Origin of the sequence: Rahnella sp. CJA17(1/100) (assembly GCF_963881615.1) — a bacterium.
GTDB classification, from domain to species: domain Bacteria; phylum Pseudomonadota; class Gammaproteobacteria; order Enterobacterales; family Enterobacteriaceae; genus Rahnella; species Rahnella aceris.
On the sequence record NZ_CAWOJA010000013.1, the window covers coordinates 1 to 57671 of the forward strand.

45 protein-coding genes, 1 tRNA gene and 2 pseudogenes are annotated in these 57671 nt (G+C 47.8%); 17 read left to right on the plus strand and 31 right to left on the minus strand.

Going from position 1 to position 57671, the window contains the following annotated elements; translation table 11 throughout:
• The 4 genes from AACU55_RS09200 to AACU55_RS09215 form a co-directional block, all read left to right on the plus strand.
• The coding region (locus AACU55_RS09200) for a DUF2345 domain-containing protein (RefSeq protein WP_134706865.1) at positions 1-635 on the plus strand (635 nt) is incomplete at its 5' end.
• Positions 636-707: 72 nt separating this feature from the next.
• Positions 708-2747 carry a M23 family metallopeptidase gene (locus AACU55_RS09205; RefSeq protein WP_240785686.1) on the plus strand — a complete coding sequence of 680 codons (2040 nt, stop codon included), beginning with the start codon at positions 708-710 and terminating at the stop codon, positions 2745-2747.
• Positions 2744-3274 carry a hypothetical protein gene (locus AACU55_RS09210; protein ID WP_013577175.1) on the plus strand — a complete coding sequence of 177 codons (531 nt, stop codon included), beginning with the start codon at positions 2744-2746 and terminating at the stop codon, positions 3272-3274. The genes AACU55_RS09205 and AACU55_RS09210 overlap by 4 nt, the downstream gene beginning before the upstream one ends.
• Positions 3275-3581: 307 nt before the next feature.
• Positions 3582-4112 (plus strand): hypothetical protein, encoded by a 531-nt coding sequence (locus tag AACU55_RS09215; protein ID WP_112197440.1) that lies wholly within the window; start codon positions 3582-3584, stop codon positions 4110-4112.
• Between the two features lie 82 nt (positions 4113-4194).
• Here AACU55_RS09215 and ridA read toward each other — a convergent pair whose 3' ends face one another.
• The 8 genes from ridA to arcA all read right to left on the minus strand — a co-directional run bounded on the left by ridA (position 4195) and on the right by arcA (position 11524).
• On the minus strand, positions 4195-4581 hold the full coding sequence (ridA, locus tag AACU55_RS09220) for a 2-iminobutanoate/2-iminopropanoate deaminase (protein WP_015698834.1): 387 nt from the start codon (positions 4579-4581) through the stop codon (positions 4195-4197).
• Between the two features lie 55 nt (positions 4582-4636).
• A complete protein-coding gene (pyrI, locus tag AACU55_RS09225) occupies positions 4637-5101 on the minus strand; it encodes an aspartate carbamoyltransferase regulatory subunit (RefSeq protein WP_013577172.1) in 465 nt (154 codons plus the stop codon).
• A 19-nt stretch (positions 5102-5120) separates the two neighbouring features.
• Entirely contained in the window at positions 5121-6056 is a 936-nt protein-coding gene (gene pyrB / locus AACU55_RS09230) for an aspartate carbamoyltransferase (RefSeq protein ID WP_013577171.1), read from the minus strand.
• 248 nt (positions 6057-6304) lie between these two features.
• Positions 6305-6811: an arginine repressor gene (locus tag AACU55_RS09235; protein WP_013577169.1), complete on the minus strand. Its 507-nt coding sequence runs from the start codon at positions 6809-6811 to the stop codon at positions 6305-6307.
• 61 nt (positions 6812-6872) lie between these two features.
• Positions 6873-8276 (minus strand): YfcC family protein, encoded by a 1404-nt coding sequence (locus AACU55_RS09240; RefSeq protein WP_134706866.1) that lies wholly within the window; start codon positions 8274-8276, stop codon positions 6873-6875.
• A gap of 52 nt (positions 8277-8328) precedes the next feature.
• Positions 8329-9336 (minus strand): ornithine carbamoyltransferase, encoded by a 1008-nt coding sequence (gene argF / locus AACU55_RS09245; protein ID WP_037035099.1) that lies wholly within the window; start codon positions 9334-9336, stop codon positions 8329-8331.
• Positions 9337-9369: 33 nt separating this feature from the next.
• Positions 9370-10281: a carbamate kinase gene (gene arcC / locus AACU55_RS09250; RefSeq protein ID WP_013577166.1), complete on the minus strand. Its 912-nt coding sequence runs from the start codon at positions 10279-10281 to the stop codon at positions 9370-9372.
• Between the two features lie 22 nt (positions 10282-10303).
• A complete protein-coding gene (arcA, locus tag AACU55_RS09255) occupies positions 10304-11524 on the minus strand; it encodes an arginine deiminase (protein WP_134706867.1) in 1221 nt (406 codons plus the stop codon).
• A gap of 688 nt (positions 11525-12212) precedes the next feature.
• Between arcA and AACU55_RS09260 the strand changes: the two genes are divergently transcribed.
• Positions 12213-12683 (plus strand): YhcH/YjgK/YiaL family protein, encoded by a 471-nt coding sequence (locus AACU55_RS09260; protein ID WP_037035120.1) that lies wholly within the window; start codon positions 12213-12215, stop codon positions 12681-12683.
• On the opposite strand, the gene AACU55_RS09265 is transcribed toward AACU55_RS09260, so the two are convergent.
• Both AACU55_RS09265 and argF (AACU55_RS09270) read right to left on the minus strand, forming a co-directional pair.
• Positions 12664-14466 carry a sugar phosphorylase gene (locus AACU55_RS09265; RefSeq protein ID WP_134706868.1) on the minus strand — a complete coding sequence of 601 codons (1803 nt, stop codon included), beginning with the start codon at positions 14464-14466 and terminating at the stop codon, positions 12664-12666. The two genes, AACU55_RS09260 and AACU55_RS09265, sit on opposite strands and share 20 nt — an antisense overlap.
• 160 nt (positions 14467-14626) lie before the next feature.
• A complete protein-coding gene (gene argF, locus AACU55_RS09270) occupies positions 14627-15634 on the minus strand; it encodes an ornithine carbamoyltransferase (RefSeq protein ID WP_037035102.1) in 1008 nt (335 codons plus the stop codon).
• Between the two features lie 168 nt (positions 15635-15802).
• Between argF (AACU55_RS09270) and rraB the strand changes: the two genes are divergently transcribed.
• Positions 15803-16237: a ribonuclease E inhibitor RraB gene (gene rraB, locus AACU55_RS09275; protein ID WP_134706869.1), complete on the plus strand. Its 435-nt coding sequence runs from the start codon at positions 15803-15805 to the stop codon at positions 16235-16237.
• Positions 16238-16273: 36 nt separating this feature from the next.
• Here rraB and AACU55_RS09280 read toward each other — a convergent pair whose 3' ends face one another.
• The 4 genes from AACU55_RS09280 to AACU55_RS09295 form a co-directional block, all read right to left on the minus strand.
• Positions 16274-17707, minus strand: coding sequence for a 6-phospho-beta-glucosidase (locus AACU55_RS09280; protein WP_134706870.1), 1434 nt, complete (start codon positions 17705-17707; stop codon positions 16274-16276).
• Positions 17708-17771: 64 nt separating this feature from the next.
• Positions 17772-19304 carry a PTS transporter subunit EIIC gene (locus tag AACU55_RS09285; RefSeq protein WP_134706871.1) on the minus strand — a complete coding sequence of 511 codons (1533 nt, stop codon included), beginning with the start codon at positions 19302-19304 and terminating at the stop codon, positions 17772-17774.
• A gap of 147 nt (positions 19305-19451) precedes the next feature.
• Positions 19452-20192: a MurR/RpiR family transcriptional regulator gene (locus AACU55_RS09290; protein ID WP_037035108.1), complete on the minus strand. Its 741-nt coding sequence runs from the start codon at positions 20190-20192 to the stop codon at positions 19452-19454.
• A gap of 44 nt (positions 20193-20236) precedes the next feature.
• Positions 20237-20740, minus strand: coding sequence for a GNAT family N-acetyltransferase (locus AACU55_RS09295; protein ID WP_013577157.1), 504 nt, complete (start codon positions 20738-20740; stop codon positions 20237-20239).
• A 260-nt stretch (positions 20741-21000) separates the two neighbouring features.
• Between AACU55_RS09295 and AACU55_RS09300 the strand changes: the two genes are divergently transcribed.
• Positions 21001-22191 carry a YjgN family protein gene (locus AACU55_RS09300; protein WP_037035110.1) on the plus strand — a complete coding sequence of 397 codons (1191 nt, stop codon included), beginning with the start codon at positions 21001-21003 and terminating at the stop codon, positions 22189-22191.
• A 3-nt stretch (positions 22192-22194) separates the two neighbouring features.
• A complete protein-coding gene (locus tag AACU55_RS09305; RefSeq protein ID WP_134706872.1) occupies positions 22195-23220 on the plus strand; it encodes a M48 family metallopeptidase in 1026 nt (341 codons plus the stop codon).
• Between the two features lie 57 nt (positions 23221-23277).
• Here AACU55_RS09305 and AACU55_RS09310 read toward each other — a convergent pair whose 3' ends face one another.
• The 5 genes from AACU55_RS09310 to AACU55_RS09330 all read right to left on the minus strand — a co-directional run bounded on the left by AACU55_RS09310 (position 23278) and on the right by AACU55_RS09330 (position 28889).
• On the minus strand, positions 23278-24252 hold the full coding sequence (locus AACU55_RS09310) for a fimbrial protein (RefSeq protein WP_134706873.1): 975 nt from the start codon (positions 24250-24252) through the stop codon (positions 23278-23280).
• A gap of 16 nt (positions 24253-24268) precedes the next feature.
• On the minus strand, positions 24269-26923 hold the full coding sequence (locus AACU55_RS09315) for a fimbria/pilus outer membrane usher protein (RefSeq protein ID WP_134706874.1): 2655 nt from the start codon (positions 26921-26923) through the stop codon (positions 24269-24271).
• Positions 26924-26961: 38 nt separating this feature from the next.
• On the minus strand, positions 26962-27636 hold the full coding sequence (locus tag AACU55_RS09320) for a fimbrial biogenesis chaperone (RefSeq protein WP_037033550.1): 675 nt from the start codon (positions 27634-27636) through the stop codon (positions 26962-26964).
• A 116-nt stretch (positions 27637-27752) separates the two neighbouring features.
• Positions 27753-28286 carry a fimbrial protein gene (locus AACU55_RS09325; RefSeq protein ID WP_037033549.1) on the minus strand — a complete coding sequence of 178 codons (534 nt, stop codon included), beginning with the start codon at positions 28284-28286 and terminating at the stop codon, positions 27753-27755.
• Between the two features lie 75 nt (positions 28287-28361).
• A complete protein-coding gene (locus AACU55_RS09330; protein ID WP_037033548.1) occupies positions 28362-28889 on the minus strand; it encodes a fimbrial protein in 528 nt (175 codons plus the stop codon).
• Positions 28890-29700: 811 nt separating this feature from the next.
• On the opposite strand from AACU55_RS09330, the gene AACU55_RS09335 reads away from it, so the two are divergent.
• Both AACU55_RS09335 and AACU55_RS09340 read left to right on the plus strand, forming a co-directional pair.
• Complete coding sequence (locus tag AACU55_RS09335; RefSeq protein ID WP_051930991.1) at positions 29701-29961, plus strand: IS3 family transposase; 261 nt, start codon at positions 29701-29703, stop codon at positions 29959-29961.
• A gap of 150 nt (positions 29962-30111) precedes the next feature.
• Positions 30112-31143, plus strand: coding sequence for a LysR family transcriptional regulator (locus AACU55_RS09340; protein WP_231576027.1), 1032 nt, complete (start codon positions 30112-30114; stop codon positions 31141-31143).
• 89 nt (positions 31144-31232) lie between these two features.
• On the opposite strand, the gene AACU55_RS09345 is transcribed toward AACU55_RS09340, so the two are convergent.
• The 3 genes from AACU55_RS09345 to pepA form a co-directional block, all read right to left on the minus strand.
• Positions 31233-34088 (minus strand): valine--tRNA ligase, encoded by a 2856-nt coding sequence (locus tag AACU55_RS09345; protein ID WP_134706875.1) that lies wholly within the window; start codon positions 34086-34088, stop codon positions 31233-31235.
• Complete coding sequence (locus tag AACU55_RS09350; protein WP_013577147.1) at positions 34081-34566, minus strand: DNA polymerase III subunit chi; 486 nt, start codon at positions 34564-34566, stop codon at positions 34081-34083. The genes AACU55_RS09345 and AACU55_RS09350 overlap by 8 nt, the downstream gene beginning before the upstream one ends.
• A 115-nt stretch (positions 34567-34681) precedes the next feature.
• Positions 34682-36193: a leucyl aminopeptidase gene (gene pepA, locus AACU55_RS09355; RefSeq protein ID WP_013577146.1), complete on the minus strand. Its 1512-nt coding sequence runs from the start codon at positions 36191-36193 to the stop codon at positions 34682-34684.
• A gap of 278 nt (positions 36194-36471) precedes the next feature.
• Here pepA and lptF point away from each other — a divergent pair, with 278 nt between their 5' ends.
• Both lptF and lptG read left to right on the plus strand, forming a co-directional pair.
• Positions 36472-37566: an LPS export ABC transporter permease LptF gene (gene lptF, locus AACU55_RS09360; protein ID WP_013577145.1), complete on the plus strand. Its 1095-nt coding sequence runs from the start codon at positions 36472-36474 to the stop codon at positions 37564-37566.
• A complete protein-coding gene (gene lptG, locus AACU55_RS09365; RefSeq protein WP_013577144.1) occupies positions 37566-38636 on the plus strand; it encodes an LPS export ABC transporter permease LptG in 1071 nt (356 codons plus the stop codon). Before lptF ends, lptG begins: the two co-directional genes overlap by 1 nt.
• Positions 38637-38730: 94 nt before the next feature.
• On the opposite strand, the gene ampH is transcribed toward lptG, so the two are convergent.
• Entirely contained in the window at positions 38731-39870 is a 1140-nt protein-coding gene (ampH, locus tag AACU55_RS09370; protein WP_134706876.1) for a D-alanyl-D-alanine-carboxypeptidase/endopeptidase AmpH, read from the minus strand.
• Positions 39871-40089: 219 nt separating this feature from the next.
• Here ampH and AACU55_RS09375 point away from each other — a divergent pair.
• The 4 genes from AACU55_RS09375 to AACU55_RS09390 all read left to right on the plus strand — a co-directional run bounded on the left by AACU55_RS09375 (position 40090) and on the right by AACU55_RS09390 (position 43974).
• Positions 40090-40174, plus strand: a tRNA-Leu gene (locus AACU55_RS09375).
• 199 nt (positions 40175-40373) lie between these two features.
• Positions 40374-41639: a tyrosine-type recombinase/integrase gene (locus AACU55_RS09380; protein ID WP_134706877.1), complete on the plus strand. Its 1266-nt coding sequence runs from the start codon at positions 40374-40376 to the stop codon at positions 41637-41639.
• Between the two features lie 170 nt (positions 41640-41809).
• Positions 41810-43501: an ATP-binding protein gene (locus tag AACU55_RS09385; RefSeq protein WP_167686172.1), complete on the plus strand. Its 1692-nt coding sequence runs from the start codon at positions 41810-41812 to the stop codon at positions 43499-43501.
• Positions 43501-43974: a hypothetical protein gene (locus AACU55_RS09390; protein WP_134706879.1), complete on the plus strand. Its 474-nt coding sequence runs from the start codon at positions 43501-43503 to the stop codon at positions 43972-43974. Before AACU55_RS09385 ends, AACU55_RS09390 begins: the two co-directional genes overlap by 1 nt.
• Here the strand turns inward: AACU55_RS09390 and dndE are convergent.
• From dndE to dndB, 4 genes are read right to left on the minus strand one after another with little or no spacing between them, the layout of a single operon-like run.
• The gene (gene dndE / locus AACU55_RS09395; RefSeq protein WP_134706880.1) at positions 43954-44289 is read right to left on the minus strand and encodes a DNA sulfur modification protein DndE; all 336 of its coding nucleotides are present in this window, start codon (positions 44287-44289) and stop codon (positions 43954-43956) included. The genes AACU55_RS09390 and dndE overlap by 21 nt on opposite strands.
• A 2-nt stretch (positions 44290-44291) precedes the next feature.
• The gene (dndD, locus tag AACU55_RS09400; protein WP_134706881.1) at positions 44292-46250 is read right to left on the minus strand and encodes a DNA sulfur modification protein DndD; all 1959 of its coding nucleotides are present in this window, start codon (positions 46248-46250) and stop codon (positions 44292-44294) included.
• On the minus strand, positions 46240-47907 hold the full coding sequence (gene dndC, locus AACU55_RS09405; protein WP_134706882.1) for a DNA phosphorothioation system sulfurtransferase DndC: 1668 nt from the start codon (positions 47905-47907) through the stop codon (positions 46240-46242). The genes dndD and dndC overlap by 11 nt, the downstream gene beginning before the upstream one ends.
• Positions 47904-48983, minus strand: a complete 1080-nt coding sequence (gene dndB / locus AACU55_RS09410; protein ID WP_134706883.1) for a DNA sulfur modification protein DndB — start codon at positions 48981-48983, stop codon at positions 47904-47906. The genes dndC and dndB overlap by 4 nt, the downstream gene beginning before the upstream one ends.
• Before the next feature lie 128 nt (positions 48984-49111).
• Here dndB and dndA point away from each other — a divergent pair, with 128 nt between their 5' ends.
• Positions 49112-50236, plus strand: a complete 1125-nt coding sequence (dndA, locus tag AACU55_RS09415) for a cysteine desulfurase DndA (RefSeq protein WP_134706884.1) — start codon at positions 49112-49114, stop codon at positions 50234-50236.
• A 205-nt stretch (positions 50237-50441) separates the two neighbouring features.
• Here dndA and rdrB read toward each other — a convergent pair whose 3' ends face one another.
• The 4 genes and pseudogenes from rdrB to AACU55_RS09435 form a co-directional block, all read right to left on the minus strand.
• Complete coding sequence (rdrB, locus tag AACU55_RS09420) at positions 50442-53183, minus strand: antiviral RADAR system adenosine deaminase RdrB (protein ID WP_134706885.1); 2742 nt, start codon at positions 53181-53183, stop codon at positions 50442-50444.
• Positions 53183-55876, minus strand: coding sequence for an antiviral RADAR system adenosine triphosphatase RdrA (gene rdrA, locus AACU55_RS09425; protein WP_134706886.1), 2694 nt, complete (start codon positions 55874-55876; stop codon positions 53183-53185). Before rdrA ends, rdrB begins: the two co-directional genes overlap by 1 nt.
• A 539-nt stretch (positions 55877-56415) precedes the next feature.
• Positions 56416-57090 (minus strand): annotated as a pseudogene (locus AACU55_RS09430) (IS3 family transposase); the annotation flags it as partial.
• Positions 57080-57529 (minus strand): annotated as a pseudogene (locus AACU55_RS09435) (POTRA domain-containing protein); the annotation flags it as partial. The pseudogenes AACU55_RS09435 and AACU55_RS09430, both read right to left, overlap by 11 nt.
• Positions 57530-57671: the final 142 nt, after the last annotated feature.

Here is a 57671-nt window from a genome sequence, read left to right on the forward strand (position 1 = left end):
AGCGTCAGGTGAAAGCCCTCAGCCAGGCCGCCGCCGAAGCCAGCGCGCTGGAGGCCGACATCGCGGCGCAAATCGCGATGTTCAGCGAACGGCTGAAGCCGATAAATCAGGTGGTGCTGGCCAGCGCGCCACAAGGCATGGCGCTGACCAGCGGCGAGCATCTGCAACTGGCGGCGACCCAAAACATGATACTGAACGCCGGAAAAAACGCGGATATCGGGGTGATTAAGAACCTGACCGTCAACACCGGTGAGGAAATGGGCATTTTTGCGCTGAAGGGCGAAATGAGCCTGAAGGCCAGCGAAGGCAGGGTCGACGTTCAGGCGCAGAACAACCGGCTGGCGCTGGCAGCGGGCAAAAAAGTGAGCATCACGGCGGTGGACGGCGACATCCTGTTCAGCGCGAAAAAGCGCATCACGCTGATTGGTGGCGGCAGCTACCTCATCCTGCAGGACGGCAAAATTGAGTACGGCACGGCCGGTGAGTATTTCAGGAAAACGCCGCACACGGTGCTGACGGTGGCGGAAACGATGCCGCATGACTTTCCGTCGGTTCCACCGGTGATAAGCGGATTAACGGAACAGGAAGCAGAGAATGAGCCTGCAAACGATATAACCCGCGCCGGAATTTCCTGAGCACAGGGTATATAACCCACGAATATCGCAATCAACATTCCAGCAAGCGGAAAGCTGAACAAGGATGAAAATATGTTATTAGCGCCCCCGATTTTACTTTCACAGCGAAAAACAGAAACTGATGATGACTGGGTCAGGCGATGTATTCACGTCGATAAATACAGGGACTTCCCCGTAAATAATCTCGGGGCCTGGCACGGTGGTGTGCATATTCCTCATACCGATGCGGGGGGGACTGCCAATCCGGTCAGGGCGATTGCGGAAGGAGAAATTGTCTTTTGTCGGTATCCTTCCGACAGAATTAGTGAGGATCCGTTGTGCTATCTGGGGGCGACAGACGACGGGGTGGTGCTGTTGCGTCACACTCTGACGCTGGGAGACCCCGAAGTGAACATCGTTTTCTATTCGTTGTGTCAGCACCTGAAACAGGTGAGAAGGAATGTTCTGGAAGGCGTGGGAACCCTCATTAAAAAAGGCACGATATTGGGCACATCCGGACGCGTAGACGGCAAGAACGGATTCCATTTTCAGATTTGCTGTGATGATACGAACCTGCAAAAGCTTGCGGGGAGAAGCACAGGCAATCTTGATATCAGCAAACCTGGGCGCAGCGATATCACCTATGGTGATAAGCATTATTATTTACCCTCCGGCACGCCTTTTATGGCCTCTCCTGACGAAAAGAAAGCGACAAGACCCCCGCTGTATATCAGCGACACTGAGCTTTTCGTCACTTTTACGAATAAGAAGGTCTTTACCCGTCAGGAAAATCCGGCAGGTAGCAGCATTTACACGAAGCTCAGTGAGGCGGGTGTCCGTTTGCCTGCTGCACCGGAAAGGGATTACGGCGAAACAGTGACCTGGAATGAAGCTGAATGGATTTGTGCTAATTATCCCGGCGGTTCGGGGTGGGTGAAAATGACTGCACCGGGTATTAATCAATACTCTGATGCTGATTTTCCTCACTGGACGGGGTGGTCACTTGTTGATGATGACAGTAATGCAGACAGCCAGTGTGATTCACCGGTTATTCAGCAATGGCAGCAGCAAATAAACGATGAGAAAAGCTTAAAAGAAAAATATTTTTACGCGATTTGCCGGTTCCCGTTTGAATGGGATGAAACCACCGTTGACTCACGGTTCAGTTGGTTAAAGCAGGATAATAAATTCGTGCAACCTGCTTTTAATCCTCCTTCCTGGGATAAATTTCTTAATCATGCCAATGCACTCAGCTTTTTTGGCAAATTACCTGCTGACGCCCGGACAGCATTATCAGGAAGGGTCTGGCATTTCAACCCTGCTGCTTTTATTACGCATATCAATAAGGCCTCACAGGTTGAGTATATTGCAGTGGTTGGGACGCAATATAAAGGTGATGCAGCCAATAAATTATCTTTTGCCGGGCAGGCTGTGAGGTATATGAGAAAGTATATGTCATCTGCGAAGTTTGATAAATTCACTATTATAATTTTCAGTGAGGGGTATAATGAAAAGCATATTAAAATAATCGAAAAGTCATCATCTCTTTATGGGTTTACACTCAAAGTTATTAATTCTTTCTATGAGCTGTTCAATTATTTAAACAGTGGGCGTGATAGGGATCTATACCCTATCAATCAATTATCTTTTTTTGCACATGGTTTACCAGGGCAAATAGCACTTGGCTATGAATATGATGATGCTCGAAATCTAAATGTAAATTTAGTCAATTTCAAAATGGTTGATCCTAAAATATTTTCGAAGAATGGGAGAATCGACTCTTATGCATGTCGGACTGGAATGGGAAGATTAGACGGGCATAGTGATTTCGAGTCTGAACCTCGTCCTGAAGACAGTCTGGCTCAAAGAATGGCCGATTATTTTGGTGTGCCCGTTGGGGCATTTATTATTCGCAGTAATTATGAGAATACATGGGGAACAAGGATGGAACGTCTGGAAAGTAAGATAAAAAAAGACGAATTATTTAATGAGTTGAGCCGAGAACGCGATGAGAGTGTGAACTACTGTAGGGCCGCATATAATGTCCAGGGCGCTTTACATGATGTTGTTGCGGGGACAACGCCTGTAATAATTCATTTCGGGCCAGACTACATGGAATTCATGCCAAAATGAAGAGTAAGATAGCTATCTTTATTTTTGTTTCTTTTTGTATTTTAGGTTATTTGTTTTTCCCTAAATATATTATACATTCAGATGACTATGGCTATAAAATAGCTGACTCATATGCAAGGGAATATTACATAGACTGTGAAAGACCAGCATTATACAAAAAAAAAGCCCCAGAAATGGATGAAAGAACGAAAGATTGGTTAAGAAATAACACAAATGTTATATATGAAGATGAGTTGAAGGAGTTTGACCAAAGTACAGGCTATTATAAAGCAATTACAAGCGGCTTATGGATTGACTCATTTAAGTATAAATACACATTTTTTGATGTGAGTGGTGATGTTGATGGTGATACCTATGAAAGTATATTTTTCATAAGTGGATTGTATTATCATTTTCAATATACTCCCAGAAAAGGAGATATACAGAAAGGCTATTTCGCAAGTTTCAGACCTTCAACGGAAAGAAAAAATTATAGTTATGACTTTGATGTTGATTTAGCAAAAAAAAGTTGTTCACATCCGCAATGATGTTAATTTCAACATTATTGTTCTATTCCTATCTCTAAGGAGGGCCGGGTATGAAAAGGCGAGTTATTTTAGTATTCCTGTGGTGGGTTTATTATCATCGGTAATTATGAGAATACATGGGGGTCAAGGTCGTAATATTTACCTAGTAAGGTAATTAAAACCCCTTGGTTTGAGATGCTTTCCTCAGAGTGTGAGATGAATATAAAAATATGCGGTCTTCATATAACATTGATGGGGCATTGAATGATGTTGGAGTAGGCACCACGCCCTATAATCTTTCAAAGGAATATAAGGATTACCTTCCAAAATGAAAGTAAATATTAAAATAGCACTGGGGTTGGTTTTTTTATTGCTAGGTTTATATTATATGTGGCCAAGATATATTATATCTTCTGGCCCACTAGGCTATAAAGTGGTTGATTCATATAGTAAGGACTATTATATAAATTGTGAAATAGATACGCTATATAAAAAGGATAAGGCTGAAATGAGTATAATCGATAGGGAGTGGATTGAAAATAACTTGGGAAAAATTTATAAAATTAGATTGTTAGAGTTTGATACAAATGGAGATGCATTAAAAATAATAAGCGCGCCGCATTGGGTTAACAGTTTTCTTTATAATTACAGCATATTTAATGAAGATGGTATTTTAACTGACATGTATGAAAGCATTATTAAAATCAATGGGGTTTATTATAAGTTCGATTATACATTAATTCCTGGTGAGGCTGAAAAGGGAAGGTTGTCAAGTTATCCTCCAACAAAAAGAAAAATTGATTATAGCTATGGCTTTTATGTGAACTTGGCAAAAAAAAGCTGCTCACATCCGCAATGATGGTAATTAAAGTCATGGTCAGGTGTTGATTTCGGCAAAAAAAACCAGCCCGCAGGCTGGTCTGGTGCATCACTGACGCGAATTAACGGCGGACGGCGATGGCTTCGATTTCGATTTTCACGTCTTTTGGCAGACGGGCGACTTCAACGCAAGAACGTGCCGGGAATGGCGCGTTGTGCTCGGTGAAGAAGGCTTCATACGTGGCGTTAACGGTGGCGAAGTCATTCAGATCTTTCACGAAAACGGTGGTTTTCACAATATCTGATACTTTCAGGCCAGCAGCTTCAACGATCGCCTGTACGTTTTCCAGTGACTGGCGCGCTTGTGCAGAAATGTCGTCAGCCACAGAGCCGGTTTTAGGATCCACTGGGATCTGGCCGGAAGTGATGATCATACTGCCCAGATCCACGCCCTGAACATAAGGACCGATAGCGGCAGGGGCGTTTTCAGTGCTGATTTCGCGGGACATAATGTCTCCTGATTTGCGTTAAGGGGAACAAGAAATTGTTCCCCAGTATAAAGGCTCAGTCGTTATTGAGCACCACCTGATGCTCAAACTCTTTTTCGCAGTATTTGCATTTCAGGTGTACGCCGTCTGCGCGTTGTTTCACCGCAAAGCTGGAGTCCACCGGTTCAAAACGGCTGATGCAGTTGCCGTTCGGGCAGCGCAGTACGCCGACAATCCGGTCCGGCAGCGTCGGCATCAGCTTTTTCACCACGTCGTAATTGTCGATGCGGTTCACCGTCGCGCGCGGGGCATACACCGCCAGCTGATTGACCTGTTCGTCGGTCAGAAAGGTGTTTTCGATTTTGATGATGTCTTTGCGGCCAAGCTCGCCGGAAGGCAGGTTCAGGCCGACCGTCACACGTTGTTCCGTCTGGGTAAACTTGAACAGCGACAGTAATTTAAATCCGACCTGTGCCGGAATATGGTCGATGACCGTACCGCATTTGATCGCTTCAACCTGAAGTTTGTTGTCGTGCGTCATAATCGTTTTCTCCTCAAGTTTACTGTGCAGTGTCTGCGTTCAGAACCAGCGCCAGCAAAGCCTGACGCGCAAAAATTCCGTTACCGGCCTGCTGGAAATACCAGGCATATGGCGTTTTATCCACATCCGGCGTGATTTCATCGATACGCGGCAGCGGGTGAAGCACTTTCAGGTGCGGCTGAGCATGGGTCAGATCGGCAGCCCGCAGGACAAACTGTGCTTTCACGTTGGCGTATTCCGATGGATCCAGACGCTCTTTTTGCACGCGGGTCATGTACAGAATGTCGATTTCAGACACCACTTCATCAATGCTGCTGTGCAGGCTGTATTCGATGCCTTTCTCTTCCAGCAACGTCAGGATATACCCCGGCATCGCCAGCGCGTCCGGCGCGATAAAGTAGAAGCGGTTGCCGTTAAATTTCGCCAGTGCCTGCGCCAGGGAATGTACCGTGCGGCCATATTTCAGGTCGCCGACCATGGCGATTTTGATGTTGTCGAGACGGCCCTGAGTTTCCTGAATGGTGAACAAATCCAGCAGGGTTTGCGTCGGATGCTGGTTCGCTCCGTCGCCGGCGTTGAGCACCGGAATACCGCCGGAGAATTCGGTCGCCAGACGCGCCGCGCCTTCCTGCGGATGGCGCATCACAATCGCATCTACGTAAGTGCTGATGACCGAAATGGTATCGGCCAGCGTTTCGCCTTTTTTGCCGAGCGAGGTGTTGCTGCTGTCGGAGAAACCCACCACCGAGGCGCCCAGACGATGCATCGACGTTTCAAATGACAGACGGGTGCGGGTTGAGGCTTCGAAGAAACAACTGGCGATCACTTTGTGTTTCAGCAATTCAGGCTGCGGGTTGGCTTTCAGGCTGGCAGCGGTATCCAGTACCAGTTCCAGCTCTTCGCGGCTGAGATCGTTGATAGAAATGATGTCTTTCTGATACAGCGGATTGGCCATAGTCGTCATTCTCCTGTTCTTTACGCGTAAAAAGTGTGGCGCTCAAATTCCGGACAAAAAAAAGCCCCTCAATGAGGGGCTTTCAGTAAAACGGTAATACCACGGAAGAACAACGGCAGCGGGCTGCCTGATGGCACGGTGTTTGGTCGATCATCTGAGCACAAAACCTGGCGATTGTTCATGGGTTCTCCCGACAAATTGTGGCGCATTATACGCGGGTCATTGACGACATCAAGCGGAAAAATGGCCTAAGGCAAACGGTTGCTGCCGTGGTTTTCCTTTATCGCCAGTATTCGCCTGATTATCCTGCAAACTCTGTCCAGCTCTGTCATTTCCCGTGGCGCAACCAGCACGGAAGTACTCGATGCGATCACGCCGAGCACCTCCGGCAACCGATGTTGATCGATAATCCGCCCCACGGCGCGACCATAGCCCGGCATGACATGTACCACGACAAATTGAGGGTTGTGATCCACATCGGTGACCATTTCACTCACTGGCCTCAGGGCATCAGGGATAAGCTGAGATTGCTCATTCAGGGCGTAAATCTTTTTGCCTTTGGCATTCTGTACCTTCACGACGCCCAGTATTTTCAGCAATTGAGAAATGGTGGACTGGCCGATGTTGCGATATCCCGCCCGCTGGAATTCCACACGCAGTTCTTCCTGTGATGAAAAACTCCGGCTGGCAATAAGCTGATGGCAGAGGATCAGTTGCTGGTGTTCTTTTTCAAGTGTAGACAACGTTCTTTTCATGGTTATGTTCCCGGTAAATAAAGGACGTCAACATGGCAAAAAAATCATTTTCTACAAAGAGTTAAACCAAAGAACCGAGACTTAGCGCGAACATCAGCAATATCAGTAAAATTCCCATCAAAGGTGCGACCCATTTCAGCCAGCGGACATAGGGCACCCGCGCGATGGCCAGACCGCCCATGACGACAGCGGAGGTCGGCGTGACCAGATTCACCAGCCCCGATGCCGACTGATAAGCGGTCACCACCAGTTCACGCCCGACGTGGGCGAAATCGGCGAGCGGCGCCATGATCGGCATGGTCATCACCGCCAGACCGGATGAAGAGGGCACCAGAAACGACAGCACCACTTCGAGCAGGAACATGACGTTGATGAAAATCACGCTGGATAATCCGGAAACGATGCCTTCTGCGCTGTGCAAAATGGTGTGGGTGATCATGCCGTTGTCCATGATCACCACGATGCCACGGGCAATGCCGATGATCAGTGCCACGCCGAGCAGGTCGCGTGCGCCATCAATGAATGTCGAGGTGAGTTCTTCCTCACTCATGCGGGCAATCAGCCCCACCAGGATCGCTGCGGCCAGGAAAACGCCGGAGATTTCCCCCATCCACCAGCCTTTTACCGATACGCCATAAATCATCACCACAAAAGCCAGCGCGAAGATCAGCAGAATGATTTTACGTACACCGGTAAAGGGCAGCAGTTCATCGCTGCGGTTACCGAGAAAGTGGGCGCGGTTGCTGTCCCACAGATCAGCCACAACAGAAAGCGAGGGATCGCGGCGCACTTTACGGGCATAGCGCATCACCCAGATCACGCAGATCAGCCAGCCGACGATCAGAATCGCCACGCGCAGGCCGATCCCGTGGGTGAAGGGGATCCCGGCAGCATTGGCGGCAATCACTGTTGCGAAAGGATTGATCGTCGAGCCGAGCGTGCCAATCCCGGCGCCCAGCAGTACGGTAGCCGCCGCCACCAGCGGGTCAAAACGCGCCGCCATCATCACCGGTACCAGAAGGGTGTAAAATGGCAATGATTCTTCGGCCATGCCGTAAATGGTGCCACCGGCGGCGAACAGTGCCATCAGGATCGGGATCATCCATTCTTCTTTGCCCTTAAGCCGGACAGTCACCCGCTCAATTCCGGCGTCGATTGCCCCGGTTTTGGTGACGATGCCCAGAAAACCGCCGATGATCAGAATAAATAAAGCGACATCAATTGCGCCAGCCTGGCCGGTGGTGTGGTTGTACAGGCCATCAATGGGCGCGAGGAAAATATCCACCAGCCCCTGCGGATTGCCGGTAACGGCGTGATAGGTGCCTGAGACGGGTACCTCTTTGCCCAGCCGGGCATTCATCGCCATGTCGTACTGACCGGCGGGAATAATCCAGCTCAGACCGGCAACCAGCGCGATAAGCACAAACAAAATGGTGTAGGCAGAAGGGAATTTGAATGTACGCATAAACGTAATCCTTAAAAAAAGCGTGAAGGCAAAACGCCTTCACGCAAGGGGCTTAGTCATCGCCAAGGGTGGCGACCATGACCGCTTTTATGGTGTGCATACGGTTTTCGGCTTCATCAAAAACGATGGAATGCGGGGACTCAAAAACGTCATCCGTCACTTCCAGCCCTTTCATGCCGTAAGCGATTTCCAGTTCTTTGCCGAGCGTGGTTTCTTCGTTATGGAAGGCGGGCAGGCAGTGCATGAATTTGACGTCAGGATTGCCGGTTGCGTTAAGCACCGCCGCATTAACCTGATACGGGGTCATCAGACTGATACGTTCTGCCCAGGCGGTTTTGGCTTCGCCCATTGACACCCAGACATCGGTGTAAAGAAAATCGACGCCCTGTACGCCTTCATCAACGTGTTCTGTCAGCAGGATCCTTGCGCCGGTAGTGCGGGCGATATCGCGGCAGGTCGCGACCAGTGTCTCTTCCGGCCAGAAGGATTTTGGCGCGATCAGACGGATATCCATTCCCATTTTTGCTGCCCCGACCATCAGGGAATTACCCATATTGTTTCGGGCATCGCCCAGATAAGCGAAGCTGATCTGACTGAGTTTTTTACCCGGCGAGTGTTCAAGCATGGTCATCAGGTCGGCAAGGATTTGGGTCGGATGAAACTCGTCGGTCAGCCCGTTCCACACCGGTACGCCGGAGAATTCCGCCAGTTCTTCCACCGTCTTTTGTGCAAAACCCCGGTATTCGATGCCGTCATACATTCGCCCCAGCACGCGGGCGGTGTCTTTCATGGATTCCTTGTGTCCGATCTGGCTGCCGCCAGGGCCGAGATAAGTCACGTGTGCGCCCTGATCAAACGCGGCGACTTCAAACGCACAGCGGGTGCGGGTCGAGGTTTTCTCAAAAATCAGCGCGATATTTTTTCCGCGCAGACAAGGGCGTTCCTGACCTGTTTGCTTATCGTTTTTAAGCGTCAGCGCCAGGGTGATCAGTTGCTGAATCTCTTCCGGTGTGAAATCAAGAAGTTTAAGAAAATGACGGTTTTTCAATGTAGTAGTCATAACATCATCCTGAAATAATGAAGTGAGGGCGGGTTATTCCGCGCGGATACAGGTGCCTTTCAGACCGGCCAGAATGGCTTCACCCTCTTCCAGTGCGCCGATCCCCGCCAGTCCGTGGCAGGCGTCGACAAACTGGCAGGCGGCACTGACTTTCGGCCCCATGGATCCGGCGTCGAAGGTCATACCGGCAAGATCCCGTGTAGTGATTTGATGCAGCGGACGCTGCTCCGGCGTGCCCCAGCCGAGGTACACCGCATCGGCATCGGTCAGGATCAGCAGCGCGTCGGCCTGTAACTGACGCGCCAGCAGCGCCGCCGAAAGGTCTTTGTCGATGACGGCCTCTGCGCCTGCCAGCCCGTCGGCGGTCTGATGAACCGGCACACCGCCGCCGCCGTTACAGATGACCAGATAGTGCTTTTCCAGCAAGTCACGGATGGCATCAATTTCGAGGATGCGCTGCGGTTGAGGAGAGGCGACCACGCGGCGGAAATGCTGCCCGTCGGCTTTCATCGCCCAGCCTTTTTCGGCGGCCAGATTTTCCGACTGCGCCTGCGTATAAACCGGACCGATGTATTTCGTCGGCTTATCAAATGCCGGATCGAGCAGGCTGACTTCCACCTGCGTCAGCAGGGTGCAGACGCGGCTCTCAGGCAGACAATTTTTCAACGCCTGTTGCAACAGATAGCCGATCATCCCCTGTGTTTGTGCCACCAGAATATCGAGCGGGTAGGGCGCGACTGCCGGATAAGCGCTGTTTTGCAGCGCCAGCAATCCGACCTGCGGGCCGTTGCCGTGCACCAGCACGACGCGCCATTTCTGGCATAGCGCAGCCAGCGTTTCGGCCGCCAGACGGATGTTTTTGCGCTGCAGTTCGGCTTCGAGCGGTTCGCCACGGCGCAACAATGCGTTGCCGCCGAGGGCGACAACCAGAACAGGTTTGTTCATGAAATTTTCCCGGTATAGGTGATCAGATGTCGTCGCGTTCAAGCGGGCAGCTCATGCAACGTGCGCCGCCGCGGCCTCTTCCCAGTTCATCACCCGGAATGGGGAGAACGGTGATCCCGGCTTTGTCGTATTTTTCGTTAGTCCGGGTGTTACGTTCGTAGCCGATGACCACGCCGGGACGCACGGTCAGGACGTTATTGGCGTCATTCCACTGTTCGCGTTCGGCTTCAAAACTGTCGCCACCGGTGGTGATGAGTCTGATGTCGTCAATGCCCAGCGCTTTACCGATTGCCCGGACGAACTGTGGTTCTTCGGTGCGACGCAGGCCACCGTGACCATTGTCGGTCAGCGTCCAGCACAACGTGGTGTCGCGCACCACTTCCGGATACACCGAGAAAGTGTCCAGATCGATATGTGTCATGACGGTATCAAGGTGCATACAGGAACGGTGTTTCGGTAATTGCAGCACAATCACTTTGGTGGCTTGCTGATGTTTGAACAGTGAACGGGCGAGGAACTCCACACCCTGCGGTGTCGTGCGTTCTGATAAACCAATTAATACTGCGCCACGGCCAATGACTAAAACATCGCCACCTTCCAGCGTGGCGTGGTCGTAATTAAATTCGTCGTCGCCAAAGTAAGTAATAAATTCGTTATCGGTAAAGTGCGGGTGCCAGCGATATATGGCCCGTAAATTATTGGTTTCCCGTTTACGCGCTTCCTTTGCCATCGGATTAACTGACACGCCGTTATATATCCAGCAGGAGGTATCACGGGTAAATAAATGATTGGGTAAAGGCTTAATCACGAAGTCATTTAACTGATGCGTATCTGTGACCATATTATGGAATGTATCGGGAATTTCACTGTATGTTAATCCGCCACTCATAAACCGGGCCGTTTGCCGGTGAGGAAGATCGGCCAGCCAGCCACGAATCTCTTCGGCAAATTGTGGCCCAAGCCGGTAATCCGAGATTTGCCGGCTGAGCAGCCAGTCTTTGGCCTCGTGGTTATCGAGGGTTTCCGTCAGCAGGTCAGTGAGCAATAAGACTTCCACACCTTGCTGGCGCAAGGTCTGACTGAAGACGTCATGCTCTTTTCCGGCGCGCTCAACGGAAAGTACGTCATCGAATAATAATTCCTGACAATTCGACGGGGTGAGTCGCTGTAAACTTAAATTTGGCCGGTGAAGCATCACGCTGCGAAGTTGGCCTATTTCGGATCCTACATAATGCCGTTTCATATTTATCCCTTTTTATAAAAAGAAGACCAAATAATGTTTTGGGCAAATGAATTACGCGGAGAATAAATAATATATTCAACCTGAAATGGAATATGCCCGCAACGGAGTGAATAATATTCCGCTCAGGCATTTAATATGTGATTCAGATCGCACCAGAATAAACGGATGAAAGAGGTTATATGTTGATTGATAAGCATCATTGTTTTATTTATTAGCGGACACAGTAAAGTGAATAATAAACGAAATATCAGCGTAATTATTTATCCTGACAGTAAATGACCGATTGAGATAATGTTTACTCAGTTATAATCCGCTAAAAAATAAGGGGTTTATTTCCCGTCTGCATAGAATGTCTTTTTTCATGATTAAATATTTATAAATACTCTGAAACCTTAAATAACTATGATTTATTTGAGGTGTTTTCGGTTTAATTAACTTTGTGATCTGTGAGTGAGTTTTTATAAAAAGTCCGTAAGACCAACAGGATGAAAGGGCCACACTGAATACGTTTTCAGGGTTTATGCAATCTGGCTGCATAACCATTGTTTACCGGCTACGGGTGATGTCCAGCCACAAAAATATCCTCCAGGAAGTCAAAATTTTGATCCCGCTCTGGCAAGCAGACAGCAAACAGGATTAGTATTTATGAAACGCTGTTTCACTCATGCATTACAAACCCGAGGTTATGATGATCACAGGAAACATCCACGCACTGCATCTCGTCCCTTATCTGCCCGCTGAACTGCGCGAAGCCATTGAATACGTTAAACAGCACATCACGCCGGACACCCCGTTGGGTAAACACGATATCCGCGGCAACGACGTTTTTGTGCTGATTTCCAATGATTCCACTGCGCCACAGGCTGAACGCCGTGCCGAGTTCCACGCACGTAATCTGGATATCCAGATTATCCTCAACGGCACCGAAGGCATGACGTTCAGCAACTTACCGGCAGGGTATGTCGATACCGACTGGCTGGAAGAGAAAGACATCGCGTTCCTGGCTGCCGGTGAGCAGGAAAAAACCATGATCATGCAGACCGGCGATTTCGTGGTGTTTTATCCGGGCGAAGTGCATAAACCGCTGTGCGCCGTCGGCGAACCGGCCAATGTGCGTAAAGCCGTGGTGAAAATGAACGTCAGCGCATTGTCCGCTTAATGCTGATTGTGTAGCGCTTTGTGCGCTTGATCAGCTTCATCCGCCAGCGACGCAGCCTGCCGAGACGTTCCGGCGCTTTGAGTTTGTGTTTGATCCACACCACCTGCCACGGCTGGAGACGCATCTGGCCGTTAAATACTTCTCCGCTAATCAGATCCTTCCCTTCGACCGCCAGCTTCAGCATCTGCGAATGATCGCTGATATTGAATATGCAGCTGATCCGGTCTTCGGTTTTCGGATCATAGCGTTCCATCGCAAACAGCGATTTGCCCAGATCAAACACGCGCTGGCCAGCCTGCGGTGAAAATGCCGGGTGCTCGCGGCGGTGCCTGATGAGTGCCTGTAATCCGTAAAAAATGCGGGCGCGTAAGCCGTCTTTTTTTTCCAGTTCAGCTTCAATATCCATCAGATCCAGCTTTTTACGGTTGATGCGGCGGTTGATCCCGGACTGGTGCATGCCGTCGAGATCGTTCTCGCTGCCCAGCAGGCTGTGAATATAAATCGCCGGGACGCCGATAAACGACAATAACAGCGCCTGTGCCGCCAGAAACTTGCGGGCTTTCATCTCGGTATTATCTTCCGGTTCGGTCAGCGCGCTCAGGTAATTAATGTTCAGTTCGTAAGGCGAATGGGTGCCGTCGCCGTTGTCTTTATAGGACACGCGGCCTTCCTTGCGCAGCGTTTCCTGCGCCATGTATTTACGTTCATCATCGGTCAGGAAGGTCTCGGTCGGGCGCAGACCGATGCCGTCGTGGCTGGCAAGAAAGTTGAAATAGGTGGTGTCAGGGTAACGGGCTTCCGCATTCAGGCTTTGCGCCCATTGGGTGAGCGTGGTGGTGTCCTGACGCAAAAAAGCGTGCAAGGTCAGCGGTGGCAGCGGGAACTGATACACCATGTGTGCCTCGTCACCTTCGCCGAAATAACTGATATTTTCGTGATGCGGGACATTGGTTTCAGTGATGATCCGCGTGCCGGGGATCACTTCATCGAGAATAGTGCGCCAGACTTTAATGATGTTATGTGCCTGTGGCATGTGAATGCAGCGCGTCCCGGTTTCTTTCCAGATATAACCAATCGCATCGAGGCGGATCGACTGCCCGCCGCTGGCGGCGTATTGCAACAGCACATCAATGCTTTCCAGCAAGACCTGAGGATTCTTGAAATTAATATCGATCTGATCTTCACTAAACGTCGTCCACAGATACAGCTCGGTGCCGTCGGTTTTGATAAATGGCGAGAGTAGCGGCGAAGCGCGCGGGCGCACGACGCGGCTGTAATCCAGCTCGGGATTAGCGGCAATAAAGTAATCTTTGTAATACGGATCGTCATGCAGATAGCCTTTCATCCATTCGCTTGAGCGGGAAATATGGTTGATCACGCAATCAAACATCAGGTTGAAATTGGCCGAAAGGTGATGAATATCTGACCAGCCACCAAGATGTTCATCGATCCGCCGGTAGTCAATGACGCTGAAGCCGTCGTCTGAACTGTACGGATACATCGGCAGAATATGGATGTCGCTGATAATGTCGCGCAGATAAGTGTTAGCGAAATGATTGAGCGTCGCCAGCGGCGGTTGCTCGCCGTGACGGATATTATCGCCATAAGTAATCAGATAAATATTGGTACCATCCACCCAGCGGGTGGTGCGGTGTTTGCCGTAATTCCATTTGTCGGCGAGATGCAGGATTTTTTTCAGCAGGTCGGCGATGTGTTCCCGGGGGTAAATCCTGCTTAACAGGCTTTCCAGCCGCAGAACATACTCAAGATTGACTGAGCTCATATCGGTTCCTTCTTCTGCATTTTTGTTTTTTTGACCAAAGCGCTTTAAAAAGGTTAGCTGAAAATGCAGTCTTCTGGCGGGAACGGGCGGGATAAAGTGCAAAACGATGTAAAGATTGCAGCGTGCAGGAAGTGTATCCTTGCTGCACGCCCGGGGGAAATCAGTCGTTACCGAGGGTGGCAACCATCACCGCTTTGATGGTATGCAGACGGTTTTCAGCCTGATCAAATACTACGCTGTGGCTGGATTCAAAGACTTCATCGGTGACTTCCATGCCGCCGTGCAGGCCATACTCTTCCGCCATTTGTTTGCCCAGCGTGGTCTGGTCGTCATGGAAGGCTGGCAGGCAGTGCAGGAATTTCACCTGCGGATTGCCTGTCAGCGCCAGCATCGCGCTGTTGACCTGATAAGGGCGTAGCAAATTAATACGCTCTTTCCAGACTTCTTTCGGCTCGCCCATGGAAACCCACACGTCGGTATACAGGAAATCAGCCTCTTTCACGCCGGTCGCAATATCTTCGGTCAGGGTAATGCTGCCGCCATTTTCTTTCGCCAGGTGCTCACAGGTGGCGACCAGTTCTGCTTCCGGCCAGCAGGCCGACGGTGCGACAAGGCGCAAATCCAGACCGCATAATGCGGCTGCTTCCAGCAGCGAATTGCCCATATTGTTACGGGTGTCGCCCAGATAGGCCAGACGCATGCCTTTCAGTGGCTGGCCCGGCAGGTGTTCCTGCATGGTCAGCAGGTCAGCCAGCAACTGCGTCGGGTGAAATTCGTTGGTTAAGCCATTCCACACGGGGACACCGGCATATTGCGCCAGAATTTCCACTTTATCCTGACCGTAACCGCGATACTGAATACCGTCGTACATGCGGCCAAGGACGCGGGCGGTATCTTTCATCGATTCTTTGTGGCCGATCTGGCTGCCGCTTGGGCCGAGATAGGTGACTTTCGCCCCCTGATCGTATGCGGCAACTTCGAAAGAGCATCGGGTGCGGGTTGAGTCTTTTTCGAAGATGAGCGCGATGTTTTTGCCTTGCAGGCGGGCTTTTTCGGTGCCGTTTTTCTTAGCCGCTTTTAATTCTGCGGAGAGTTTCAGCAGTGACGAAATCTCTGACGGGGTAAAATCCAGTAACCTGAGAAAATGACGTTTACTCAACAAACTCATGATGTCGCTCCATAGCGCGTAAGCATTTCGGATTGAATTTAAATTCAATTTAACTGGATGAATATGCAAATACAACCCCGCAGTAAAAACTTTGTCGTTTATAGTGGAGACGCGCCCTGCGGTGTGTGAAAATAGCGTACAAACGTCACATTGATTGAGGACAGAGATATGGCAAACCGTGAATTGCTGGAAGAACAACGTGAAGAGACTCGCTTAATCATCGAAGAACTGCTGGATGATGGCAGTGATCCTGACGCGCTTTACACTATCGAACACCACTTATCTTCAGAGAAGTTTGAAGTTCTGGAGAAAGCAGCAGTTGAAGCATTCAAACTGGGTTATGAAGTCACTGACGCTGAAGAACTGGAAGTGGAAGATGGTTCAACCGTGATGTGCTGCGACGTGATCAGCGAAATCGCGCTGAAAGCGGAGTTGATCGACATCCAGGTTGAGCAACTGATGAATCTGGCCGAGGCCAACGGCGTCAACTATGACGGCTGGGGCACTTACTTCGAAGGCGATGACGACGAAGAAGGTGAAGAAGGTGAAGAAGGCGAAGACGAAGATTTCGTTGATGAAGATGATGACGGAAAACGTCATTAATCTGAATGCCTCCCCCTTCGCAGGGGGAGGCGTTAATTAAAGCACGTCCCCGTTACTCTCAATCACTTTCTGATACCAGCCGAAACTCTCCTTTTTCGAGCGTGCCATTGTGCCGGTGCCATCATCGTTTTTATCGACGTGAATGAAGCCATAACGTTTGCTGTACTGCCCGGTGGTAAACGACACACAGTCAATACATCCCCACGGTGTGTAACCCATCAGATCTACGCCGTCTTCCAGCACGGCTTTTTTCATCTGCGCGATGTGTGCTTTCAGATACGCAATGCGGTAATCATCGTGAATGACGCCGTCATCACCCGCTTTGTCGATCGCACCAAAGCCATTCTCGACAATAAATAGCGGCTTCTGATAACGCTCGTACAAAATATTCAGGGTGTAACGTAGCCCGACGGGATCAATCTGCCAGCCCCAGTCAGACGCTTTCACGTGCGGATTCGGCACGCTGCCTGCAAAGCCGGACAAGCCATTATCATCACTCGGATTGTGCGCTGAAATCGCGTTGCTCATGTAATAGCTCAGGCCGATGTAATCCGCACAGCCATCGCGCAGCGCCTGTAAATCGCCATCTTCCATTTTGATATTAAAGCCACGGCGTTCCCACTCTTTCAGTGCATACGCCGGGTAGTAACCGCGCATGTGGACGTCGCTGAACAGAAAGCGTTCGTGCATTGCTTCAACGGAATACATCACGTCGTCAGGATGGCAGGAGAACGGATAGAGCGGCACCATGGCGATCATGCAGCCAATCTGAAAATCAGGGTTGATCTCATGGCCAAGTTTCACCACTTTAGCGCTGGCCACGAACTGATGATGCAGCACCTGATACATCGTCTCTTCCGGATTTTCCTCCTCGGTAAATACCACGCCGGAGCAGCAATAACCGAACAGCGGATATTTCCAGTTACGCTGGTTATTGATCTCGTTGAAGGTCATCCAGTATTTCACTTTGCCTTTGTAGCGTTCCATCACCACCTGGCTGAAACGCACAAAGAAATCCACCACCTGACGGTTTTTCCAGCCGCCATATTCCTTCACCAGATGCCACGGCATTTCGAAGTGGGAGAGGGTGATCACCGGCTCAATATTGTGTTTGAGCAGCTCATCAAACATATCGTCATAAAATTGCAGACCGGCTTCGTTTGGCTGTAATTCGTCACCGTTCGGGAAGATACGCGTCCAGGCAATCGAGGTGCGGAAGCATTTGAAACCCATTTCGGCGAACAACGCGATGTCTTCTTTGTAGTGCGAGTAGAAATCGACGGCTTCGTGGTTCGGGTAGCTGTAGCCGTCAAGGACGCCGTCGGTCATCACACGGTCAACGCCGTGCGCGCCGCCGGAAAGGACGTCGCAAATGCTGATGCCTTTGCCGCCCTGGTTCCAGCCGCCTTCCACCTGATGCGCCGCTACCGCGCCGCCCCACAAGAAATCTTTCGGTAACTGATGGTTCATTTGATTCTCCCTGGATACTTGATGAGGGCAGATTGCTTCTGCCCTGTAGATCGTAATGTCAGATTTAATTCATTTCCGCCTGCGCAGCCCGACGGGTTTCTGCCGGTACTTTTTGGGTCGCGGCAACATCGGGTTCATCTTTGAAACCGACCAGCCAGGTGAACAACGCACCGAGCACAAAGGCGACGCTAATGGACAGCAGGAAACCGAGGAACTGTGGCATATGACCTTCTTTGAAGAACACCGGCAGTACGGCAATCCCCGGCAGGCAGTAGCTCCATGACACGGCGTTAAAGGAACCGGCAATCGCACCGCCAATCCCACCTGCGACACAACTGCACAGGAACGGTTTTTTCAGGCGCAGCGCCACACCATAAATAGCGGGTTCAGTGATGCCGAACAGGCCGGTGACGCCCGCAGACAATGAGATCCCTTTCATTTCGCGGCTGCGGGTTTTCAGATACACGCCAAACATGCTGCCGGTCATCGCGAAGACGGCAGAAGCCTGCAGGCCGGTAAAAGTGTCGTAACCCAGCGTCGCGTAGTTGCCGACGGTGACCGGCGTAATGCCCCAGTGAACGCCAAGTGTGACCAGCGGCTGCCAGAAGGCACCGACCACGAAGCCGGCAATGGTCGGGCTGAGGTGATAGAGGTAGTTGTATACGCCGCCAATCGCGCCACCGATCAGGTTTCCGACCGGGCCAAACACCAGCAGGGTCATCGGCACCATAATGGCGATACAAAACATCGGTGTGAACAGGTTGCGGATAACCACCGGCAGCACTTTATTGAAGAAGTGTTCGATGTACGACATTGCCCAGACCATCAGAATGATCGGGATAACAGACGCGGTATAGCTCAGATATTTCACCGGAATACCGAGGAAATCGAGCGTTGGTGCGGAAACCGGAATACCGACCACGTTCTGCAGGATATTCGCAATATCAGGATTGCTGACCGCTTCACGCATTAGTTGCTGCATGGCCGGATCGGCGGAGTTGATCGACGTGATCTTAAAGGCTGTCAGCATATTCATGTAATCGGGGCTGATCAGCGCGCAGGCTGTAATGACTGCGGTGAAAGGATTGACGTTGAATTTTTTCGCGGCGGTGAAAGCAATCATCACCGGCAGGAAGGTAAAGGCCGTCCACGACACAAAATTAAGAATACGGTAGGTACCGCTGCTGGCGTCCATAATGCCGATGGCAGCCAGGAAGGAAATAATCCCCTGCAAAATACCGCAGGCGGCAAGCTGATAAAGGAAAGGCGTAAAGATGCTGGATATCACGTCCATGACGCGGCTGACAATACCCACATTCGGTGCAGAAACCGGTGCATTTTCATCAATCTGGATCAATTTCAGCACCTGATTGTACGCGTCGCTCACGTGATTGCCGATCACCACCTGCATTTGTCCGCCGGCCTCGATAACGGTGATAACGCCTTTCACTCGTTTTAATTCTTCTTTATCGACGGCTTTATTATCTTTCAGAACAAAACGTAAACGTGTGGCGCAATGTGTGATGCTAATCACATTATTATCGCCACCAATATATTTAACAATATCCTGAGCGGTCTGAGCGTAATCAATAGCCATTGTTTATTATTCTCCTGCGGGAATACAGAGGTGAGCTTTTTTGTTTTTTTACTCGTCGGCAGGAGTGTAGCAAAAGAAAAGGTATTGTCACGATATAACAAAAATCAAATCGGGTGATTTGTTACTTATTAAAAACACCCTGTTTTTTCATTGCGCTGAGTCACGTTTTATTAACGGTAATTTCTTGCCGATGGTCTCAATAATATAAAGTACCGGGATCTGCGTGGTAATATTATATTGTCCTTCGAGGACTATTTGCGGCATGTGATAAGAGATGTTGAGGTCTGCAAGCCGCGCCAGTGTTGAGTTTTCGCTGTTAGTGAGGCTGATGATTTTGCAATTATGCTGGCTGAACTGCGTAGCAAAACGCAGCACTTCTTCCGTTTCACCCGAGACAGAAAGAATAATGGCGATAGCGTCTTTATACATATCACTGTTGATCGGGAAATAAGGGTCATCAATAAAGGTACTGAATTTTCCGACATTAGAGAAAAAGCGTGCGCTGTATTTTCCTAATGAACCTGAGGTTCCTACACCTACAAATATAATACGCTGCGCATTGGCAATCTGGCGGGCGGCCTTTTCTAATAATTCATCAAACTCACTGTTATTAATACTTTTGAAATAACTGATGATCTCACTGATGCCAAACGACACCGGCGGCTTTTCTTCATGCTCTAAAAACAACTTGAAACGGATACGAAATTCGGAATAACCGTCGCAATCCATTTTCTTGCAGAAGCGCAAAACTGTCGTGGTCGAGACACCTGCGGCATCCGCCAGTTCACGAATGGTCATGTACATGACTTTATCGCCGTTTTTGACGATGTAGTTGTAGACCGTCAGTTCCAGTTCGTTTAACGCGGAAATGGCTTTATGTGTGAACATTCAGATGCCTGTTTGCAAAGCGCGAATAAAGAACGTCAACGGTGTCAGAGGTGTTTTAACATCGTCACTTCACAATCGACATGGCCGGTGTTGCCGAGGGCGCAGTCAATGTGGTGGAAACCCAGACGTTCATACAGCGCAATCGCCTGGGTCAGACTGGCGGTGGTTTCCAGATAGCAGCGGGCAAAGCCCTGCTGGCGTGCATGTTCAATGGCCTGTAAGGCCAGTCGTTTTGCCAGCCCCTGACCGCGCAGTGCTGGCATAAAATACATCTTCTGCAATTCACACAGATCGTTATCTGCACCGGATAACGGTGCGACGCCGCCACCGCCCGCGACCACCCCGTCCAGTTCCACCACCCAGTAGGCACAACGGGGCTGGCTGTAGGTTTCAAACAGGTGATCCAGATTCGGATCAGCGACGGTATAGCCTTTATCGGCAGTCAGGCCAAATTCGGCAGAAACGTGGCGGATCACGTTAGCGATGGCAGCGTTATCTTCATGGCGTATCGGGCGCACCCGCACGCTGACAGGAAGGGAGGTCGTCATGTTACTCACTCAGTTTCAATAACAGGCAAACAAACAGACCGTTTTAATACCATTTTAGGGCGTGCTGATGCAACGCCGCAGGCGTTTCCCGATGATTTTACTTATCTCAAATGCGAATTTTTTTCATTGGAACACGCAGTAATCCATTGCCTGAAAGGTCAGGGACATGATTAAATCTTCATCGTTACACAATGTGCTCTGTCATCTTTCTTTATTTTAAGAAGGGCGGCTTCCCATTCCTTTCAGGACGAAAGATAAAAATGTCAGATAATAATCAATATAACGATAACCTGCATCAGGTACGTTTTCATGGCAAGGGCGGAGAGTATTTCGCAATATGGCTGGTTAATGCATTATTAACCATCATCACTCTGGGGGTTTATTCGGCATGGGCGACCGTTCGCCGTCGTCGTTATTTCCTCGGTAATACCGAAATTAATGGCGACCGTTTTGATTACCACGCAAAACCCGTTCAGATATTGAAAGGACGTTTGCTGGTGATTGGCGGCATTATCGTCTTTTATATTCTGGCCGCACTGCTGCCTCAGTTGGCTCTGTTGATTGCGCTGGTTTTCCTCGCGCTATTGCCCTGGGTGATTATCCGCAGTTGGCGTTATAACGCGATCATGACCAGTTACCGTGGCGTGCGTTTTAACTATCACTGCAAAACAGGCCGTGCGTACTGGACAATGTATCTGTGTCCGATTCTGTTAATGCTGGCGGTGTATATTCCGATCACCGCGGTGGTATTAATTGCCGTTCAGATGGCCAGTATCAGCGCGATTCTGATCAGCGTGGTATTAGTGGCGGTGGCATTGGTACCGGGTGTGGCAGCGGTGCAGGGTATTATCAGCGCCATGACACACGATCTGTATGTGAATAATCTCTTTTTCGGCAATACCGCTTTCCGCGCTGATCTGAAAAAAGCCGCATTTATTAAATATAGCCTGCTGGGCATTGTGTTATTCCTGCCTTTCCTGATCATCGCCCTGTGGCTGATGGGTTCCTTCTTCACCACGCTGTTACAGATGGCTTATATGGGGGGCATGTCTGAAGACATGGCGGGCATGATGCTGATGAGCAATTTATTCAGCTTCATTCTGGCCTTCATCATTATGTTTGTCGGCGCGCTGGTGGTGGCGAGCTATCAGGTGGTGGCTGTACGCAATTACGTCTTTAACCAGACGCAAATCGGTGATCGCGTGAAACTGCGTTCATCCATGAAAACGATGTCTTATCTGGGTCTGCTGTTCACCAATGCGCTGATTGTGGTCTGCTCGCTGGGGCTGGCAACGCCTGTCGCCCATGTCCGTTCCGCCCGCTATATGGCAGCCTGCACGGCGGTGACCGGTGATTTATCCCTGCTGGAAGTTCAGGCGCATGCTGACACCGCCAACACGGCAGTGGCAGAAGAAGTGACTCAGGCGTTCGACCTTGGCGTCGGAATGTAATGCATGATCATTGAAGGCTTTTATCAGCCTCCGGGACGGGCAGCTCGCAAGGCTGCCCGCCTTTTTTTGGGCGGCGACCCGCGTCTGACGCTGGAAGCCGAAAACCTGAACCCGACTTTTTCTCTCAGCGAGATCGAGGTTTCTGATGCGCTGGGCACGATCCCGCTGTTTCTCACTTTTCCCGATGGTGGCCGTTTTGTGCCTGCCGATGACGGTGCATTTCGTCACTGGTTACGGCAGCATCGCCGGCCCGGCTGGATATACCGCATGGAAAGCCATAAGCGCGGGGTGCTCCTCACCTTGCTGGCGACCTGCCTGCTGATTTTCTTTTATATCTACGGTTTATTGCCGTGGGCCAGCAATGTGATTGCGCAGCGAATTCCCACCACTGTTGAGCAAAACCTCGGGCGTCATACGCTGACACTGCTCAGCGCCAGTGATTTCCGGGATTCGGCGTTGCCTGCCGATAAACAGAAAGCACTTCAGCAGCTTTTCCAGCAGGTGATCCCGCCGTCATTACGCACCGACCGTACGCCGGTCCGGCTGAAGCTGATGAATATTCCCGATGTGGCTAACGCTTTCATGCTGACGGACGGCACGCTGATCCTCAGCGATAAACTGGTGGCGCTTAGCCCGGGTGATGACGCGCTGGCAGGGGTAATGCTGCATGAGATGGGACATCACGCTTACCGGCATCCCATGCGCATGCTGGTGCGTTCCTCGCTGGTGTCCCTCACGCTGTTATGGATGACCGGCGATGTCAGCGGCATTGGCGATACCTTATTACAAACGGCGTCGCTGGCGAATGAACTGCAATTTTCCCGCGGTATGGAGCGTGAAGCGGATAACTGGGCGATAGTAGAAATGAAGCGGGAAGGGCGCTCGCTTGAGCAAATGGCTGAGATTTACCGTCGTTTGTCCGCAGATGCGGAGAATGAGAAAGCGAATGAATATCTACCTGACTGGCTGAGTTCGCACCCTGCTATGGCGTCGCGAATAGAACATATCAGGGAGGCTGAGAAGGAGTAGATTTATCAGTAAAAGTGTCTGACGGATTCTGATAAAGAATCCGTCAGACGCTAACGATTATTCGTAGGTTACGGTGAAGTTCGCCACCGCATTGGCGACACCCGGTTTGATTGTATCAGCAGTTTGTATATAGGCCGCAGTCAGCGGAATGTCGAATGCGCCTTCCTGAGTTGTCTTGGTGACAAATGTCTTTTTGTCAAATTCAACCAGTTTACTATTAAGTTTTAGCTGTATCCCTACACCTTCCGCCCCCCCTTTGGTCAAATCAATAATGCCATTACCCAGCGAAGATTGGGCGTCGAAGCTGATATTGACCGTCGTGTCTGCGTAGCATTGCAGAGGGATTTTGATGTCTACCGGGGGGAGTGTTGAGTTCTTGCCACTAAAATCTTCCTTTTTGGCTTCACCCATTGGCACAGGGATCGCGCTTGAGCCGGTGATTTCGCAAGATGCCTGCTTAATTACGACTGTTCCTATGTTTACTTTAAAGACATCTTTGTTGCCTGCACTGTCCTCCATCACAACTGAAGCCAGATTACCCGTCGTTACCTTGCCGGGAACGATCTCCCCCGTTTTAACGAACTCAACTTTTACGTTGGAGAGATAAATAGGGGTAGTGCCATCCCCTGTCTGGATTTGGATAGTATGTAAAGGATTAACTTGTCGATAATCTATAGTAACGCGTATTCCTACTCCCTCGACCCCACTCTTATAAATCGAGTTATTTGTTAAACTACCTGGAAAGGTAGAAAGATTTGGAATATTGTTTAACATGTAATCACCGGTACAGCTATTGGCCAGTACATTTAGCTGATTATAGGTGTAAGTTGCGAGTACGCTGCCTACAGGCTGGCTTTGCATTGCTGTAATTTGACGATCTACCGTTACTTTCCCAAATGTGGAGGGATAGTTACAAACACCCAGCGCCATGGCGTTATGCACACCACAGATCAACAAAAGTACTGCCAGTATTGACCGTATTCCCATCTTGCCGGAGCCGGTTTTTTTTAAAATAGCATATAAATTCTTCATGTTACTTCCTCATGCCTCAGTGGCATTGCGCCGTAATTTGTTTAATCAGCGCAGACGGGTCACTGGCATTGCTGCTGGTCAGCGAGTAAGCGCCTTTACACTGCTCGTTGCTGCCGTTACCCCATTTCGCCATGATGTTGCCGGTTTCCGGCAGGCCGGTCAGGTAAACTTCTCCGTTGTCACTGACAATGCCGGTGACGGTGCTGTCGTTATCCAGCAGGCTGACGGTGGCACCAAACGGCACCGGTTTACCCATAAACAGCAATTGCACTAAAGCACGCTGGCCGACGCGGGTTTTGAATTCTGCACGCACTACCGCACCGCGGGTTGGGATCACCGTCTGGCTGCTCATGTCCATATCCACATCGTCGCCGAAGCTCTCGGTTTCCAGCGTCACGCTGTTTTTGCGGTATGGCTGGGCATACGGCACGACGGCATAGCCGCGCCAGTCGGTGTGTACACCGCTGTTGTTTTCGACGTTGACGTCATCAGCCCCCGGCGCTTTCACCAGCGTCACGGTATCGCCCAGCGGTTGTGACAGCGTGATGCCGTTTTCATGAAGCAGAATGCCGCCCTGAATGCCGTAACTCCACTGGCGGCTTTCCTGGTCATAGCTGTAACCGAGGTTGCCTTCGCCGGAGCCGCCTTTGTAATCCATGCTGGCATTACCGGACGCGCCGTTGCCCTGATTTTCATACCCCTGCTGCGCGGAATAACTGAGGTTTTTATCATCCAGCAGGGTGCCGCTGATACCGGCCTGCTGAACGGTGGAACCGTGGCGTTTGGTGCTCATGTTGTAGGTTGCCCATGTGCCTGAAGGCCCCATGAACTTATCGAGCGGCACCGACATGTTGAAGGCAAACACCTGATCGGCCTCTGTCATGCCCGGGTTTTTCGAGTAGTTGTAGTTAAAGCCGTAACTGATACCGTAAATGCTGGTGTTGTAACCCAGTTGTAACAGCTTCTCTTTACCGTCGCCGCCCCAGTAATCCTGCTGACTGCCGCTGACATAAATTGAACCGTAGTCACCGATTGACTGGTTGACGGACAACTGCATTTTGCTGCGCTGGTTATGCGAGCGGTTGTAATTGTCGAAATCATTGTCAGTGTCTTGCTGGTAGTTCTGAACGTCACTGAAGGCGTAATAACCTTCGGTGGAATAACGGTAACCGGCGATTTGCAGGTTGGTGTCCGTTGCCTCGAAGTTCTTGGCATACATTGCCCGGTAGGACTGACCTTTTTTGGTGCCCAGCGCATCATCAAATTCACTGGTGGCTTGTGTGGCGTCAAATGACACCGCACCGACGTTGCCTAAGTCAAAACCGACACCCACGTTAGCGGCACGGTAATTTTCGGCATACTGCACGCCACCGTAAACGGTGGTGCGCGCCGTCAGACCGTAAATATTGGACAGCTGAATAAAGTTCGGGGTTTGAGTATCGTCATTACCTGAGCGGTATTTACCCAGTGCCAGGTTGTATTTGAAGCGGCCTTCACGTTGTAAAATCGGCACTGAACTGGTCGCAATATTGAATTTGGTGGTGGAACCGTCAGATTCCGTTACCGTCACTTCCATATCGCCGCCGTTACCGGACGGATAGAGATCCGTGATCGCGAACGGCCCCGGCGATACGTTGGACTGGTAGATCACATAGCCATTCTGTTTGATAGTGACCTGCGCATTAGACTTGGCAATGCCTCGCACCGTCGGCGCAAACTGGTTCATGGAATCCGGCAGCATCTGGTCATCGGAGGCAAGTTGAGCCCCGGTAAACTGGATACTGTCAAAGACATCGGCGGGCGTGGAATATTCGCCCAGCGTCAGTTGGCCCCCCTGCAGAAAACGCACGTCACGCTGCACATAGGTATTAATCGACTCAAAATTACTGGTGTTGGTGTCGTCGCCGCCGTGCGAGCCTTCGGTCTGCTGATTGCTGTAGGTTGAATAGTTACGCACACGCCACGCGCCGAGGTTTGCCCCGCTGCGCAGGTTAACGAAGTTACTCTTTGACTGACCGCTGTCATCGCGCTCCGTGGTGGAACCGGAATAGCTATAGTTGAGCATAAAGGCGGCGATGCCGTTATCCCAACGCTTCGGATCCACCGAGTTACGCGGACGCATATTTACCCCGATTTGCGGCACGGTAATGTCATAACGCTTGCGGTTTAAATCGAGATTTTCAGTGGCCTGCGGCACATAGGCACTCAGTGGCTTGGTCAGCTTTGCGTCAGGTGCAACGGCTTTCAGATCCGGATACACATCCAGTTTCACGCCGTACTCTGCCATCTCCGCGGGTGTGATCGCGCCGTAGAGTTTACCCGGTGCATCCGGCAGGCTGACGAACTCGACGTTGCGTGAATCGACCTGCTGGTTATTCAGATAGATATCGACCTGATACGTACCGGGCATCTGGCCGCCCTTTTCGGCAAAATAATCCAGATTAACGTTTTCCAGGTCACCGCCATCACCGATAGCTTTTAACATCTCAGGGTTAAATGTTTCAGCAGAATAAGCCAGGCAGGGCAGAGATAACAATATGAAAAAGGATAAGGGTTTTAATAAAAAAGAGCGGGCAGTAGTGATGCTTTTTAATGCGCCACTCTTTCTTTTTTCACCTTTTCTTCTCGTGCTGTCTTTGTCCCGATGATTTTTAATATTGTTATTTTCCATAATAAACAGACATTCCCGGTTTTAATCTTTCGAATTATTTAAATTGATGCTTTGGCTTTTTCGGTTAATCCGCCGAAGTCATTAATAGCCTGCCAGACGATACTGTTTCCCGTCGGGGCATTGTCAATTTTCAACGACGATTTTGGCGGTACCATATAACCCTCTTTTAATTCTTTGCCGTTCACGCTAATTTTTGTCATGTTGACGTAATAAGGTGTCGGATTACTGGCAGTTATCGCGCTGCCTGAGCGGGAGAAGGTGAGTTGCTGATACGCTTTGGCAATCGCCTCTTTGTTATTCAATGTCGTCGGCCGGTAGATCAGTTTGATACGTGTATTGATAGAGAACTGCAATGAGTTCTTTTCTTTAGACGCAGGAGGAATAGCCAGCGTGTTAATCCAGTAGACAGACTCTTTGTCCTGCGCTAAAGACGACGAAGACTGGGTAATACGTACGGCATTATCCTGACCCGGTTCAATGCGGAACAGCGGCGGAGTGATAATAAAAGGCACTTTTTCACCCGCTTTATCAGAACTCACCCATGAGCGAATAAGATAAACATTCGAGTCCTCGGTGTTTTTAACTGAAAGTGACGCTTCTTTCATATTGCCGTTATAAATAACACGTGTAGCTCCGACAGAAAAGCCAGCAAACGAAGGGGTGGATAATGCGATCAGTAACAAAGAGAATAGAGATTTTTTAAATAATGACATAATTAGCCTTGAGAGTTGAAGGTAATGATCTCACTGTAATGTTGAGGAAATTAAATGAAATGGCTGAGGGTTGGTTCAGCCATTTTATTAAAAAAACACACGTATTACAGAGGATATTACTCGTAAGACATAGTGAAAGTTAGTGGCACATCAATAGTACCTGCAACAGCAGCACTTTCAGTGGTGGTTTTGGTTAAACCAACGAGGTAGTTCAGGGTGTTTTCGCCAGCAACGATGGCTTTATCATTACCGAATTCTTTTGGTGTAATAACAGCACCGGTTTCAGCATCGGAAATCACAATACCCACATAGCGTGCAGTGGAGTTACCGACAAACACAGTTGGGGTGATGCCGGAAGTTTTGCCATCAAGCTTAATTTTAGCAACAGACAGGCCTTCAGGACAGCCAGCCAGTGTGATGCTAAATGGCTTCTGCAATCCTGATGAAGTGGAGCCAGCAGCCATAGAGTTTAATGATGAAGCAGAGAAGCTATCAAAAGTTACTGGCACAACAGTGCTGTTTGCAGCAACTGAACAAGAGCTTGCGCTCACTTCACCAGTGAAGTTCAGGGAACCATCATCTGCCTGAGCAGCAGAAACACCCAGACCCAACATAACAACTACAGCAGCACTTAATTTTTTCATATTCATGATCGGTTTAATCCTTTTAACCAAATTCTATTAACTTGGTGTTTTATTTTCAGCAAGCCAATAAATCGGGAAATATTAGTTGTAAGACAGAACAAAAGTAGTTGTTGCGTTGAATGCACCACCGGTAACTGCTTCAGCAGTGGACATTGCAGCCGCTTCCAGATTAATGGTTGCAACGCCGGTTTCAGCATTGATTGGTGCTGCAACAGAAGCAGAGTGCATTGGGATCAGATCGCCGCCTTTGTTATAAATAGCGATGCCCAGACCGGTAGCCATTGAATCAGTAGACAGGGCCAGCAACTGGTTGTTAGTTGCATCAGATGCACCATTCGCAGTAAACATTACGCCAGTCTGAGAAACAGGGCATTCAGTCAGATTCAAGACGATGTCTTTCTTGTCTGAAATTGCGCCAACAGTTGCAAAGCTTTCAGCGGACAGGGTTTCAAATGGCACGTCAGTGGTGCTGCTTGCATCAACTGTGCATGAAGTTGCAATAAGAGTACCAGTAACATTCAAAGTACCAGTATCACCAGCATTTGCACCCATTGCTGCAACCATACCGGCAGCCAGTACACTCATTTTAAAAAACGAAGTCATTTTCATTACTATTCCTTTATTTTAACAAGAACACACTCTTCATAAGAGCGGGTGGTGGATGATAAAGAGATTTTATAAGCCGGTACCCCTTATCGTTGGAGCGCATTATTCATAGTTGCCGTATGAATCGCCATTGCATACGCTGAATATACTATTCAGTAAACTTAAGAATGGATATATATGTATGAATCATGGCAGATTTATATGATATTTTTATTTTTATAAGAATGGTGCGAACTTTAATTTAAGTTAGTTAAAGGTATAGTTCAGTAAAGTGTTCTGTCCTAATAATCGGTGACACCGACTTAAGAGGATATAATCCTTGAACAGGAGGAGCCCATGGCCCGAACAACAGAAAGGCCATGGCCTTCTTTGCTAAAGAGCAACGCTGAGGTTCGCTTTTATTAATGAGCATCGCCGGTTCTGGCCGGTGGCACTGCTTTATCGAACCATGACGGTGAGCCGTAACGGATTTTATCGGTGGTTAAAGGCAAAATATCGCCCAGAGGCCTCATTGAATGCTGAACGAGATGCCCATGCTTTAGCCTGCTGGAAAGCAAATCGCGGAAGCCTTGGAAGACGAGCATTAAGTATCGTGTTGCATAAAGAAGGTTTTAATCTGGGACGCTATCCGACATGTAGCCTAATGAAAAGGCTCAGGTTATCAGGTCGCCAACGCCGACGCAGATATGTCATAGCGAAAGATATTAACGTAGCTATGCCTAATCATCCTGTTCGTGAGTTTAACGTTGATGCTGCCAATAAAAAGTGGGTGACCGACATAACGTACATACCGACGCGTCAGGAATGGTAGCGGTTGGCGAACTTTATTCCCTTTAAGGTCGTGGGGTGGGACGTAGCTAAAACGATGACAGATGAGTTAGCGTTAAGCGCATTGCGCGTGGCAAAAGTGTGGCGACAGCCGAAGGGTAAAGTGCTGGTTCATTCAGATCAGGGGAGCCAATATACCGGTGGAGCATGGCGTCAATATGCCGAAGATAATGATATTGAACTGAGCCAAAGTCGTCGTGGAAATTGCTGGGATAATGCCGTAATGGAGCGTATTTTGGCAGTCTGAAATCGGAGTGGGTAAAAGATCGCTGCTATCAAGTTTTCAGTATTTATTGCGCTGTTATTAGCGTGTCTGTTAATTGATTTTTTTAACTATAATCGTTCTATTTTACTCATTGAAATAAATGAAATTTAATTTTCGGTAAGGAGACCAAAATTGAGTATCTTGACTATGATTGATGGTGAGAATACGAACTCTCGTATTTCACCAGAGGTCAGGGGACTGGACAGGATGAAAGAGAACACACTCACCGATCGTTTTAAAATGGTGAAGAATTTTGATCTCAATTTATTGACTACGTTTGAGGCTGTTTTTATTCATCGTAGCGGAACCAAAGCCGCAGATGCCCTTGGCATCACGCCTTCTGCTGTCAGTCAGGCACTGGGGCGCTTACGTGTTCATTACAATGACGCACTGTTTATCAGGGACGGAAAGGCACTGGCACCGACCACCGTTGCGATCGGGATACACGAAGGCCTGGCGGAGGCTTACGACAATTTAGTGGCGAAATTGCAGAATATCTCGTTTGATTCTCTGCCGACCCGACTTGTTGTTCACTGCTCACCTTACATTTCAATGTTTACGATAAACGTGATGCGCAAGGTACTGGATGAAATTGCACCCGACTGTGAAATAGTGCACAGCACGAGCGGCAATTCGATTGCTGAAACTGAAGATGCTCTGATTTTCCGTAAGGCTGACATCATTTTTGACGTTCATCCGCACGTTAGCCATTCCCGGGTTAGCCAGCATATTTCCAGCGAAGTGCCGGTGATGATTTGCCGCCGATCGCATCCTCGCCTTAGAGGGAGCCTGTCAAGGGAGCAGGCTGCGCAAGAGAGCCATATTTTCGTTGATTCCGAGAGTACTAGTCTTTTATCTAACAGGTTGGATGTTAATACTTTGCTGCATGTTGACAGGAAATGTCGGTTTATCAGCCCTTCATTTCTCTCCATTATCTCGATGGTAGAAACATCCGACATGCTGGCTTTTATCACAGAACGTTTCTATGAAAAAATGAAAAATTCTTTTGATATCCAGAAGTTGTCGACGGATATGACATTGCCTTCTCAACCGGTCTATATGGTTTACAATAAAGCTGCACTTAATAACCAGTTTTTCTCAACGCTGGTGAGAAAAATGACAGATACTTTTTTGCAGGAATTTCAGAACAATTCCCCGGGTTAATCAGGTTGTTGCAGGAATAAAAAATGCCAGTCAGGTTTCACTGACTGGCATCTGTTTTTATAGATTTTAACATTTACATCTGGCTGAGATTACAGCGCAGCAATCGTGGCTTTCTGTTCCGCCAGTTTCACTTTCGCTTCACCACAGGCCGTCAGACGCTCACGCTCTTTGGCGACAACCGCTTCCGGCGCACGCGCCACAAAACCTTCGTTAGACAGCTTGCCTTCGATCGAAGCAATCTCGCCGTCCAGTTTCGCCATCTCTTTGTCCAGACGTGCCAGTTCGGCATCTTTATCAATCAGACCGGCCATTGGGATCAGCAGTTCAGCACCTTCCACCAGCTTAGTAACAGAGACCGGGCCTTTGTCGCCAGCAGGCAGAATGGTGATGGACTCCAGACGCGCCAGAGACTGAATAAAGCTCAGGTTCTGTTCCACACGACGTTGTGCATCCGCACTCGCGCCACGCAGCAGCAGTTCCAGCGGCTTGGCCGGAGACAGGTTCATCTCGGCACGCACGTTACGGATAGCGATGATCGCCTGCTTGATCCACTCGAGATCGGCCAGCGCCAGTTCGTCCGCTTTTGCTGCATCAAACTCAGGGAAAGGCTGCAGCATAATGGTTTCTGCTGTGATGCCTTTCAGCGATTTCACGCGCTGCCAGATGGTTTCGGTGATGAACGGAATAATCGGGTGCGCAAGACGCAGCAGACCTTCCAGCACTTCCACCAGCGTATGACGGGTGCCACGCAGTTGCGCTTCGTTGCCACCGTTCATGACCGGTTTGGTCAGCTCAAGATACCAGTCGCAGAACTGGTTCCAGGTGAATTCATACAGAATGCTGGCAGCCAGATCGAAGCGGTAGTTATCCATCGCTTCACGGTAAGATTTCACCGTGCGGTTATATTCCGCCAGGATCCAGCGGTCAGCCAGTGACAGCTCAAGTTCGCCGCCGTTCAGGCCACAATACTGATCTTCGGTGTTCATCAGCACGAAGCGGCTGGCGTTCCACAGCTTGTTACAGAAGTTGCGGTAGCCTTCAAGACGCTTCATATCCCAGTTGATGTCACGGCCGGTAGACGCCAGTGCCGCCAGCGTGAAGCGCAGGGCATCAGTACCGTGCGGTTCGATGCCGTTCGGGAATTGCTTCTCGGTGCGCTTGCGGATTTTCTCTGCCAGTTGCGGCTGCATCATGTTGCCGGTACGTTTTTCCAGCAGATCTTCCAGCGAGATACCGTCAATCATATCCAGCGGATCGATAACGTTACCTTTGGACTTGGACATTTTCTGCCCTTCGTCGTCACGGATCAGGCCGGTCATATACACGGTGTGGAACGGAACCTGTGGCTTACCGTTTTCGTCTTTCACGAAATGCATGGTCATCATGATCATGCGCGCGATCCAGAAGAAGATGATGTCGAAGCCGCTGACGACCACGCTTGAAGGGTGGAAAGCTTTCAGGTCAGGCGTCTGTTCTGGCCAGCCCAGCGTGGAGAACGTCCACAGACCGGAAGAGAACCAGGTGTCGAGCACGTCTTCGTCCTGAGTCAGCACGACGTCTGCGCCCAGGTTGTTCTCGCTGCGCACTTCCGCTTCGTCACGACCAACAAACACGTTGCCTTCGGCGTCATACCACGCCGGAATGCGATGTCCCCACCAAAGCTGACGGGAAATACACCAGTCCTGAATGTCACGCATCCAGCTGAAGTACATGTTTTCGTATTGCTTCGGCACGAACTGAATGTCGCCTTGCTCAACGGCTTCCACCGCAACTTTCGCCAGCGGTGCCGTGCGCACGTACCACTGGTCAGTCAGCATTGGTTCGATAACTACGCCGCCACGGTCACCGTAAGGCACGGTCAGATCGTGAGGTTTGATTTCTTCCAGCAAACCGGCTTCGTCGAAGGCGGCGACCACGGCTTTACGTGCGGCAAAACGCTCAAGGCCACGGAACTGCTCAGGGATATCGTTGGCGCATGCATCGCTTTCTTCGCCGTTAGTATCGAAGATTTCAGCGGTCTGGCGGATATCACCATCGAAAGTCAGGATATTGATCATCGGCAGGCCGTGACGTTTACCGACTTCATAGTCGTTAAAGTCATGCGCCGGGGTGATCTTCACGCAACCTGTACCTTTTTGCATATCGGCGTGTTCATCGGCAACAATCGGAATACGACGGCCTACCAGCGGCAGAATGATCTCTTTGCCGATCAGATCGCGGTAACGCGGATCTTCCGGGTTAACGGCAACGCCGGTATCACCGAGCACGGTTTCCGGACGCGTGGTGGCGACCACCAGGTAATCTTTGCCTTCAGCAGTTTTCGCGCCGTCAGCCAGCGGATAACGCAGGTGCCACATGGAACCTTTGGATTCGCGGTTTTCCACTTCAAGATCTGAAATCGCGGTACGCAGTTTCGGATCCCAGTTCACCAGACGTTTACCGCGGTAAATCAGGTCTTCTTTGTACAGACGAACGAACACTTCGCGCACGGCGTCAGACAGGCCTTCGTCCATCGTGAAGCGTTCACGCTCCCAGTCCACGGAATCACCCAGGCGGCGCATCTGGCGGGTAATGGTGCCGCCGGATTCTGCTTTCCAGTCCCAGATTTTGTTGATAAACGCTTCACGGCCGTAATCGTGACGGGTTTTGCCTTCTTCAGCGGCGATTTTACGTTCAACCACCATCTGCGTTGCGATACCCGCATGGTCAGTCCCCGCCTGCCACAGCGTATTTTTACCCTGCATGCGCTGATAGCGGATCATGGCGTCCATGATGGTTTGCTGGAAAGCATGACCCATGTGCAAGCTGCCGGTGACGTTCGGCGGCGGGATCATGATGGCAAAGCTTTCTTTACTGGTGTCACCATGTGGCTTGAAATAGCCCTGTTGTTCCCAGTGCTCGTAAAGCGGCTGCTCGATGTCTTGCGGGTTATATGTCTTATCCATTTCGCTTCGTATTTTCGTCGGTCAATGTGGTGACTGAGGGCGGCGTGGCCGTCGTCAAAGAGAAACCCACGCTGCGATAGGCTTTGTAGCGTTCGCGCGCAAGTTGTTTAAGGGAATCTTCGTAAGGAACGAAGTCTACCACTTCATGGAAAGCAGTAGCAAAATCTGCAAACTCAGGCAGCAGGCTGATGAGCAAGTCGCGTGGCGCATTGCCGCGTTTTCCCGGCCAGCATAATTCTACCGGCGCGCCAAAACGCGGGCCTTCACCGGCCAGATTATGGGGCACAAAGTGGTTCGGCTCGCGTTGCCAGAGCGCTTCATCCAGGCGCTCTGCTTGTTTCTGATCTTCACAGGCCAGCAGAACACGTTTGCCCATCCGGTAACGTTCAGCGGCGACCAGACAGGCCAGTGCTTCGTGCGAGCTGAGCTCGCCACTGGCGTCCGGCGCATCGAGAAGAAAGAAGGTTGCCTGTTTCATGATGAGTTCACTGTGCTGCTGAGAAAAAACAGGGGCGCAACTGGTGCGCCCGCCTGTGGAGGGGCTGGCGAACCAGCCCCTGATAGTGGAGATTATATCTTATTTAGCAGAGGAATCACTCATCGCCATCCAGCCCTGCACGGTTGAGCAGGAACTGTGACAACAGCGCAACCGGACGACCGGTTGCGCCTTTGTTCTTGCCTGAACGCCATGCGGTACCGGCGATATCCAGATGTGCCCAACTGTATTTGCGGGTGAAACGCGACAGGAAGCAACCGGCGGTGATCGCACCACCCGGACGGCCACCGATGTTTGCCATATCCGCAAAATTAGAATCCAGCTGTTCCTGATATTCATCAGCCAGCGGCAAACGCCATGCACGGTCACCCGCCTGTTCGGACGCGCCGATCAGTTCATGCGCCAGCGGATTGTGATTCGACAGCAAACCGGTGATGTGATGGCCAAGCGCAATCACGCAGGCACCGGTCAGCGTAGCGACGTCAATCACCAGCTCAGGATCGAAACGCTCAACGTAGGTCAGTGCATCGCACAGCACCAGGCGGCCTTCGGCGTCCGTATTCAGCACTTCGACAGTCTGGCCGGACATGGTGGTCAGAATGTCGCCCGGACGGAATGCCTGACCGCCAGGCATGTTTTCACAGCCTGCCAGCACGCCAATGACGTTCAGTGGCAGATTGAGTTCAGCCACCACACGCATCGCACCGTAAACAGCTGCGGCGCCACACATGTCGTACTTCATTTCATCCATATCCGCGGCGGGCTTAATGGAAATACCACCGGAATCGAAGGTCAGACCTTTACCCACGAGCACGATAGGCTTAGCGTCCGGGTTAGGATTTCCTTTATATTCCATCACCGACATCAGGGATTCGTTTTTCGAACCCTGACCCACCGCCAGATACGCATTCATTCCCAGCTCTTTCATCTGCTGCTCGCCGATAACGCGGGTCGTGATGTTGGTGCTGAACGCATCTGCCAGCTGACGGGCCTGTGATGCCAGATATGCGGCGTTACAGATGTTCGGGGGCATATTGCCGAGATCTTTTGCGGCTTTAATACCGGCTGACACCGCCAGACCGTGTTGAATGGCGCGCTCACCGCTGGTCAGTTCACGGCGGGTCGGCACGTTGAACACCATTTTACGCAGCGGACGGCGCGGCTCGGTTTTGTTGCTTTTCAACTGATCGAAAGTGTAAAGCGACTCTTTGGAGGTTTCGACCGCCTGACGCACTTTCCAGTAAGTATTACGGCCTTTTACGTGCAGCTCGGTGAGGAAGCAAACGGCTTCCATAGAACCGGTGTCGTTCAGGGTGTTAATGGTTTTCTGGATAACCTGCTTGTACTGGCGCTCATCCAGCTCGCGTTCTTTGCCGCACCCAATCAGCAAAATGCGTTCTGAAAGAATATTCGGTACATGATGCAGTAAGAGGGTCTGGCCCACTTTGCCTTCAAGTTCGCCACGGCGAAGCAGGGCGCTGATGTAGCCATCACTGATTTTATCGAGTTGTTCGGCAATCGGTGACAGGCGGCGAGGTTCGAAAACGCCGACTACAATACAGGCACTGCGTTGTTTTTCCGGGCTACCGCTTTTTACGCTGAACTCCATGCACTCTCCTGAATCTTAAAGACAAGGGCGGGAGGTACGGCTAGAATGAGTCGCCGGAGACACTCTCCCGTCATTGTGTTAACGACCTGTGTTAACCTTAAACGGCGTTAGTTTTTATTTTGGCGGCTATAAGCAAGTTCCTATAGGACACCCCAATTCTCGGTGTTGTAATACTATTTTAGCTGCGAAGGTTGCCATATGATGAGAATAAATGACGGATTAGCGATGAAACTAGCGATTTTCCTTCAAAAAGACAAGTTTTCACAGGCGTATTAAGCGTGATCATCATTAGATATCTGGTTAGGGAAACCTTCAAGAGCCAATTTGCCATTCTGTTCATTTTGCTTCTCATCTTCTTCTGTCAGAAGCTGGTCAGAGTGCTCGGAGCAGCGGTCGATGGCGATATCCCAACAAATTTAGTTCTCTCACTTCTGGGCCTTGGCGTTCCGGAGATGGCGCAGCTTATTCTGCCGCTCAGTCTGTTCCTCGGCCTGTTGATGACGCTCGGTAAACTTTATACCGACAGTGAAATCACGGTCATGCACGCCTGTGGTCTTGGAAAACGGTCACTGGTCATCGCCGCGCTGGTTCTGGCGCTATTTACGTCAGTTTTTGCTGGCGTGAATGCGATCTGGCTCAGCCCGTGGTCGTCGAAACATCAGGATGAAGTGCTGGCGGAGGCGAAAGCCAACCCGAGCATGGCCGCGATGGTCGAAGGCCAGTTCCAGCAAGCCCAGAACGGCAATGCAGTGCTGTTCGTTGGCAGTGTTAAAGGGAAAGAATTTCATAACGTCTTCCTGGCTCAACTGCGCCCGAACGGCAACCAGCGGCCTTCCGTTGTGGTCGCTGATAAAGGACATATGTTGCAGCGTGCGGACGGTTCCCAGCAGGTGATGCTGGATAAAGGTACCCGTTATGAAGGCACTGCACTGTTGCGTGATTTCCGCGTGACGGATTTCACCGATTATCTGGCGGTTATCGGGCATCAGGCTGTACAGCTTGACCCTAATCAGTCGGATCAGATGACCATGACGCAACTCTGGAATTCCAACGAACCGGAAGCGCGGGCAGAGCTGAACTGGCGTTTAACGCTGATCGTTTCAGTCTTTATTATGGCGTTGCTGGTGGTTCCGCTCAGCGTGGTGAATCCTCGTCAGGGGCGTGTACTCAGTATGCTGCCAGCGATCCTGCTGTATCTGATTTTCTTCCTGCTGCAAACCTCGCTGCGCTCCAACGGTGCCAAAGGTAAGCTGGATCCGATGCTCTGGATGTGGGGAACCAACCTGCTCTACTTTGCACTGGCATTGGTGCTTAATGCATGGGACACCTTGCCGGTTCGCAAGATCCGCGCGCGTCTGAGAGGAGCTGCCTGATGTTTGGCGTATTAGACCGTTACATTGGTCGCACTATTTTCAACACCATCATGATGACGTTGTTCATGCTGGTGTCACTCTCCGGCATCATCAAGTTTGTCGATCAGTTGCGTAAAGTCGGGCAGGGCGGATATTCCGCCGCCGGCGCAGGTTTATACACCCTGCTGAGCGTACCGAAGGATATCGAAATCTTCTTCCCGATGGCAGCGCTGCTGGGCGCATTGCTGGGCCTCGGCACGCTGGCAACACGCAGCGAGCTGGTGGTGATGCAGGCATCCGGTTTCACCCGCATGCAGATTGCCGCCTCCGTGATGAAAACGGCGATCCCGCTGGTGCTGCTGACCATGGCGATTGGTGAATGGGTTGCGCCGCAGGGCGAACAAATGGCGCGTAACTACCGTGCGCAACAGATGTACGGCGGTTCACTGCTTTCCACGCAAAACGGAGTGTGGGCAAAAGACGGTCACGATTTTATCTACATCGAACGCGTGGCGGGTGAAAAAGAGCTGACCGGCGTCAACATCTATCATTTCAATGAAGAGAATAAACTGCAGTCAGTCCGTTACGCGTCATCCGCGACCTTTGATAATGGTGAGTGGAAACTCTCTCAGGTGGATGAATCTGATCTGACGGATCAACTGCAAATCACCGGTTCGCAGACGCTGACCGGCGTATGGAAAACCAACCTGACGCCGGACAAACTCGGTGTGGTTGCGCTCGACCCTGACGCGTTGTCGATCAGCGGCCTGCACAACTATGTGAAATACCTGAAGCAGAGCGGGCAGGAAGCAAAACGTTACCAGCTGAATATGTGGAGTAAAATCTTCTCGCCACTGTCCGTTGCGGTGATGATGCTGATGGCGCTGTCGTTCATCTTCGGGCCTTTACGCAGCGTACCGATGGGTGTGCGCGTGGTGACCGGTATTTGCTTCGGTTTTCTGTTCTACGTGCTTGACCAGATATTCGGCCCGTTAAGCCTGGTTTACAGTATTCCGCCGATTCTGGGCGCATTGCTGCCGAGCGGGCTTTTCTTCGTCATCAGCATGTTCTTATTGCTGAAAAAACGCTAAATCCGGCAGTACAGATAAACAAAAAGCAGGCTCTTTACAGAGGCCTGCTTTTTTACATCTGAATTCTGAATTCTGAATATTGAGAACTGAGCCGTCAGATCTCGTTATTACGCACCAGATCGGCCACCAGATTGTTTACGCCATCGCTCATATTTTTAAACTTCGTCAGTTCGCTGCGGGTCACAACCACGAACACGCCTACACCGCGCTGCGGCACCATCGCGACATACGTGATAAAGCCACCACCGCCGCCGGTTTTCTGAATGATACGTGGCAGCAACGGCGTCGGCGCCATCGTTACCCAGCCCATTCCCAGCGAGTCCGCCATTCCCGGTACATCCATTCCTTTGAGCGAGACCAGATCCGTACGCTTGTAATACATCTTCTGCGCCATATCGGCGGTTGTAGTGCGTTGCCCGAGGAACTGACGCATCCAGCGGCCCATATCGGCAGGCGTGGAATAAAGGCCTCCGCTGCCTGCTGCCGCAATAGTGTTGATACACGGGCTCGGACGCAGACCTTCCATCAGGCGTGAACACTGGCTGGCGTTTGGCGTCAGCGTGGTATCGACCATGCCGAGCGGCTGAGTGATTTGCTCGCGCAGCAACTGGGTATAAGGCTGATTAGCGGCTTTCGATAATGCATCGGACAGCAGGTCAAACGCCAGATTTGAGTAAGAGGCGCGTGCACCCGGCGGCACAGTCAGTTTGGCGACACTCAGCCAGCTCCAGCGATCACTTTTAGTCGGCCAGGTGAAGACGGCACGATGTGCGACACCGCCCGGCTGCTCGCGCGGCAAACCGCTGGTGTGGGTGGCGAGATTCAGCAGGGTGATCGGATTTGTGCCGCTGTAAGCAGGAACACGGGCACCGGCCGGGGCGTATTTACGCAACGGATCGTTAAAACTGACTTTGCCCTGCTGCGCCATTTTTACCAGCACTTCACTGGTAATAAGTTTGGTCAGCGAGGCGATACGCACCACAGAGTCTTCACGTGGTCGCAAATCGGAACCGGGACGGGTTTCCCCGAAGCTGCGGAAAACCTGCTGATTGTTATCAACGACAACCAGCGCCATTCCCATCGCGCCGCTGCCGTAAAAGATGTGTTCTGCATGGTCATCCACGACCTGCGACGCCAGACGCGCATTCTGCTGCGCGTGGCTCCATAAAGGCGTACTGGCGAAGGCCAGCGCGAGGAGCGAAAGTGAGAGTTTTTTCAACAAGCTGGTATCCATCAACAGGGCAAGATCTAATCGTGATTTGTATACTAATGCGAAGTTTGAGAAACGGCATTGGAAAAACGTGGGTAAACAGAAGATTTTTGTCAGCAAATCCTCACTGAGCTGCGGTGTATGACTGTTTTTTCAACACTTAAACCGAACAAGGCGGGATAACTATTGCGTGACCGGCTGGGCTGGGTATAATGCCCACGTTTTCCGCATACTACTTTCAGTGCCGAAGTGGCGAAATCGGTAGACGCAGTTGATTCAAAATCAACCGCCGCAAGGTGTGCCGGTTCGAGTCCGGCCTTCGGCACCATTAGTATGTAAATAGACCTCAATTGAGGTCTTTTTTTATGTCTAAAATCCAGTCCCCGCAAGGCTTTACCCCGCTTTTCAGTCAACCGACGTCAATCTGAGTTACCCCACATCAACATGCTTGTGAGTATAGAACCGAGTATATATGCTGGTTCGATAATGCTTATATACTCACGGCAGCATATGGAAGGAATACCATCATGGCCCTGACTGATACCAAGGTGCGTTCGGCAAAACTTGAGGCAAAGGAATACTCGCTCGTCGATGGCGACGGCATGTTTTTGCTGATACACCCTAACGGCTCCAAATATTGGCGCTTTCGTTTCCGCTTTGGCGGCAAGCAACACCTTATGGCCTTTGGTGTATACCCAGAGACATCCCTTGCTGATGCCAGACATAAAAGAGAAGCTGCCAGAAAACTGGTTGCGGCAGGCATTGACCCCCGCGAACAAAAACGCGCAGTAAAAGAAGAGTTGGCTAAAGAAGTCTTCACCTTCGAAGTAGTTGCCAGAGAATGGCATGCAACTAATAAGAAGTGGTCAAAAGACCATAGCTCTCGTGTTTTGAAAACGCTGGAAGACTTTCTTTTCCCGGCTATCGGTAAACACAATATCACTGAACTTAAGACTCGAGATTTACTGGCACCCATAAAAGCCGTGGAGAAGTCTGGACGTCTTGAGGTGGCTTCGCGTCTGCAACAGCGCACAACAGCAATCATGCGCTATGCCGTACAAAGCGGTTTGACCGATTATAATCCCGCTCAGGAAATGGCTGGTGCCGTCGCTACAGCAAAACGGCAACATCGTCCCGCCTTAGAACTTAGCCGCACTCCTGAACTACTTCATCGTATCGACACCTACACCGGCAGACCGCTCACTCGTTTAGCTATAGAAATAACGTTGCTTACCTTTATCCGTTCCAGCGAACTGCGTTTCGCCCGTTGGTCGGAGATCGATTTCGAGACATCCATGTGGACGATACCGGCAGATCGTGAGCCGCTGGAAGGTGTTAAGCACTCTCACCGCGGATCTAAGATGCGAACGCCACATCTGGTACCGTTATCTCGTCAGGCGCTTGCAGTCCTTGAGAAAATACAACGGCTAAATGGTAATCGCGATTTAATTTTCGTTGGTGATCATGATCCCCGTAAACCGATGAGTGAAAACACGGTTAATAATGCACTCCGGGTGATGGGCTATGATACGAAAGTGGAAGTCTGTGGCCATGGTTTTAGAACCATGGCATGTAGTTCATTGATTGAGTCGGGGATGTGGTCTAAGGATGCGGTTGAGCGGCAGATGAGTCACCAGGAACGTAACTCTGTGCGTGCGTCTTACATTCATAAGGCAGAGCACTTGGATGAACGCAGGCTAATGCTGCAGTGGTGGGCTGATTTTCTCGATGCGAATCGGGAGAAGGGGCTTAGTCCGTTTGATTTTGCAAAAAAAAACAGTATTGCTCATTAACTAACACTTTATAAGGTATGCAGAATTTCATACCTTATTTTTTGTATCTGCCCTAGGCATACGGTATAAAAGGGTATTAGCCTAGGTTTGCGGCATTTATCCATGTCCCCAAAAACCTCGGCTCGACAGCTCTGGTGGGGAATGTGAGATCAATCATGTTTGGAGAACACATGAATAATGAAATAGCGATCGATTTTAACGCTGGTAGAATATGTGAAGCTATTGCCAAAATTGGCTATGAACCACATACAGCAATTATGGATATAATTGATAACTCAGTAACTGCTAGCGCAAAAGATATCAGCGTTAACTTAATTCTTGCTGAGGGTAAAAATCTGAAATCAAGAAATGCGGTGTCAACTTATGTAATTACAGATAACGGTAATGGCATGGACTCGGATGGTATAAAAAACGCATTTTCACTTGGTTCGAATAATAGTAACTACGCACAAAATAGCTTGTCGAAGTATGGACTGGGTTTGAAGTCCGCGGGGCTTTCTTTAGGGACATCAATTACCATCATCAGCAAAGTCGATGACTGTATATATGGGCCATTCACATTTGATAGCAATGCTATAAAAGAGCAAAATAAGCTTTTCATAAATAAAAGAAAGCTTGATGATTTTTTGGTGCTAATACCTGATTTCTTTACTGAAAGCACTTCAGGAACGGTAGTGCTGGTGCAAGGGTGTGAAAGTATTAACCAAGCATCGCCTAAGTTAACGACAGAGAAACTGAAGAAGCGTCTTGGTGTAACATACTTTTCTTTTTTAAAGAAAGATGATCCTTTGAGAATAACATTAGATATAAAACCATATGGCCAGGTTGGTAATGTAATATCTATTCAGCCAAGGGATATGTTATTCATGGATAGTCCTGATTTCAAAGAGCGGTACATTCCAGATGAATATGATTATTATAGCCCAATTCTTGCCATGAAGGATAAATGGGTTCTTCAGGATGTAAAAGGGGATGATCTTCCTGTTATAGAAATAAAAGCTGTCGTTTTTCCGCAGGCTAGTATGGCTGAGTCTAAATCGCCACTTCCTCAAAGTTTAAAAGATAAAATATCGACATATGAAATATCTAAAGAAAATAGTGGATTTTTTATATACAGGAATGGCAGATTAATACGCTGGGGAGATGATTTGGATGGAATAATAACAAAGGATGATTTTAATGTAAGAATAAGGATGGATTTAGAAACTGCTCATGATGATGTTCTGCATGTTGATATTACAAAGCAAAGATTAGAAATTGATGATGAAACTCGAAATAAATTAAAGGCTATAGTTGATAAAGCTTTAGTTACTGCAAAAAATATTCGAGTTGATTGTCAGGATAAATTAAAATCAACTAAAAATGAAGAGGGGTTAGGGTTTACTGCAACTATAGAAAATGTATCGGAGGATGATCCTGATTTAATTACAGGTCAGTTAAATTCTGAGATCATTAAGAGAAGAAATGACAGTGCTATAGATGGCGAAAATGCTAAGCAAGAATTAGACATCAAAATAGATGATAAAGCTCATCATAGTTTCAGGAAGATTGTATATTCAGAAAAAGTTGATTACGGGATGGTGTGGAAAGCGTTTTATGATGCTACAGAGGGGGTTTTTGTAGGTATTAATAAAAATCATCCTTTCTATAAGGAGTTTCTATCTAGGTACCCTGAAAATAGTACGGAACGTATTGTTTCAGAAGCATTAATTTTTTCTGTTGGTCTTGCTGAAAGAAATACACGTGATAACTTTGTAGAGGTTGATGTGGAGATATTTAATAGGATCTTTAAGAAGTTCCACAACAATGTAAACAATTGGTTGGCCGAATGGTCGGGTGAAAACATTAACTTGGCAGAATAATGATTAAGAGTAATGGTGTATTAGTTGGAGCAAGGTATTGCTCCAATATATATTTTATTATTCACAATGGTTATTTATACATTGGTGAGACTGGAGGTCATCCTTCAATCAGATGGGGAGGGCACCTGAGCAAGGGAGGAACCCTTAGGGAGAATTTGAGGAGATTTGAGGAAGATGATATCAATGAATGTGAAGAAATCTTTTTCGCTAGTGTTGCAACTAGTATCATTGACTATGAAGATGATTTAAATAGAAAAATAGCTAGAAAGGCTGTTGAGTACGAAGTTCAAAGGCATTTTTTTTTAAATCCATATATTTTTGGCGAAGAACTTCGTGTTGTATCCACAGCCTCTAGCAACCCAGTAAGACATAGCTTTGGTTTTGATCCAGATTCATTTTCACAAGCCATACTAAAAATGGCTGTTGAAAAATACAAAAAATGGAAATTAATGCTAGAGTGTGGAGACCTTTAAGAGGGTATTTAAGCCTCGAGATATATGCGTTTTGATAAAGTCGTGGATATTCTGTTCCGCCATATCTTTTTTGCTTCTGAACAATACAATTGATTCATAAATCTTGTGCTCGCTACCTGCAAATGTTCTCCAGGTCATTTCAACATTACTATCCGAAGGAATATCTTCCTTCGGTGGTACTGTTGGATCAGCTAATGATTTACAAAGCGCCCAGCGGCACAGAACATTCCAGTTTTCTATACCAGTCTTGCGTTTAAGAGTGATAAGTTGTTGTTTTTGCTTTTCAGATAAGCGAATAATATCAATATGTTGCATGATTAAAAGTACCCTTCTTTAAAGCTGGACGTTTTGCTTTGCTCACTATGATTAATATGGAACTCACGACTTATGTATGGTTTGAGTTGTTGATAATACTCACTGATAATTTCTTCATCGGTGGATAGTAAGATTACTTGCGGACCTGCTTTAGGGAAGTAGTGATTCACCAATTTACTACGGTGCTTACCATCTAATCTACTAAGTGGTGTATCAATAATGGTTGGTAGTTCTTTACCTGAGGCTTCAGCTAAACCCCACAAAATGGCGATTGCTAATAGCTGCCGCTCACCTGCTGAAAGTTTAGCTGTCTCAAGAATATTGCCTGCTGCATCATAAAGTGTGATAGCAAAGCTTTCAGGGCAAATTTTTAACTGACTGATAAGCTGTGACTTACGGCCTAATGCATCAAATTTTTGCTTAACTAATGTCTGCAACCGATCGATATTTTCACTTATTAACAGTTCAGCAAAGCTTTGCAAAGTTGTTTTTAGCTTTTTAATGTGACTGCTTACTTGGATAGTCCGTTTTTGTTCGAAAGTATCTTTGTTTTGCTGCGCTAATAAATTGGTATAGCGCTGTGATAAAATATTACTCTTTATGGTTGTTTGTTCAAGTAATTGCTGTTTATGCTTGAGCTTTGTCGTGAGGGTTTTAAGAGTTGCCTCACATTCAGCTAATTCAGTAATTAAATGCTGAACTGATTCGTAATCTGGTACAGTATCTAGCTGTTGTTGAAGTAAGGCTTGTTGCTCAAGCAGTTGTTGTTGTTCTTTTTGCAAATTCTGCCGTTGTTTATCTTCTTGTGCAATTCGTCCTTCTAAACCATTAAAAATACCTATTTCCGTTTTCAAAAAACATTCGACATTAGCCAGCGCCTGTTGCTTTTGCGCTTGTTCAGCTATCACGTTATTAACGTGAAAAACGGTCAGTTCAGGTGCAGCCGTGGTTTTTAGTACATTGAGAATTTTTTCGTTATAAACACTGATTGCTTCATCCAGTATTATTGCCTGAGTTACCTCACTTTCTAGACGAATTTGCACTTTAGTTTGTTCAATCAGGTCTTTCACTAATCCCAGTGGGCCGACGCCAGCAGCCAATTTAATTTGTTCGGCTTTATTTAAGCTTATTTTAGTTTCAATAGTGCCTAACTCAAACTTGAGTTCGTCACGCTTTTCAATCAGATGGGCACCAGCATTACGTACAGCTTGACGAGCTTTATTAACAGCAATAGTGGTGCTACTAGTGTTATGTTCAATTTCAACTAGTTCTTTTTTCAAATCTGAAACTGCAGTATTACACTGACCCATTTCATTTTCGCAGGATTCTACTTTCGCAATGATGCTTTGATCCACATTGGCTGCAAGGCGTTTTTTATCCACTTGAGCAAGGTCAATTTGCAATTGTGACAGTAAGTCTAATCCTAGTAGGCTCTCAATACCAGTTCTGACTAGTTCTGATGAGCGCTGTGGATGTGCCAAGTTTTCAATTTTCTCGCCATCAAAGAAGAATAGATCCGATAAACTAAGTGGGATAAATTCGTTAACAAATTCATCCCAGTGCTGGCTTAGATGTTCGTTTAGTTCAAGATCAACATACACTTTAATTTTATCTTTTGTTTCTAAGCCTTTCACATACCAGCTACGCTCAATATCGTAACGATTAATTCTATTTTCTGTTTGATGTGTAAAGGTTAAATTTAATTTAACCTCGGCTTCTGGAGGTGAAAAATGATTTTTACAGCTGGCTAAAAATGTACTATAGGCGGTACCAGCACGGTTAGAACATCTTGCATGTTTACCGTACAACACCAACTGTATGGCATCAAGAAAAGTTGTTTTACCCCCGCCATTTAATGCACCTATTAAGATCACCGGTTTATCACGTTCCACTTCGAGGTTAATCGAGTGCTCACCTTGATAAATGCCGAAATTTATGATTTTTAATTTGTTAAATATCATCGCTAACAACCTCTGTTTCAATCAGCAATGAGCTATATCCCCGTTCCTTGACTGAACGAGTAATAATAGCAATCTGCTCATTGATAGATTCTTTTTCTCTTTCTGACAAATTTTGTGAATTATCATATTGAATTTGTAGCTCGAGCCTTTTACGTTCAAGGGCAAATTTTTTAGCCTCATCTAAAGATGCAAATGCCCCTTTTTCTAAGCTATCTGTTAATTCTGTAGCTAAATTGGCTCGCCGCAACTGGCTTTTATGTCTATTGGCAATAACCATCGCAGCACGTATTTGTTGGTACATGAGGCCTTCATCATCGTTATTTTCAGTGCAGAAGGTTTTGAGTTTATCTAACACTGTTTTGTTCAGAATAGGATGATGAGCTCGGCGTGAGCCGGGGTAAGGTTTCCCAATTATTTTTTGGTAAATTGCAGGAAGATTATCTTCTACCTCTAGTTTTTCCTCCAGCCAGATACGACGTATTTCTTCCAATTCTTCTAAAGGTAATAGTTCAAGATTTTTTACTTCTACCGGTCCCATTTCCTGCACTGCTACTTGAGCTAGCAATACTTTCTCAAGTAGTTCTTCACGAAAACTCTGTACATATGGTCCTGGAACAATATCAGCCCCATTTTTTGTTATGTGTACAGTCAACGAACCATTCATGCGGCGGAAATCACGACGAGATTTATCTCGACGTAGTTTGCTTAATTTCTTGTTATGATCGGCGTCGTTGACGTCAATTTCATTGCGAAGTGCTAATAACGGATACATCCATTCTTTTTCTTCGTCATTAGCAATCATCGCTGACATGGATTTATCTTCAGACACCATAGTACAAACATAACAACCAAATCGGCTATCACCACAGCTTTGAGTACTTTTATCGACTACGAGTGGGCACTCACCACCTTCAGTTGCTCCTTGGTACATGCCCATTAAATCTTGATTTGGGAAATTCCAAGGGTTGGAGACTGAGTTCAGATATATCCAGACATCATCATTAGTCCAGTCGGAAATAGGAGGATAGACCCAAACCCTATCCAGGGTACCATTTGCCGTTAGTCCATCTGCTCGGCGGGTGTTGGTCTCAATATTTTCATAGTGCTCCATTGTTGCCGCGCGGGTTGTGCTTTCCGCTTTGCGCGTACCTAGGACTAAAATAGCCTCGCCTCGTTTGTCGACCAAGTTATTGATAAAATTATTGGAAGGGGCAATTTTTAGACGATCAGTACACCAGCGGAATTTATAGCGTGGAGCAGGGTAGCCTTTGCCAATGAGGTTAACCCAAAACCGATCTTTGACATCAGGGGTCAGGCGATGTGGCTGAATAGGAATATCTTGCTGTTGTTTTGCTTCAACCATCCGTTCTAATGATTTTTCAACCCACATAGCAACAATAGGATTTTCTACAAGCGTATCTGTGCTAATGACATGCACGTCTTTATGACATTGACCTTCTTTTTTTAACTCTTTAAGGGCTGACCACACTAGCTGCAAGACTGCAGTTGAGTCTTTACCTCCACTGTACCCAATGACCCAAGGAATTTGATCTGATAGATATAATTTCTTGATATGGGCAATAGTGGCAGCAACAGTCGCTTTTAGGCCTTGTTTGTTAAATGCAGAGTAAGGGGGACTGCTTACAGGCAAACTCATTTCTTTATTCCTAAAAATTTATCTTCGACTTTTTGTTGCTCAACGTTTAGAGGCAGCTGCAAATGTTGTTTTAAGGCGTTTAATGTTAGCAATGCTGAATGTACGCTATGATCCATCCGACCTTTGTTAAAGCAGCGTTCTACCCATAATTTATTGGTCCGTGCCCAGTTCAAATCTTGGAATTGTTTTAATAATGGTTTCCAATCTTTATGTTCAACTAGTAGTTCTTTTCCAAAAATAGCAAAACTTTTCAACAAAATAGCGCTGAATAGCACGTAGTTTGCTCTATCTGCAGGTTTAATTTGATGGTTTTTCGCTTGTTGCCAAAGCGGTAAATTACTCGCCAGTTCATCCCAATATTCCACAGCCTTTTCTGCTTGCTGTTGCCAGTTATTTTCTGTGATATCAGGACAAAGCTCCATACACGCTGCATGAAGTGAACTATGCATAAAAAATTTGGCTGAACGTTTGCTTATACGGCTGGAAAACTCGACTACGCCATTAAAAAAAGAACTACATTCTACAACATGATTAGTCAAATTCTCCTCTGGTGTGGAACCATAGAGAACAGCGATAGATCTGTTAGCTGGAATAGGGTAGAGGTTCAAATCGCGGAAGATTTTCTGGCGTTGTTTGAGATTCTTATCAACAAAGAAAACGACAGATATCGTTTCATCACCCAGAGCGGGGTCTTCCTCTAACGCCTGCTGAATAGCAGCACTTCTGTGCTGGCCATCAGTCAGATAAAATTCTGCGTCCTCATCGACCACAAGGTTGCCAATCTTGCTTCCATGACCTTCTGCTGCAATAGGCTCAAAGTAAGTTTGCCCCTCAATGCATGCAGTGATCGCTGAAAAAGTGTAATCATGTCGATTGCTGTGAATATAGCGAGCAATCTGTGGAATACGGCTATGGTTCAATACTCGCTGAGCTTTGTCACTTTCTGCAAGCATAGATTCATCCAAAGTGAAAATCTTTTTGAGTCTTTTTAGCGGGCACATCACAATGTAGTATTCGTGCCCAGCCTGAATTCCTCGAATCGCGGGGAAACTGATTCCAGATACGATGTGGTTCACTAATGTCCTTCCTCTATGCTACAGCTTGCATTTTGTTCGAACGAAAAAATTAACTTGTTCGTACGTACATGTAGTGGCATCGTAACAAAATCTTTGAATGATGTCTTTAGCTTTTTGGAGTCAACCAAATGACTGTCTATCTTGATTACAGTGCCACTACCCCAGTCCTCCCTGAGGTAGCTGATCTTGTTCATAATGTGATGCTAGAAGAGTACGGTAATGCGGGAAGCCGTACGCATGAGTATGGGCTTAATGCCAAAAGAATGGTTGAGTTTGCGCGAACACAGGTCGCAACCGTAGTAAACGCAGATAAAACTGAAGTTATTTTTACAAGCGGCGCGACGGAGAGCAATAATATTGTCATTCTTGGTTTGCGCGAATTTGCCGAGAAAACTAATAAAAAACATATCATTACAAGTAAAATTGAACATAAGGCAATATTGGAGCCAGTTAATTACCTGGAACAACAAGGTTTTGACGTGACTTATCTTGATGTCACGCCAGATGGTCAGATTAATATTGAACAATTAAAAGCCTCATTGCGGGATGATACTGTGCTTGTGTCGATTATGCATATTAATAATGAGACAGGTGTAATTCAGCCAATTAATGAGATATGTCATATTCTGAGTGTGCATAATGCATATTTTCACGTTGATGCAGCACAGAGTTTTGGAAAGTATCCATTCGATCTTGAAAATAAACGCATTGATTTTATTAGCATTAGTGGTCACAAAATTTATGCTCCTAAAGGAGTTGGTGCTCTTATTATGCGGCGTCGAGGATATACCAAATCTCCTTTGGTACCTATATATTACGGAGGCGGGCAGGAAAAGGGATTAAGACCAGGAACTTTGGCTACACCATTAGTAGCAGGTTTAGGACTAGCTTGTGAAATCGCAACTAAAAATTCAAGTGAATGGATTAAAGAGGTTGCAGTATTAAAATATGAATTTACCGCTATGATCACTGAACTTGGGGCCGTAATCAATGGAACTAATACTTCACCTTACGTATTAAATTTTTCCATCCCTGGAATTAACTCTGAAGCAGCAATAGTGCAACTAAAAGGAATTATTGCAGTTTCAAACGGGTCAGCTTGCACTTCTAATAGTTATACTCCATCTCATGTGTTAGTCGCGATGGGAATAGATGAAGAGAGGATAAATGGTGCTATTAGAGTTTCCTTTGGCGCTTGTACTAAAAAAATTCCTTATAGAGACATTCAAAATCAGTTAAAAAAATTACTGTAATTTTTCGTTGAGATTTTTATTTAGTGATATTTTATATAAAAAGGGTGGTTTTTGTCAGATTAAACGATGCTCGCTCTATATTTTAATTTGGGATACTTATTACTAAATATCCCCCCATGTAATTTAATGAGCGTCTAATGTGCCATACTTGTTTAAGAACAGTTGGAAATGCAAGCACCTCATTGATTTTATAAATTCGTTTCGTTTAGCAAATTTCAAAAACAGGTTGATGATTACGATAGAATTGTTCAATCCCGTACTGCCGAAGTTGTTCAAGCCAACGCTCTGCAGCGGTACGGCTAATACCTAACTCAATTGCTGCTTCTCGTAGTAACAAAAATTCAGTACGTAAAGTGGTTGGCATAATTCCAGGATCGTCGGTATTGACCAATACTCTTATTGGGCCACGGCGCAGCCCCCATCGATTGTATTTTTCGCCAGCCAACAGTACTGATTCATCTGGTGGATTCCAGCGAAAAATCGGATGCTCGGAATGCTTATTGAACCGTGCAATATAAACATTTGATGTTGGGTTAGTTTCTATAATTAACCCCATCCTATCATACTGGTCTAGTAAATAGTCTTGAAGGGCAAGCATAAATTCTTGTTCTTCTGGGGTTTCAACATCTTCAAGAATTTGAGGGCTTTTCTTCTTATGCACTGTGCCCACCCCTTGTAAATGACTCTTTTGTGCTTGCCATGTATCTCCTGAACGTACAATCACAAGCGGCAACTCTGTACCCGCTTTGATATGACGGTGCCTGTTAAAATATAACTCAGCCACCTGACTCCCACTATTCAGTTCCGATAAATCCGGTAGTACGCATCGTTCTTCTGGTTGAAACGGAGTGATCGCTTGTGCTTGGTTGAATTGATAATAACAATTTCTTCTTAGCAACCAAGCGCGGAAAAGCATTTCTGGATCTTGTTTCTCATAGTTATTTAACCCCGCACCTACTTCCGGTTCCATCAAGTTCGGAGTAACATTCCAGCGTGTAAAAGGGAAGAACCGTGAGATACGTCTCTCCAAGGATGACTGCACTTGTTGTGCTAACGGTAATTTTCCACTGAGAGTAACTGAGTAATGCCATAGCCAGACTAAGTTATCAATATGTTCATCCACACGAAGTACCATTTCACCTTGACGTTCTATCCACCAAGCGGGTTCAATTCCGAGTGCAAGAGCATGGCCTAAACGGTCGCCGTCACGCATTTCACAAAAATGTACCGTCTCATCTATATGACGCATGCCTGATGCCGGATGTGCATAATCTTCTCCTGCATGGATGCTTAAATGAAAACCTATTGATGCACGCTCAGTATCAGGGCGTTTAATAAACCCACGCCGTAACCAGCGTATAACTGGTGAGAACCACTCAATATGAATATGATTTTCATCACCAGCTACGTCCAACCCACGAAACCAGCGGCTCGGTTGAAAATGGAAATTTGGGTTAACATGCCCCAGCATAAACTCGGCTTTATTCCAGCTAGCGGTATTATCAATTCTTCGCGTTAAATGGCGTGTTTCTTTCCAGAGCTTTGTCATGTCAGGCATCGGCATTAATCCAGGTTTACTGCCTAATGCCGTACGAGAAAAGTGTCCGCAAAAATGCCATCGTTCAAGCATCTGGATATATATTAATGCCTGTGCATCAGGAATGATTTCATGCTCGCCAAAAATATAGGGAGGCTGAGGAAGAACGTTACGCGTATAGTTGACCAACTCGTTAGAGATCCCAACTGCAAAATTCGGGCTAAATGTAGTTGGTTTTGACTTAATTTCAGCAACATCACCATTGAAAGCTAAAACCTGCTTAACACTATCTTTTACTATTGGCTTGCCTCTGTTTAACGGTCCGCTTGAGTAATCCCTCACAAAGCGAGTTAATCCTTGCCCATCCATTATCAGACGGCGGCGAAAATCATTAAGGGTCTGAAACCAGCATAGAATCGCTACTCTTATACGGGGGGAGGTTGTAGGGAAGCGGTAGCAACGGCTAAAATAAAGTTGCAACCATAACCAACGATCGGAACCATCGCTCAACATTTCCTTTGCGAACTGACCGCGGAGCCATCCAGGAGAACCGACTACATCACTAGCATGGTTATGAGACATTAATATCCAATCGGGCAGGCGCGGAGGGGATATTAAGTTGTCTAAAACATTTATACTACAGTTCCATTTTACCGACCAAGGGTATAATACCTCAGTAGTTTTTTCTGGCGATGCTAACTCTTCATTTTTTTCTATTTGATCACTGAGTAGAAAGCAAAGAATGTGCCTGAGTCTAAGAAGTAAATCTTTGAGTATAATAGTCTGCTGTTGGTGCCAGAATGGGGGATGTTCATCACGATGAATCTGCAAAAGAGAACTCGATAATAGATAATGATCTAGAATTGCGCTATCAGGAGTGAGGCCTCCGTAATGAGCATGGCCTTCTGCAAAGGGTAATGCAGGATTGCCTTGTGGAGCAAAAAATGAGTTTTGTCCTGTTACAATTCGTTGGATATCTTTAGCTGATGGTGACTCATTGCTTTCCAGCCAAGTGCTCAAATGCCATGCAACCAGTAATGTTGGATCTAGTTCTGCAGCTAAGCGTACATAACCTTGGACCTCAGTTTCGCGATAGCAAATTACATCACCATTACGCCTCATCAGACGGTCAAACAATTCCCCTAACCAGGGTAACTCTGGCTTAACGAACAAATCTCCATCGCATAGTTTTTGCATCAGTTGATTTATATCATTAAGACGATAGCGTCTTGGATAGCGTTTATCTACGCTCTCAACTAACAACTGATAACAAGTATTCTGTAATTCCTCCCAAGCTAAAGTATCGTGGACACCCGCGGGCTGCTGCATAAACTGCCAAAGTTTCGCGGATAGCAGGTCACTGCCGAAGAAACATCCGGCAGAATGTTCGGAAAGTGAACGCTGTAGCATTAGCTTTCAGCCTCTTTCATATCGATAATAGTCTGTACGCGAGCTGTTAGCTTATAGTTAGGATATAAACTTTCCATCTTACGGAGTAATGATTTATATACTTTCGGGGGAAAATTATTCAATGCTTCGGATATTCTTTTATCCGTTAATCGAAAATCCTCTTCAAGCCCTAGTTGATTACGCAGCCAGATTCGTGCATCTCGGGGGATACTATCATTTTTGCTGAAAATCTGACTCTTGATTTCCTCATTCGAGGAAGTTACGTTATCTTTAGCAACTTCAGTTAAGATTGAAAGTGCCTCATCAATCCATCTCCGAATAGGATGATCGGCAAGGAAATAACTTGCTGTACGTGTACTTGCCCCATATTTGTTTTTTTCGGGTGCGTTTTGGCCTTGCCTCACTACAAAGGGTCCAAGGTTGACGTTGAAATGATCATTGCTTTTTTCAAAGTTACGCGTTTTGTTTAAATTAACTGTTGCCACGATCTCTGGCAGGCCGAAAAGGCGGCCTTTCTCGAAGCTACCAAAAGCCGACCACGTGGCATAAAAGGCCCGGCCAACTGTTTCTATAACATTCTTTAGGTCTCCGAAACCATGATCTAAATTTTTTGAATTTGCAAACTGGCTGTAGACTTTATTAAATACCTTATAAACTATCCAAGGAGAGAAACGTCGGTTTTTAAGTCCATGTCTGTCGCGCCATTGCACAATTTCACGGTGTAATTCAGCTAGCTGCTCATCCTGTAAAAGTGCGATTGTGGTTGGTCTGTTTTCAATGCCGTTCTCTTCATCATCTACGGACAAGCTTGAGCTATCACCCGCAGAAACTGTTTTAGTGGGTGCCAGCGCACTGGCTGAAAAAAACGATGCGTTCTGTGCAATACGCTGCATATCAGCAAAGCTAATCTCGCTGACTAAGCTGGCTATAATAATCTCGAAGATTCGGCCAATATTAAGCATGAAGGACTGCTTCGCAGTATTATAAAAATTGTACTGCATTGATAGAGAAGCTAAGAGAATAGCCTTCTCTCCTATTTTATCTTCTGATAGTTCTCTCGGCAGACTTTCCCAATACTTCCAGTTTACTCCTGAAATTATACCCACTTCAGCAATCGGGTAGGGAAGTATAGTGTTGCGAGACTTAAGGCTGGTAAACCAACTTTCTGGTAGGCTGCCTTGTAGGCGATCTATCCATTCCGAGAAATCATTGTTTTTATCAAACTGCTCAAATTCTCGATGACTTTGTAACAAAGGTTGGAACAATGGAGTATCAAATATACTTTTCTGCCTGTCAATTTCGCTTTTGGATAATGAATGCCAGTGACGGTATGCCATTAGTACTAGATATACCGCTCCTGCATTGGCTTCAAAGCGGAAATAGTCAAGCAGCGTTTGCTCCCATTCAGAGGTTTGAATATTATCAAGCATCTTTACCTCGGAAGCAGGTTGTTGCTCCAGTTCACGAGCAAATTGCTGGTAGGCTTGGGTGTAGTCTCGGTCTTTTGCTCGCTGGCTCTGCTGATTATATTCAATGTGAAACTTCTCAATCGCTGTTGGCACTACATCAGGCATCTGCCACAAGCGACGCATCTGAAGTTCATTAGTCGCGAGCCTAATCGTCGAGGGGAGTTCAGGAATTAGTTTTCCACATTGGTTAATAAGTTGCGTTAAGGCGCGAATTGAAGGTACTGGCAAAGGCAACAAGCTTCCCTCCAATCCATTTACCGGGCCAGTAATAAATATTTGCAGCCAGCTGTAAAACACATTGAGTGAGATTGCCTTATTGCCCTCATGTCGCAATTCTATCGATTGGTCTCGCAGGTATTCTTCTACATCGGGCATCACCAAGCGGCGAGGCAAAGGTAATAGTTTTCTCTGATATTCTGTAGCGAGGTCCTGAGCTTTTATTAAAGCTTGTCGTGACTGATATGCAGAGTCTTTCGTTAAGCGACCATGGAAGTCACGCCAGGTAACTTCATTATAGAGGCTGCGATCACCACTCACTACTGGAAGTACATAAGGGGTGGTTAGATAACGTCGAATAATCTCGAGATTTTCAAATGCTCTGTTAAGGGAAGTATCAACATCATCAATAGGGAGGACCAGCAGCTTTTTACCTAAGAGGTCGAGTGTCGCTTTAAAAAATGTCTGTACACAGTCGGCTAAGTGTCGGTTGCCAAATAAAGCACGTAACTTATCCATTCCATAATCAGTACGTTGGTTTTCTACCGATGCTAGTGCATGAGCTAATGCTTCAAGGCACTTATTTAATTTCTGGCTTTTTTCCGGGAACTGACTTTGAGCAAGTTTGACTTCCTTATCTGAAAGCAAAGCTGCCACGATGATATGCAAGAATAACGACTCACTTTCTTCTAGCAGCGTTGGGTCAACTGGCTCCAAAATATGGATATCATTCAATATGCCAGGGTGTTGCTGATCGTTCTTAAGATAAAGTTTAAGGTTAACCAGTACTGAGGTTTTACCCGTCCCTCTAGAACCATCGATTGAGACCGCATTGTGACTACGTATCGAGTTAAGATCGCAAGAGGCAGGTGTATCGGAGATTTTCTTCAGTGCTTCGATAATAAAACCCGCTAGTTTTTGGTAGACAGGGAGAGGTAGTAACGATTGATTATCTTGCAAAATAGCCGATTCAGTAGCATCTAAAGGAATATAACGTGCAGAAGGCATAAGTATGAGTTCCCTATCATCGTAACTAGTTTATTTACTAAAATCATACTCCTTTTTTTTGCGAAAATGAAAGGCCTAGATGAGTGTTTTATAACAGGGCATTTAAGTGCTTTTTTAAGGTGAACTAGTAGAACATAATTACTTTACATTACTATGTGTAGTGGGTTTTTGTGGGTAATGGAGAAAATATTTTCCCATAAATAACTAATGTTCTCTTCAGTGCTGCCGATAAGAACTGTTTTTGCATAGTCAACATGGCCATTTTTTATTGCAAATTTTATTTTCCCTTAAGTCGTTGTGAATCGAAGAGAAATTGTATTTTATTTATAGGTAGAGTTCTGATTTTTATTTTAGAGTCTATTTTAATCTCCTTTATATATTAGATGCAAGGTGTTGGTATTCTCGGGAGGGGGTTTATGTCGAAATAATATAGTAAATTTAACTTGAATCTATGTGTTGATCCTTTCCCAATATCGGTACCAGGAAAAATCAGAGATTCCGGCCTGTTGATCTCTTCCCAATATCGGTGCCAGGATAAATCAGAGAGCCGGGCCTGTTTGCAGGCTTCGGATAAATTCTGCCGGAGTCTGGTTATTTAACGAGGAATGTGGCCGGTACTGGTTATATTCCTGCCGCCAGTGCTCTTCCAGTGACAGGAACCAGTGCACGTTCAGACATTCATCACGCAGGCTGCCGTTAAATGACTCAACCAGGGCGTTATCTGTGGGCTTCCCGGGGCGTGAGACGTCCATCGTTTCCCGGTTTTCATACGCCCAGCGATCCAGCGTTTTCGAGATGAATTCGCTGCCGTTGTTCGTCTGTAGCCGCTGTGGTACACGCTGCTGTGTCTGCCTGATCCGTTCCATCGCGGCGACCACATCGTCACCGCGAAGCTCCTGTCCTACCTCGATCGCCACGCATTCACGACTAAAATTATCGACTACAGTCAGGGCACGGATCCGGCGTCCGTTGAACAGATTATCAGCAACGAAATCCCTGCTCCAGCACTGATCCACAGCGGTCAAAGCCGGGCGGATGCACCTGTGCCTGGCCGTCACGTGCCGGCGCGGGCGTTTTGACTGCAGGTTCAGCCCTTCCAGACAGTAAATCCGATGAGTTTTCTTGTTGTTAACCAGCCACCCCTCGCGCCGCAGCAGGATATGGATCCGCTGCACACCGTAACGAATGCGGGTTTCTGCAATCTCCCGTGTCCGGTGTCAGTTTTACCTGGCGGACTTTACCCGGTACCACGACCAGTTTAAGTTCGCCACTGTTGAGATCCTGCTGCGGAGCCAGCACGCGGGTAGTGATGTAGCCGTGATCCACCAGGCGGTTTTGCAACGTGCTCATCAGCAGGTTAATGCCTTTCCCGCCCAGACAGTGGCCCAGGGCCTGATTACTGATGTGCTGTAACGGCAACCAGTGTGGCAGGGTGTCTGTGCCAGAAAGCGTGACCTGCGAAATTGTAAAGCACGGAGTTTCCTGCGGGAAAATGATGCGACCAAAACTGCCAGAAGGCGGAGAAAGGCGAACGTCAGGTGCGTTGGGGGTCAGGCGTTGCTCTAATGCCCGCTGTTGTTCCTGCTGATGAATAAGCTGCCGGTCACCGGCGGTCAGGGCACGTTCAGGGTTATTCCCCGCAACATTTGGCACCGCTGAGTTAATCAGGGGGGCAGGGATCTCGGGGGCGGCAAACAAAGGCAATGACCATAACGCCAGCAGGGCAAAATATGGGCGGCGACGCGTTAGAGTAGCAGGGTAAATCACAACATGTCCTTATGTATGGAACGCAAAA

Coding starts and splice junctions, on each gene's coding strand:
- AACU55_RS09205 (WP_240785686.1), top strand. CDS start 708: ATGTTATTAGCGCCCCCGATTTTACTTTCACAGCGAAAAACAGAAACT.
- AACU55_RS09210 (WP_013577175.1), top strand. CDS start 2,744: ATGAAGAGTAAGATAGCTATCTTTATTTTTGTTTCTTTTTGTATTTTA.
- AACU55_RS09215 (WP_112197440.1), top strand. CDS start 3,582: ATGAAAGTAAATATTAAAATAGCACTGGGGTTGGTTTTTTTATTGCTA.
- ridA (WP_015698834.1), bottom strand. CDS start 4,581: ATGTCCCGCGAAATCAGCACTGAAAACGCCCCTGCCGCTATCGGTCCT.
- pyrI (WP_013577172.1), bottom strand. CDS start 5,101: ATGACGCACGACAACAAACTTCAGGTTGAAGCGATCAAATGCGGTACG.
- pyrB (WP_013577171.1), bottom strand. CDS start 6,056: ATGGCCAATCCGCTGTATCAGAAAGACATCATTTCTATCAACGATCTC.
- AACU55_RS09235 (WP_013577169.1), bottom strand. CDS start 6,811: ATGAAAAGAACGTTGTCTACACTTGAAAAAGAACACCAGCAACTGATC.
- AACU55_RS09240 (WP_134706866.1), bottom strand. CDS start 8,276: ATGCGTACATTCAAATTCCCTTCTGCCTACACCATTTTGTTTGTGCTT.
- argF (WP_037035099.1), bottom strand. CDS start 9,336: ATGACTACTACATTGAAAAACCGTCATTTTCTTAAACTTCTTGATTTC.
- arcC (WP_013577166.1), bottom strand. CDS start 10,281: ATGAACAAACCTGTTCTGGTTGTCGCCCTCGGCGGCAACGCATTGTTG.
- arcA (WP_134706867.1), bottom strand. CDS start 11,524: ATGAAACGGCATTATGTAGGATCCGAAATAGGCCAACTTCGCAGCGTG.
- AACU55_RS09260 (WP_037035120.1), top strand. CDS start 12,213: ATGATCACAGGAAACATCCACGCACTGCATCTCGTCCCTTATCTGCCC.
- AACU55_RS09265 (WP_134706868.1), bottom strand. CDS start 14,466: ATGAGCTCAGTCAATCTTGAGTATGTTCTGCGGCTGGAAAGCCTGTTA.
- argF (WP_037035102.1), bottom strand. CDS start 15,634: ATGAGTTTGTTGAGTAAACGTCATTTTCTCAGGTTACTGGATTTTACC.
- rraB (WP_134706869.1), top strand. CDS start 15,803: ATGGCAAACCGTGAATTGCTGGAAGAACAACGTGAAGAGACTCGCTTA.
- AACU55_RS09280 (WP_134706870.1), bottom strand. CDS start 17,707: ATGAACCATCAGTTACCGAAAGATTTCTTGTGGGGCGGCGCGGTAGCG.
- AACU55_RS09285 (WP_134706871.1), bottom strand. CDS start 19,304: ATGGCTATTGATTACGCTCAGACCGCTCAGGATATTGTTAAATATATT.
- AACU55_RS09290 (WP_037035108.1), bottom strand. CDS start 20,192: ATGTTCACACATAAAGCCATTTCCGCGTTAAACGAACTGGAACTGACG.
- AACU55_RS09295 (WP_013577157.1), bottom strand. CDS start 20,740: ATGACGACCTCCCTTCCTGTCAGCGTGCGGGTGCGCCCGATACGCCAT.
- AACU55_RS09300 (WP_037035110.1), top strand. CDS start 21,001: ATGTCAGATAATAATCAATATAACGATAACCTGCATCAGGTACGTTTT.
- AACU55_RS09305 (WP_134706872.1), top strand. CDS start 22,195: ATGATCATTGAAGGCTTTTATCAGCCTCCGGGACGGGCAGCTCGCAAG.
- AACU55_RS09310 (WP_134706873.1), bottom strand. CDS start 24,252: ATGAAGAATTTATATGCTATTTTAAAAAAAACCGGCTCCGGCAAGATG.
- AACU55_RS09315 (WP_134706874.1), bottom strand. CDS start 26,923: ATGGAAAATAACAATATTAAAAATCATCGGGACAAAGACAGCACGAGA.
- AACU55_RS09320 (WP_037033550.1), bottom strand. CDS start 27,636: ATGTCATTATTTAAAAAATCTCTATTCTCTTTGTTACTGATCGCATTA.
- AACU55_RS09325 (WP_037033549.1), bottom strand. CDS start 28,286: ATGAATATGAAAAAATTAAGTGCTGCTGTAGTTGTTATGTTGGGTCTG.
- AACU55_RS09330 (WP_037033548.1), bottom strand. CDS start 28,889: ATGAAAATGACTTCGTTTTTTAAAATGAGTGTACTGGCTGCCGGTATG.
- AACU55_RS09345 (WP_134706875.1), bottom strand. CDS start 34,088: ATGGATAAGACATATAACCCGCAAGACATCGAGCAGCCGCTTTACGAG.
- AACU55_RS09350 (WP_013577147.1), bottom strand. CDS start 34,566: ATGAAACAGGCAACCTTCTTTCTTCTCGATGCGCCGGACGCCAGTGGC.
- pepA (WP_013577146.1), bottom strand. CDS start 36,193: ATGGAGTTCAGCGTAAAAAGCGGTAGCCCGGAAAAACAACGCAGTGCC.
- lptG (WP_013577144.1), top strand. CDS start 37,566: ATGTTTGGCGTATTAGACCGTTACATTGGTCGCACTATTTTCAACACC.
- ampH (WP_134706876.1), bottom strand. CDS start 39,870: ATGGATACCAGCTTGTTGAAAAAACTCTCACTTTCGCTCCTCGCGCTG.
- AACU55_RS09380 (WP_134706877.1), top strand. CDS start 40,374: ATGGCCCTGACTGATACCAAGGTGCGTTCGGCAAAACTTGAGGCAAAG.
- AACU55_RS09385 (WP_167686172.1), top strand. CDS start 41,810: ATGAATAATGAAATAGCGATCGATTTTAACGCTGGTAGAATATGTGAA.
- AACU55_RS09390 (WP_134706879.1), top strand. CDS start 43,501: ATGATTAAGAGTAATGGTGTATTAGTTGGAGCAAGGTATTGCTCCAAT.
- dndE (WP_134706880.1), bottom strand. CDS start 44,289: ATGCAACATATTGATATTATTCGCTTATCTGAAAAGCAAAAACAACAA.
- dndD (WP_134706881.1), bottom strand. CDS start 46,250: ATGATATTTAACAAATTAAAAATCATAAATTTCGGCATTTATCAAGGT.
- dndC (WP_134706882.1), bottom strand. CDS start 47,907: ATGAGTTTGCCTGTAAGCAGTCCCCCTTACTCTGCATTTAACAAACAA.
- dndA (WP_134706884.1), top strand. CDS start 49,112: ATGACTGTCTATCTTGATTACAGTGCCACTACCCCAGTCCTCCCTGAG.
- rdrB (WP_134706885.1), bottom strand. CDS start 53,183: ATGCTACAGCGTTCACTTTCCGAACATTCTGCCGGATGTTTCTTCGGC.
- rdrA (WP_134706886.1), bottom strand. CDS start 55,876: ATGCCTTCTGCACGTTATATTCCTTTAGATGCTACTGAATCGGCTATT.